Here is a 57,671-nt window from a genome sequence, read left to right as displayed (position 1 = left end):
AATAATATCACCAGTAATACCTCTGGTGCAATTGCTACAGATGACTTTGTATTTGGAAGTTCGCAACTTAACGATATACAAAACAATGCCTCAGATAATATGAGAATGTATTTTGATAAAAGTAAAGGAGCTTTTAGAGCAGGTAGTGCTGTGGCTTCAGATGGATTTACAGGAGATTGGGATGATCCCAACGTGGGAACGTTTTCTGCAGCTTTTGTACGAGGAAATCACGGCTGCGGTAGCTTTTGGAAGCTATAATAACTCAGGAGGAGAAAATGCTTTTTCTGCTGGGTATAATAATTTATCTTCTCGTTTTGCTTCTATTTCATTAGGAGCAGATAATAGTACTTCTGGTAATTATGCCGTTGGTATAGGACGAGGAACAGCATAAAGAAAGATGATTTCCTGGGATAGTGTGATTATTTACCATACTATCCCAGATTCTATTCTTAAATACCTTTAGTTTTTTATGACCTTTAAAACTTTTTCTTCATTAATTGAAACAAAATAAACACCGTTAGGTAATTCTTTCATTGGTAATTCTAATTGATTATTGCTAACCGTATAGGATGCTGATGATATCAAAATACCCAACGAATTATACATAGACACCTGAATGGACGCAAAGAAGTTAGGAACAAAAAGTGTTGTATTACCTTTGGTAGGATTAGGGGCAATGGTAAACTGATCTAATAAACTTACTTTGGAGGTAAGCGTCCCTTCACAATCCAAATTACTAGATACTACCAAATCATCACCATGTACGACCTTTACAGAGAAACTAGTATCGTTATAGATTCCTACTTCGTCATTATTAATCGTTACTGTATAAGGAGCAGTGCCCGAGTTGATTTCTACAAGCATCTCATTATTGGAGTTACCATTTTGCAGTGTTGTTTTTCCGACTAGACTTTCGGCCTCATTGATAGTAGCTTCAAAGCATTGTTTGCAACTGTTGTATCCATCTACCGTAATACAAAATGCATAGGTATCTGGTGATACGTCGCTTATCGTTAGTGATGAATTAAAATCATATTCTTGCTCGTTGATAGTTACAACATAGTTTAGATCAGCGTCAGCGGTAATGTTTATCGTACCATTATTCTTGTCAGAACAGGTCTCGCTGGTGGTTTGAATCGTGAAATTAGTATCAGGTAGACTATTTAGTGGGCAGGTATCTACTACATTTACTATTCTAATCACTTCTACTGCCATATTACCGGCATTGTCTGTTGCGTTGTAACGGATCGTATACTCACCGACTGCATCTACAAAATCAGAAGCATCTATGAGGATATTGGTCACTCCGTCATCGACTGTAGCACCTAATTCTGTATAACCAGTTCCCTGTTCTATTATTTGTGGGTTGTCACCCAATATGGTAATTACAGGAGGGGTTGTATCTACCACATCTACAGTCCTTGTAACTTCTACAGCTACATTTCCTGCTGCATCCGTGGCATTGTAGCGAATGGTATAACTTCCTACTGTGTCTACAAACGCAGATGCATCAATTACTACATCGGTCACCCCATCATCTATTGTAGCACCTAATTCTGTATAACCAGCACCTAATTCTATGATTTGCGGATTGTCACCCAATAAAGTAATTACAGGAGGAACACAATCTGTACTAAAACTAGCAATATCATCTTTTTCCCAACTACTCAGATAAGCAGCTGTGGGATCATCTACTTGAATACAAGTTAGAAAATCATTGAATTTAACAAAGAAATCTGTGATTAGATTATTATTTCCGTTTCTTACATCTAATGACTCTAATACATTTTGATGAGCAGCCAGTTCTTCTAGCTGAGTACAAGAAGTAACATCTAGTGTAGATAAACCATTTTTTCCCACTCCTAATTTTTTTAAGTTAGGATTATTATCAACCAATAAACTGGTTAAAGAGTTAGATCTTAACTGAACCTCTTCGAGACTTAAGTATCCTGAAAGATCTAAAGTGATAAAATCGTTTTCTGCTGCATCTAAAACTTTTAGGTTAGTATTGTTACTTAAGTCTAATGTGGTTAAATCGTTGTAATCAACGTTTAATGATTCAAGAGCAGCGAAAGCTTCTATCCCTGTAAGATTTGCTATACTTTGACTTTCGACGTTCAGAGCAGTAACATTCTCTATTTTTAGGGTAGCTACCTGATCATCGTTGGCGATACCGTTACCCATACTTGTTGCATCTCCAACAGCTACTACATTTCCATCTGCATCATGGGTTTCCAGATAGTTTTCGAAATTATCATCGGGGACATACGTTAAATCACAATAAATAGCAAAATTAGCTGTATCATCTTTCTCCCAGATTTCAGGAAATAAAGGAACTACTTTATCAGCTTTTATACACGTTAAATCAGGATTTCCTTGTGCATCAAACCAAGTGAAGTTATCATTGTTTCCATTAGCAACGTTTAAGGAAGTTAATTGGTTATTAGCTATACGTAATTGTATAATGTTTGGATAGTTTGAAATATCAAATTCTGTAAAATTATTATCGTTTAAGATAAGTTGTCTTAACAAAGGATTCATAGAGATATCTACTGAATTGATTCCTGTATTAGATAAACTCAAATTAGTTAGCGAAGTAAGATTAGAAATATCTACATCTCCTAAATTAGTATTACCGTCAAGATATACTTGTTCTAACAATACATTATTGGATAAATCTAAACTTGCTAAATTGTTATTCGCTAAAGTAATTACTGTAAGTTTTGTATTCTTACTTAAGTTTATACTTGTCAGGTTAGTATTATTACGACATCCTAAAAACCACATATCTCTAAAATCTTCAATACCTGTCATGTCTTCTACTAATCCATTATGTATATTAAACCCTTCAGATACCTCAATTAATGCCGTATATACATAATCATCATTTGCCACCCCATTACCATAACCATTATTTTCTAAGAAAGTCTCAAAAGCATCATCGGGTACATAAGTTAACCTACAGAATTCTGCATAACTAGCAGTATTATCTTTTGACCAAGTCGCTAATTCTGGAATTGTAGGGTCATCAACTTCAATACAAGTTAAACCTAGATTACCGGTAACGTCAACACTAGCCATATTATCATTGTTTCCATTTCTTAAATTCAACAATGTTAATTGATTATTAGAAGCATTGAAAGTGTTGAGTCTTGTCAGATTTCCTAAATTTAATTCTGTAATTGCATTATTATGTACTTCTAAAGTGTACATGTTAGCATTATCCCTTAAGTCTAATTCGGTTATTTCGGTATCATTACAAATTAAGGTACTAATATTTGGGTTGTTACTTACATCTATACGCTCAACATTGGTGTTATTGATTTTTAGATTAACCAAATTTGGAAAAATAGAAGCATCTAAATTAGAGATTGGATTGTTTCCTATTTCTATTGTTTCTAAAAGTGTATTGTTTTGAAGGTTTATAGTTGAAATCGTATTACCTATACCAATAAAAGTTATCAGTTTGGTGTTTTGACTCAGGTCTATAGCTTGGATGGTATTATTTGTATAATTTAGACCCGTAATTTCGGTATTTTGTGAAATATCAAGAGCGGTAAGGTTATTATTCTCTATATCTATATCTTCTACAAGTGTATTGGTTGTAACATCAAGAGCGGTAAGGTTATTATCATTTAGTACTAATTGGTACAAAGTGGTTAAACCAGTTAGGTCAATACCTGTTAATCCCATATTCCAACAAAACACTTGAGTTAAATTCACATTAGGAGTTAAGTCTAAGGCTCCGTTTACTGGATTTCCATGGGCTCTAAATCGCTGTAACGCTTTAAAATCTTCTAAGCCTGTAAAGTCTGAGATGCCCTGGTTTTCTATAAATAGAATAGTTAAGTTTTCAATTTTTTCTGTGGGAACATAATCATCCATGATTCCGTTTCCTAAACTTCGATCGTCCCCAAACGGAACCGATCCTGTATTTTCCTGATGTGTTTCTAAATAATTCTCAAAATTATCATCAGGAACATAGGTAAATCGACAATACTTAGCAAAATTTGCTGTAGCGTCTTTTAACCAACCTGTTAAATAATTAGCGGTTGGATCATCAACCTCTATACAGGTTAGACTAGGACAACCCGTTACCCTAAATTCTGTAAAGTTGCTATTGTTCCCATTTTTAACATTCAGCTCTACTAATTCATTAATATCTCTTGCATTAAATTCTACTAAGTTGGCATTCTTACTAATATCGATTGAAGTAATATTGGTTTCGTCTAAATTTAAATCTTGAAGATTTGACAAGTGATTTACATCGTAAGAAGTCAATGGGTTTCTAGATAAATTTAAAGTTTCAAGTAATGTATTATTTTGAGTATTTAATAATGTAAATTGATTTAAAGAAGCTAAGATTCTTGTTAAGTTCACATTAGCACTTACATCAATACTACTTAGTGTAGTTTCATGAATTTGCAAGTCTTCTAACAAGAGATTGTTGCTTACATCTAATCCAGATAAATCATTAGATGAGATGATCAATTCTTTTAAAGCTGTATTTGTAGAAAGGTCAATGGATGTAAGATCATTACGTGGAATATCTAGTCGTTCTAAAGAAGTTAGCCCTGTAATGTCAATACTAGTTAATCCCATATCGCCTCCATCAATTCTTGTTAAATTGGTATTGCTGGTAAGATCTAAATTGGTATCAGTTAATGTATTACTAAAAATAAATAATGTTTCTAATGATGTAAAATCTTCAAGACCCGTTATATCAGTAACCCCTTGAAAAGCAATAAATAGACTCATTACATTTTCAATATTAGCGGTAGTTACATAATTATCATTAGCAATTCCATTACCCATACTGGTTGGATCTCCAACTGATACAAAATTATTATCAGCATCATGAGTTTCTAGATAATTTTCAAAATTATCATCAGGTACATACGTCCAGTTACAATCATCACTAAAACCAGTTGTAGCATCTTTCTCCCAACCATTTAAATAAGTAGCCGCAGGATCGTCAACCTGAATGCAAAAAAGGTTTGGATTTCCGGTAGCATACAATTCATCAATACTACTTGTATTGCCACTTTTAAAACTTAACGAAGTCAATGCATTATTGTTTTGACATTCTACATACTCCAATTGTGGACTATTATCAAAATCTAATGTCGTTATGCCTGTGTTATTGATGTAAGCCTCTATCAATTTGGTAGTACTGGATAGATCTAAAGTAGTTAACGAGGTATTGTTATACACCTCAATATCTTCAAGATTTATATTACTAGATACATCTAATGCAGTAAGTGTGGGAGTATCTTCAATAGACAAGTCTGTTAGCTTGGTAAGAGGGCTTACGTCTATAGTTGTCAACTGATTCCCTCCACAGCTTAGGGTTCTTAATTCTGTATTATTAGTGATATTTAAAGTAGTTAATGAATTGTCTCCGCAATATAATCTTGTTAGATTAGTATTATTAGCAACATTTAAAGTAGCTAATGAATTTTCTTTTATTCTGAAATCTAAAAGTGCTGTGTTTGCACTTATATCGATAGTAATAAAATCATTTTGATCTAGATATAAGCTGTGCAATGCTATATTAGAACTTAGATCTATCGTGGATAAGTTGTTTTCTCCAGCTCGTATTATTTCTAATGAAGTTAGTCCCGAAACATTAATGTTTGTGAGCCCTGCTGTCCAGCAACTTACTTCAATCAATGCTGTATTTGCGGTAAGATCTAAGGTCGAAGCTGTATTTCTATTTGTATAAAGTTTTTCTAAGTTTACAAAGCCTTCTAAGCCTGTAAAATCTGCAATACCTTTTTCAGAAATACTCAAAACTGTTGTGTTTTGTATTTTTTCGGTCCCTACATGATCATCATTGGCAATGCCATTACCCATGCTGGTAGGGTCACCCAAAGGTACTGTCAATCCCGTAGAATTATGTGTTTCGAGATACGCTTCAAAATTATCATCTGGGACATAGGTTTGTGTGCAAAAAGTAGTATATACCGTTTGCGAATCCTTATCGGTTAAAATGCTATTAGCATAGGCAGGGTCATCTACAGCAACACAAGTAAGTCCAGGGTTGTTACGAATATCAAAATCACTACGATCCAAATTGGTGTTATTTCCGTTTCTCATATTGAGATACGTCAATTGATTATCATAGATAGATAAATCTATAAGTGCAGTGTTCTTAGAAACATCTAAGCTGGTGATTTGATTATATTCTGCATAGAGTTCAATTAGTTTTAGATTGTTGCTTACGTCTAAACTTGTAAGTGAGTTTTCGTAGACTTGTAATTCTTGTAATTCTGGATTTTGAGTTACATCTAAAACGGTAAGACCCGTATCTACACAATCCAGATCTTCTAATAGTAGATTTTGTGTTACATCCAGACTCCCTAAGGGGTTGCTATAACAAGATAGGTTTTTTAACGCAGTATTATTGGAAACATCCAAACTGTTAATTAGGTTGTCACTACAGCCTAGAGTTTCTAAAAGTGTATTTTGTGATACATTCAAACTTGAAATTTGGTTTCGACTACAACTTACAGAAGTTAGTGCAGTATTTGTAGAAAAGTCTAAACTAGTAAGATTGTTTTTGCCTATATCTATGGTAAGTAATGCTACGTTTTGAGAAAGGTCTATATCAGATAATGGGTTTTCAAAACATCTAAAATTTTCTAATGCTATAAAACCTTCAATTCCTGTGGCATCACTAATAGTTAATCTGGAAATATCTAAATCAGTAACACTAGCTATTCTTGAAGTTGTTACAAAATTATCATTGGCAATTCCATTACCCATACTGTTAATGTCTCCAACGGTAACTACATTTCCGTCTGCATCATGGCTTTCGAGATACGCTTCAAAATTATCATCGGGGACATTGGTTTCCTGTGCAAATAAAAAACCATTGATAACCAATAAAAAAATTAGGAGTAATTTTCTTTTCATATATGGGGCTTTAAAGTTGTTTTCCAGATCCACAGAATAGATAGTCTGTGAATTAGCTGCAAAAATAATGTAAATATCTGTTTATTAGTATGTTTTTACGGTGACAAAAAGTGGCAAACTCTCATTTAAAGGTTTGTTTACAATGATTTACGTTTAGGCCTACTTATAGTAATTTATCTATTCGATGATCATTTTTTTAGAATCAAATTTTTGACTACCGATGTATAATGTATAAAAATAGGTTCCTGCGGCTAATCCTTCACTATTGATATGTAATTCACCATCTCCCGTTTTTTTAAGTGCTACTGTAGAGACCAATTGCCCAATTGAGTTACTAAATACTATAGATGCATTGGTAACTCCTGCAGGCAAGTAATACTTAATCGCTGATGTCCCATTAAACGGATTAGGAATATTTTGATACAGTATAGGGCCATTTCCTTTATTAACAATCCCAGAAGTATCACACGCGCAACTTTCTAACGACTCTAATCTTGATAAAATATCGGTCATTTGATTTTGTAGGGTTTCTATTTCGTTTTTTGCATCTGTTAATTCTGTCTCTAATGAAGAAACAACAGGTGCCAGATCTACAGTTACCGAAGTTCCGTTTTCTATTTCAATCGTAAGATCTGTACCATTTAAGTTGGCAGCGGTTAAATTCTGACTGTCAGAATTCACATATCCCGAAAGATCAACAGTATTTCCGTTTGAAATGCTTAATACATTAGAAGATAAACTTAGATTCTGATTATCGGTATTGTCGAGATACCCAGAAAGATCTACCGTAGCGGCATTCCCAGAGATACTTAATGTATTTGTTGATAAAGAGATTGCCTGCTCATCTGTATTATCAAGGTATCCTGATAAGTCTACAGAAGTAGCATCATTGGTTAAGCTAAGTGTATTTGAGGATAAACTTAGGTCCTGATTATCGGTATTGTCGAGATACCCAGAAAGGTCTATCGTAGCGGCATTTCCAGAAATACTTAATGTGTTAGTTGATAAAGAAATAGCTTGCTCATCTGTATTATCAAGGTATCCTGATAAGTCTACCGAAGTAGCATCATTGGTTAAACTAAGTGTATTTGAGGATAAGCTTAGATCTTGATTGTCGGTATTATCGAGATATCCAGAAAGGTCTACCGTAGCGGCATTTCCTGTAATACTCAAAGTGTTTGTAGATAAAGAAATGGCTTGCTCATCGGTATTATCAAGGTACCCCGATAAGTCTACAGTATCCGTACCTCCAGAAATACTTAATGTATTAGTAGTTAATGAAAGTTCTTGATTATCTAGTTGGGTAGACCAGGTTAAAGCTCCAGAACCATCGGTGGTTAACACCTGATTTGTAGTTCCATCTATAATAGGAAACTGATAGGCACCTGCAATATTTAAACTGTTTGCAATTTGCATTTTCCCTTCTGTACTGATAGCGGCTACAGGAGTTCCAGTAGGTGTCCCCCATGTCCAACCACTAGCCGTATTTGTACTCATAGATGTTTTAATACTCGCTCTTGTGACGGGACCATACTTATAATTAGCGCCAGAGCCGTATGAAATTTTATAGGTACTGCGACCATTAAATTCTATTCCATTATCTTCTCCGGGATCAAAACGTATTACATTATCACCCATATTTAACATGTTGGTAGCTGTATGATCTCCTAAGTTATCAGAATTTGCAGCTAACCATTCAGTACCGTTCCAGGTGTATAATAGCTTTTCATCTGTATCATATACCATCAATCCTTCTTCTGTTTCTCTAATTCCTCTAGATGATGGGCGTTCTGGAAAAGCTGGTTCTAACCCTGTACGTTGTGCAGTTGTTAGTCTGTTTATAAATAAACCTTTATTGTTTCCTGTAAGATCCAGTGATGCATACGTATTAGGAGCATCTGTACCTATCCCTACGCTTACAGGGTTGGCTGAACCTCCTAAAATCATGGTATGATCATTTGCCGCAGTGGCTCCGTTACCGATTGCAATGGCATTATCTCCACTCACTGTTGCATTATATCCAATAGCAATATTATTTGTGGCATCAGGATCACCATTGGTATTATCAATAAGATCATTAGAAGCAGCTCCTGTACCTATTACGATCGCTCCATTATTTTGTGCCACAGAATTGGCACCAATTGCAATGGCCTCGGTATTATCAATATCAACCGATCGACCGATCCCAATGGCATCAGCTTGTGCAATATTGGCTTGATATCCTATCCCTATCGAATAATTGGCACCACGAGTGGTTTCAAATTGATATCCCATTCCTATGGCTCCAATTGCATTATTCATAGTTCCTTCATTTCCAATTCCTATGGCATATTGTCCCGAATTATAAGAATAGTACCCCATGGTGATGACATCATTCTGAGCTGCAATGGCTTGAGAGCCTACAAAAGTGGTTCGATATCTTCTTGTATTTCCAGTAAAATACGTATAACCTTCACCTCCTGTTGTTGTTCTGGTAGCTCTGCCATAGCCAGAAAAAGCTCCAAACCCGGCATTATCTTCACCTTCTCTGTTAGAAGCTCCTGATAAATATCCCACATAGGTATTACGGTTGGCGTCTGTTCTATTATTGGTTCTATTATTATCCCAACCTGCCATGGCTCCTAGAAATGTATTAAAATCAGCATGTTCTGTGGCCACTCCAGCAGCGGCGCCAATCATGGTGTTATAAATCCCGTCCCCGATATCAACGGCAGCCGAATCTCCTACTGCAGTATTATGATGTCCTTCACCGATGTCCTCCATAGACACATTTCCTACTCCTGTATTTTTATACCCAGTGCTTCCTCCACTGAATGATCTTCCAACCCCAGCTCGATGACCTACAAATGTATTTTCATAACCTGTTGTGAAATCAAAACCGGCATCTTCACCGATAAATACGTTTTCGTATCCTGTGGTATTCTTTTGTCCTGATTCTTCTCCTATAAAGGTATTATCATAACCAGTAGTATTTCGTTCTCCAGACTCACTCCCTATAAAAGTATTGTCACCACCTCTAAAAGTACTAGAGCCATCATTATTGGTCAAAGCTCCAGCTTCAAAACCTATAAATACATTATCGACCCCGTCTACATTACTATGACCAGCATAGTACCCAATAAAGGTACTTTCAAAAGTCGTAGTATTTTTTCCTGCTCCAAAACCTACAAAAGTGTTTTTACTAGCACTGGTCTGTGCGGTTCCTGTACTATCTCCATACATGGTATTGTAATCTCCAGTAGTGATATTTTCGCCAGAAGCGGTTCCGGAAGCTTCGTTTAAAATTTGTGCCTGCGTGTTTAATGCGATGACCAAAAAAAATACAGTCACCATATTACATAGTAGTTTTCTTTTCATACAAGGGGCATTTTTGAAGTTATGTTGTATTCTTTAAATATTCGGTTACAACCAACTGCAAATATCTGTTTTTCTAGCGATATAGCGATGTTTTTGTCGTGACAAAAAGTGGCAAACCCTTATTTTGGTAGTAATACGATTTACACATAAAACTTTCGCATATAGTTAGTTTCTTTTGCACTATATCTGCGTTATAAAATTCAACAATAGCTAAGGCTATTCTTTAATTTTATGCCTTAATCTAGCATAAAATAATTCAAACTCTTTATACGAATTTCTTATCCATAAATCGTATGATTAGGAGATAAATAAAGTAAAAATCAAACAATATTCTGAATGAACTGTTCTAATTCTTCTTTGGCAGATAATCCCATTTTTTTTCGAATACGATAACGAATAGATTTAATAGCATCCTGTGATGCGTTACGAATCGTCATGATTTCTTTGATCGATAAATTTAGTCGAAGAAGCGAGCAGACCTCGCGTTCTGTTTTGGTGAGTTCTGGGTATAATTTTACGAGTTTGGCATCAAATCCATGATTTATATCATCAATTTTATGTTGTAAAGACGATAGTTTATCTTCGGTAATGATTTGAGATTTTAATTCTTTAGTCAAAGAAGTGATAGAGGTCTTTAGATCTTCAGGGTTTTTTTCAGACAATTCTTTATTTAATTGATCTAATAATTCCTGTTTAAAATTTAATCGCATGGTATTATCTGCAACCAGTCGTTTAATTTCTTCTTCTTTTGCAGTCACTTGTTGATCCAATAATTCTTTTTGGATTTTTTCTTTTTCTAGCCGTTCTAAGGCTATCTGAGTTTTACTCAAATACATTCTTCTTGCTAGGAAACCAATAACACCTGCGGCAATAATCACCAAAATTAACAGTAAAAAGTAGAACTGTTTTTTTGCTGATTCTGTATGTGCTATTAATTCTACCTCTCTTTTTTCTTTGGTAAATTGGATACTATCTATACTACGTTGCTGTTCGTACTTATATTTAGATTCGAGATTCGCCATTTTTTTATAGTGCGATTCGTTTTGTGCTTTGTTTTTTGCTGTGACATATTTTTTAAGCGTTAGATATGCATTTTTGTGGTCATTAAGCTTTGCATAGGCTTTACTTAATTGGAAATACCTGGAATGAATTAATGACTTGTTTTGAAGGTTTTTGGTCATCGTGATTGCCTGGTTAAGCGCATCAATAGCTTTATCTAATCTTCCTGCTTCTCGATAGGTGATTCCTAAAGCAAAATATCCCGATTCTAATCCGATTTGATTATTTCCTTCCTTATGTTTTTCTATTGCTTTTTCTAAGTAAGGAACACTTTCTTCATATCTTCCTCGTCGTCTTAGAAAATCTGCATAATTGGCATTAGTAGCAGCAATAGGAGATATCTCCTTTAATGAGTCTGCCAGGCGTACCGCTCTATGATGATGTTGCTCTGCTTTGACATATTCTTTTGTGTTTAGGTAGACCACACCATATCGACTTAAGGTTCTGATCTTTTCTTTTATGTTGTTGTATTTTTTGCTTAAATAATACGCAGAGTCCAGATTTATTCTTGACTTTTCAAACTCTAATTGATACATCCACATCCAGGCGATTTGCGAGTAGGTATACCCAAGAGTATAGGTTTCGTTTACTTTCTTTTTTAATTTCAGACTTTGATGAAGATAGGCTAGGGCTTTGTCATATTTGTTTTCTCTTCTTAGGAAATAGGCCAAACGCTCAATAATTAGTGCTTTTTTTAGTAAAAAGTGATGATTATCGGGGTATTTTGGTATCAGGTTATTGTCTAATTCATCCAACGTTTTTTCCAAATTTTTTCTGGCAGTTGTGGGGTCGGTATTAATGACTTCTATAGCATGGCCATACAATTTCTCTATACGAAGACTATCTTCTATTATAGTAGATTCCTGCGAAAAGCCTTGAGTATTGCCATAAAGATGTATTACCAGTAAGATGATAAAAGTTACTGGGGTATTTTTGAAGAGCAATTGAAAACTGACCGAGAATAGCTTCATTAAAATAAATTGTACTCAAAAGTACAATTTATTTTAATGCGTATTTCTTTTTAAAACGTATATGAATGGTAGCTAACAAGCAGATTTTATTAGAAAACAAGAAAGACAGTTTTTATGGTTCTAGTGTTCTAAAATTCCATACTTGTCCAATCGCAGTATTTTGATGATTATCTTTTGCAACCACTCTCCAATAATAAACTTTATCGGCCGATGTGGTTACATTGGTAGTTGATAATGAAACATTTTCTGCAAATAGGGCAGGAGGGTTTGTTTCGCCAAAATAGACGTCATAAGATTGGATATTGTTATCATTGGTATTCCAGTTTAGGGTTACATTTCCTGCAGTGATGTCATTCTGCCCGAGGGTTGGACTTACAATACTAGGAGGATTAGGCAACGTATGGGTACCTGCATCTGGTTCTGTATAAAAAGAATAGGTGCCAGAATATCCACTTTCATTACCAGCACTATCTTTGGCTTTTACTCTCCAGAAATATGTCGTGCCTTTTTCTAATGTAAAACTATTAGCAGTGTTGGTGGTGGTAGCAGTAAATAATACGGTGGTAAAGTTACTCTCTGTGGCAATATCGATTATATAACTTATAGTGTCTCCATCAGCATCGGTCGCAACACCCCAACTAAATTCCAGTTCGAAATTGGTACATACCAAATTTTGGGTAGGGAATACCAAATTGGGTATAGACGGAATTTCGTTGGTTATGGTTACAGAATTTCCATTATCATCTCTCTTACATGAAAGTAAAAACAAGATTCCGAATAAAAATATATAGATTGATCTTATCATTGTTTTACAATTTTAAATGGGGATGAGAACGCTTTGTCAAGATATAAAAAATAAATTCCGTTGGGCAGATGTTTCATAGGAATAACTAGTCGGTTACCTGAAACTGTATAATTGTTTGAAGATACCACTATTCCTAATGCATTGTACATATCTACATTGATGGTGCTCTGGGGATTGGACAGAATGATCTCAATATCACTTTGAGTGGGGTTAGGGTATGCTTTACCAATATTTTCTATAGCAACTTTTGAAGTTAATTTGCCCTCACAGGTAATACTTGAAGAGATATCAATTACATCTCCAGGATGAACCGCTACCAAGAAAGTATTGATGTCATATGTTGAAACTTGCTTATTATTGATGCTTACTTTATAAGGAGGTGTACCAGATTCTAGCGTCACCAAAACCTGTTCCCTATTTTTCTGAATGGTAGTTTTTCCAGCAACAATAGTGGCTTCTGGTATGACTACATCATAACATTGTTTACAATCTTCAAAACCATCTATCGCGATACATAAATTATGAGTGCCTGGCTCCAGGTTGGTAATTTCTGTAGTAGTAGTAAAGGTCTGAGATTCATTATTAATGGTAGCAATATAGGTTGTATTTTCATTAGCATTAATACTAATTTTTCCATTATTTTTATCAGTACATGTTTCGCTATAAGTCAGTATGGTAAAATCATCATCGATTTCACAAGTTCGACATAATTCTGAATAGGAAGAGGTAGCATCTTTATCCCAATTCGAATAATTTCCAGTTTCTGCAGCAGCGGCAGTGGCATCATCAACTTCAATACAACTTAGGTTAGAATTATCGATGGCTGATAGATACGAAAGATTACTCTGATTCGTTCCGTTTTTTACATTTAGAAGAGCGAGCTGATTGTTATTGGCTTCCAATTCTTCTAATAAAGTGTTGGCACTTAGGTCTAAACTTGTTAATGCATTGTTATTACAATATAATTCTACTAGTTCTGTATTAGTACTAAGATCTAAATTGGTTAATTGACTATTACTACACTCTAGGTCTGTTAACAAAATGTTGGTGCTTAGATCTATTCTTGTGAATTGATTATTCTCAATAGATAGAGAAGTTAATGCTGTATTTGTAGTTAAGTCTAAACTAGTAATAGGGTTAGTATCAAGCTCTAAATCTGTTAGTAATGTATTATTACCTATATCCAAGCTGGTTAATTGTGTATTATCAAATGATAATCTCTCTAATGCAACATTTGTACTAAGATCAATAGTACCTAAAGGACTGTCTGAAATAGATAAGTTGGTCATTGCGGTATTTGCACTAAGATCTATACTTGATACTATGGTGTTCCAGATGACAATACGTGTCATCATTGTATTGTTAGTAACGTTTATAGTTGCTAATGGACTATTACCAATGGCTACATTTTTTAATTTTGTATTTGCAGTAAGGTCTAAACTGCCTAATTCTGAATTAATAAATGTTAGAATTTCTATGTTAATGTTTTTACTTACATCTATACTTTCTATAGGGTTTCCTTCACTCCATAATTGTATTAACGAAGTAAAATCCTCTATTCCGGTAAGGTCGGTGATTCCTTTATTATATAATAAACCTCCTGTGCCGGCATCCATTCTTTCTATTACTGCAATGTTGGCTGTAGGTACAAAATTATCTAAAGCTCCCGAATCGTATCCTGCATCTATCAAGGCTTGTTCAAAATTGTCATCCGGTACATTGGTCAGACATTGATCTGCATATGCCGAAGTTGCAGCATCAATTTGCCAGGCTGCATAATTGCCAGCTCCTGTATTGGCAGCGGTGGCATTGTCTACCTCAATACAACTTAAATTAGCATTGTTCTGCAGTTGAAGATCTTCTATTGCCGTATTATTACCATTTTTTACATTCGCAAATTCCAATTCATTGTTTCTTCCTATCAAAAATCGCAACCCTGTTAGTGCCGAAACATCAATGAGTTTAATATCATTATGTTGAAATTCGACTCTAAACAATGAGGGATTCATACTTACGTTTAGGTTTGTCAAATTGTTTTGGCCCAAAAATACTTGTTCTAACAAAGGGAAGGTAGTTAGGTCAATTTCGGTTAACTCATTTGAGAATAACTGAAGGTATCTTAGTGCCGTAGAGTTTATTTGAAGACTTTCGATATCGTTATTGTCTGCAATAAGGGTTTGCAGTGCAGACTGATTGCTTAGGTCTAAAGTGGTAAGTTGATTTCTTGTAACTCTTAGGGTAATGAGGTTTGCCAGATTACTTACATTTATTGAAGCAAGGTTATTGTCGTTTATTTCTAGTGACTCCAGTGCTATAAAATCTTCGATCCCGGTAAGATCAGAAATATTACTGTTAGATATATTTAGAGTGGTTAGTGAAGAAATGTTAGCGGTGGGTACCTGATTGTCATTAAGAATGTCGTCATAGACGGCTAAAGCAGCTTCAAAATTGTTATCGAGGATAGTAGTGTACTGGGCATTAGAAATGTAACAAATGCCAAAAAAGAGATGACAAAGTAATACTAGGGGTAGTTTTTTTATCATAATATCGGGCTTATAAAATGTAACTGCAATAATACTATTAAATGTATAACTTTATAAGATTTTGATGGTGTCAAAAGGTGTCATTTCCCAAAATCAGTAGCTTGAGGGCTGATTTTTATACCAAATCCTGAATAAATTTTTCTAACTCGATATCTTGAGGAATATTCATCTTTTTACGAATCCGACGACGCATTGATTTTACCGAATCAGAAGAAACATTGCGAATGGTCATAATCTCTTTTATTGAAAGATTAAGACGTACCAAGGCACATACTTCTCTTTCACCTTTGGTCAATGCCGGAAATTGATTTTGAAGATTTGCGTCAAAAACTTTGTTGGCAGCATCTATTTTTTCTTGTAAACCAGATAGTTTGTTTTCAGTGTTGATTTGTAATCTAAGTTTAGTAAGCAAGGAGTTTAAAGATTCTTTGATTTTTTTAGGATCTTCATGAATGACCTCTTTTTTTATGGTTTCCAGCAGGTTTTCTTTAAAAGCCTGGCGCATACTATTATCGGCAATCAAACGCTTTACATCTTCTTCTTTACTCTTAATTTCTTGATTCAGTATCTTTTTTTCATTTTCGTAAGATTCTGTTTGCATCAAAGTACGTTGTTGATAATTACGTTTAATTAAGAATGCGATAATTACCCCTCCAAGTGATGTGATTAATAATAGTATAAAATACAATCTCTTTTTAGAAGTTGCAGATGCTGCGATTAAGGCTACTTCTCGTTTTTCTTGCTCGTATCGAAGACTATCAGTTTGTTTTTGTTTTTCAAATTCATAATTTAATTCTAAAGCTTGTATTTTTTTCTCGTTTTCAAGATTAAATAACTCATCAGATTTTCGATTGAATTTTCGATAGTTTTGATAGGCGTCCTCAAAATCACCCATTTTAGAATTAAGGAAACTTTTTCTACGGTACCCCACAGATATACGTTCATTAAAACCTTCTTCTTCTGCTATTTTGATACTTGCGTTTATGTATTTTAGCGATTTCTTCCATTCTTTTGTTTTTTTATATACATCAGAAAGGTTATAGTTGGTTACACACATTGATAATCTATTATTGATTTTGGTGTAGTAGGACAGATTGTTAAGATTTAATTCAATCGATTTCTTGTAGTTTTTTTTAGCTAGGTATAATTGAGCCATATTGCCTTTAACTCGATATAAATCCTCTTCACTTTCTATAGCGATAAAGTGTTTTTTTGCCTCTCTGTAACAAATTAATGCAGAGTCTAATTGTTTGTTTTGACGATAAGATACACCCAACATGTTATATCCAGCACCAAGACCAAAAGTATCTTTAACACTTTTTTTTAACTTAATTGCTTTTTTATAATGATTAATGGCCTTAGAGTGCTCTTTTTGGTATCGATATACTAGCGCCATATTGTGATAAATATCCGCAATTTTAGAGGTGTCTTTGGTTGTTGTATAATGTTCTAGTGCCTTAATGTAGAAATTAATGGCGCTTGGATAATCAGCTTTTCTGCGATTTACAACTCCTAGTTGTATATAGAAGGCAGATCTATAATTTTTGTACTTATTATCGTTCTTATCTTTGATTAAGTCTAGTCCTTGATTGAAATAACCTTCGGCCATATTAAAATCACGATCTAGTTGGTATTTACCAATCTCAAACAATGCTTTTACTTTGGTTGTGTCTTCTATCGCAAGATCTAGAGAATTGGCAAGACGTACTAAGGTAGTGTCATTTTCTTGCGAAAAGACATATCCTATAAGAAAACAAAATAGGAGAGAAATATAAGGCTTCATAATAAGCAAACTTACCAATAAAATTGTCTGCAAATTTTTATTTATTGTGTTCTGCTTAAAATTATATCATTTTTAGGAACAGAAACTTATATATAGTTATCTAATCAAAGAAAAATGTCCTGATATCTTTCTAGGTGTTTGATTTGAATTTTTGTTGTTTATAAAACTTGTTAAGAACAATACTATGAATCAAATTTTATTTAAGAAAATTTTCACGGTGACAAAAAGTGGTAAATGCGATGTATAGTGTATTTTGATTACTATATTCTCCAGTTTCGGGGTACAGTTGTGAGTTATTTTTTAATCTAAAAATTCCTCGAGGCCCTGCCTCGGGGTTTCAATTTTCTCCATCTCCCTTTGGGGGAGAGGGTTGGGGTGTGGGGGAAATAAAAATTTCGGTTTTTGATCTTCAGGTCAAAATGAAACCAGCGAAATACCCCTGAGGCTCTGCCCTTGGGATAGTTGGTTTCAAGAAATTTTTTATTTATAAAACTAATTCCGGTTTTCTAAGGTTTTGAGTCTTGTAGAGTATATAAAAGTATATTGTTAATAGCATGTGATATCAAAATAGTGTCAATTTTATAAGAAAAATAAGACAATACTGAAAAGATGTATGGATATGTTTAACTTTCAAGTTAAATAGTCTTAAAATATAAAGGTATACCTTTCGAGGATAGTAAATCTATGTTTTTATTAATTATTTTTGTCGATTAATAAACCCATTTATATGACAATACTTCATTTAGACACCAATCACTCCATACTCATCAAACAATTACAGCAAGCAGGTTTTACTAATGAAGAAGATTATACATCTTCTAAAGAAGAAATCGAATCTAAAATTCATACTTATGATGGAATCATTATTAGAAGTCGATTTGCTATCGATAAAACCTTTTTGGATAAAGCAACTAATTTGAAGTTTATTGGTCGGGTAGGAGCTGGATTAGAAAATATTGATACTGCTTATGCCGAACAATTAGGAGTAAAATTGTTTAACGCACCAGAGGGAAATAGGAATGCAGTGGGAGAACATGCTTTAGGTATGATTTTATCCTTATTTAATAAGCTGAATCAAGGAGATCGAAGCGTTCGAAATGGTCAATGGCTTAGAGAGGAGCATAGAGGAATAGAATTAGACGGAAAAACAGTAGGGATTATTGGATACGGTAATATGGGAAGAGCATTTGCCTATAAGCTTAGAGGATTTAATGTAGAGGTGATCTGCTATGACATTAAAGAAGATGTAGAGAATAGTGACGCTACGCAGGTAGAGCTGGAAGAATTCCTCGAAAAAACAGATGTTCTAAGCCTTCATACTCCAGAGACTCCAGAAACCATAGGGATGATTAATGAAGTTTTGATCAATAAGTTTAAAAAACCTTTTTGGCTCATTAATACTGCTCGAGGAAAGAGTGTTATAACCAAGGATTTGGTACAAGCCATAAAAGAAGGCAAAATATTGGGAGCAGGTTTGGATGTATTAGAATATGAAAAATCCTCTTTCGAAAACTTATTTACTTCAAAAAGTGAAATGCCCGAACCGTTAGAAGAGTTACTCTCGATGAATAATGTGATACTAAGTCCTCATGTAGCAGGTTGGACAATAGAATCTAAAGAAAAGTTGGCACAAACCATTGTAGATAAAATTAAAGCAACGTTTTGTTAAAAGAAGCTTTTTATACCCTATTATCTATCTATTCGGAAGATATTGATTTTATCGAATCATCCTGGCATGAAATAGAAAAAGCACACCAACAAAGAGGCAGATATTACCATAACCTCACTCACCTCGATTATTTGTATCGATGTTTGGTTTTGGTTAAGAAAGAAATCCAAGATTGGGACCTGGTATTATTTGCTATCTTTTATCACGATTATGTGTATAATATACATAGGAAAGACAACGAAAAACAAAGCGCAAAAAAGGCTGCAAGTATTTTAACTAAATTGTCTTTTGATAAAAAGCGCATCGCATTGTGTGTTGAGATGATTAACGAAACCAAAGGGCATAGCATCTCTGTAAATAGTGATATAAACCATTTTACTGATGCAGATTTATCGATATTAGGAGGTGAATGGCAATTGTATAAAGCCTATGCCGAAAACGTAAGAAAAGAATATCGATTTTATCCTGATTTCATGTATAAAAAAGGAAGACTTAGCATGTTGAATCATTTTTTGACGATGCCAAAGATTTATAAAACCCATTATTTTTTTAATCAATTTGAAACAAAAGCAAGAGAAAACCTGAAGAGAGAAATAGGTTTACTTTCAAAATAGAATGTTCGTTTTACTATATTTATCTTGTGAAGAAAACGATTTTTATTTTTACGCTACTGATCATAGCCCTGTTAGCACTTTTTAAGTTTAGCAAGTATAGTATGATTACCGGTTATACATCTATAGAAATGGTGATTTCTGGTATTGCTATAGTGTTTTTTATAATTGGGATACTCATCAATAAAAAAATATTGAACAACAGTACAAAAGAGTCACTTACGACATCTACAGAAATAAACCATCAAAAAATCAAGGACATTGGGTTAAGTAAAAGGGAATACGAAGTACTTTGTCAGATTGCAGAAGGACTCTCTAACAAAGAAATAGCGATAAAACTTTTTGTGTCAGAAAATACGATCAAGACACATGTCTCAAAAGTTTTACTAAAACTAGATGCAAAACGACGCACTCAGGCAATACAGATTGCCAAAGAGTTACAAATCATTCCTTTTTTGATGTGGTTTGTTTTACAGCCTCTACTGTAAAAGAGTCGCTTGTTAAAATTTTCAAAAAAAACATATTTTTTTACAGAGTGTCAAAAAATGATACTCTCTTGTTTTAGTATTGCAAATGTAGAAAAGCAGTTCAAATATTTTAGTTTTGATTAGGGTAGGAGCTAGGTCAAGATAAAGTTTTGAATATATAAAGGTGGTTTACCTTTTAGTTATATAAGATTTTCTACACAATTTTGTTCCCTCCTGTGAATGGGCACAGGAGGGTTTTATGTTGCTGTTATTAAAAATGGTACTATTTTTTAAGAATTGGATGCTCTTTTTATTCGGTTTATAGGATACATATTTTATGTAATAGAACCTAGATAAAAAGGTTTATGTAAAAAAGGAGGGTTTAATATTTTAAAAGGGATATAGTTTAATTATATTTGCGGCAAATTAAAAAAAATAAACAATGTCAATATCTGATTTATTTGATAGCGGATTTCAGAAAAGAAACCAGGATCATTTTGCAGCAATTGTAAAAGTGGCCATGAGCGATGGGGTAATTACCGATGAAGAAAGGGCTTTTTTGGATAGATTAGCTACAAGACTTGATATTTCTGAAAACGATTATAAAGAAATTTCTAAGAATTATAATTCACATCCAATTAATCCACCTTCGAGTTATGATAGACGACTTGAGCGTTTATATGATTTAGCAAGAATGGTATTTGCAGACAATATAAAGGGGGATGACCAAGTAGTTTTATTAAGAAAACTGAGTATTGGTTTAGGATTTAGATCGGAAAATGCAAAATATGTAGTCGATAAAGCATTAACTCTTATTGATCAAGGTGTTGATAGTGATACATTTGCAGAAGAAGTTAAAAATATGAATAGATAATTTATCTATACTGTTTTAAAATAATAAAGGCTGCCTAATGGGCAGCCTCTTTTTTTGATATCTCTTTGGTAATCTTATAAATTAGATCTTCTTGCTCAAAAGGCTTGGCAATAAAGTCATCCATACCAGATCTTATGCATTTATCTCTTAACGAATCATTGATTTTTCCAGAAAAACCAATAATAGGGATGTCAGAAATAAACTTATCACCATAATTATTTCGAATCATACGAGTGGTTTGAAATCCATCCACCTTAGACAACGTAAGATCCATTAGAATTAAATCGTATTGACGACGTTCTATACATTTGATAGCCTCTTCACTATTGAATGCGACGTCTACAAAAAAGCTTCCATGTGATATTAATATCTTCATAATAAGATATTGGGTGACCTCTTTGTCTTCAACTACAAGAATTCTAAACTTATTCTTTCGCTCTGGAAGTTTATACTTTTTCTTTTTTCGTTTTGGAGCGGCTTTAACTACTTCAAATTTAAAAGGTAGTTTTATAGTAAATGTAGTGCCTTTCTCTGGCGTGCTGGTTACCTTTATTTCTCCATGTAGAAGTTCTACCAGGTTCTTTGCGATAGCCAACCCTAATCCTGTGCCGGGGACTTGTTGATCTCGATTAAAACGAGTAAATCTTTCGAAAACATAAGGTATGTTTTCTTCTAGAATACCAATACCGGTATCTTCAATTTTAAAATTTAAACTTACTTTATTAGTTCGTTGATAATTTTTAGAAACAGAAAGCTTCACATTTCCTTCTTCTGTAAACTTAAAAGCATTGGTTAAAATATTGTTTAGGATTTGATAAACCCTTGTCCTGTCGCCAATTAAAAACTCTTGTATACCGGGCTCAACATCTGTTTCGAATACCAATTGCTTTTCTTTGGCCACTTGTGTATATGATTCGTTAAAACCTTCTATGAGTTTGTTAAAGGAGAAACGTTCATCTACAATTTTTAATTTACCAGATTCTATTTTGGATAAATCAATCATATCATCGATAATCGCATTAAGATAATGACTTTCTCTTTTGATAATTCTTGCTAATTCTTCCTGTTCGAAAGTAAGTTTTGTCTTTTCTAATACTTCAATAAACCCTAGAATGCTGGTTAGAGGAGTTCTTACCTCATGGTTAAGGTTTGTGATGAAACTATTTTTAAACTCTTCTTTTTCTAATAAGTATTTGTTTCTTAGTTCTAACTCTTTTGCCAGTAATATAGACTCGTTTTTTTTCTGAGCTATCTGATTTAGTTCTTTATATTTTTGAGTATAGTCAAAAAGAACTATACGTGTTTCATCTTTTTTAATAGTAAAGGTGACATCACATATTTTGGAATTCGTGGTATCTTCAAGATGGATACAAGGAAAATTGATAATTTCCTGATCCTTGTTCAGATCTTTAAACCCTTTTAGTAACTCAAAAAAGGGATGTGCATCAAAAATAGAAGTGCTTTTTTGCCAGTTAAAAAGGTTATTGTCTGTTTCTATAATAATATCATCTATAGACAGGCGCATAATTTGTACCTGAGGATTAAATGATACTTGATCGTTTTGATGCGTTGCCATGCTTACTCGGTTATTTCTTTGGCCAAATCAGAGAAGAAATCCTGAACATTCTTATTCGTTTTTGCACTGGTAAGGCAATTGTAAGGAATGTTTTGCTCGGTAAGATGGTTTTTTATTTCTTTTTCATTCACCAAATCAAGTTTATTCCCTAGTACCTTAATAGGTGTTTTTGTATAGTTTTCTGTAAGATATTCAATATCTTTATTTAAGTTTATATAGGTTTCTTCTCTGGTAAGATCATATACATAGATAAAGGCATGTGACCCCAAAAGATATGATTTACGAGTATCTTTAACACTGTCTGAGTGTCCTTCTATATCCCAAACAACCATCGATAGTTCTCTGTCGTCGGGTAATTGTATCACTTTCTTTTTTATTTGAACCCCGAGGGTTACTTTATATTCTTCAGAAAATTCGTTATCCATAAAACGTCTGAACAGCGACGTTTTTCCGACACCGAAATGCCCCAAAAGCACTACTTTTTTAGACAATTTCATCTGCAAAGTGTTTTTTTAATTTTTTAGTAAAAAGTGTATTGTTTTCTAGTTCTTTATTAGAAATATGATTTTTTGCAAAATCTAAAATTTGATCCTCCAGCACTTCTTTAAACATCATAGTATAAGCCCCAGAAATAACAGCGGCCACATAATAGGAGTAAAAATTCTGGATATGTATCGTGTATAGTTCGTATTCTATAAGTTCAAGGTTTTGATCTCCTCCTTTAAACGCGTCTTCTACAAAACCTTTTATAGCGGTAAGCATACCAGCTATCATATCTTTATCAACGGTGTCCTCTGCCAATGGACTAAAATCAGAGATTAGGATTCCAGAGTTTTTTTCTATGACAAACATCTGGATAAGCCTCGGCTTAGCATAATCACTAATAGCGATATCTCCTTCTGTTACTCCAGATGCTCTAGCTTTGGTATTTTTAAACCATCTTTTAAAAGAAAAAGCTCTTTTAGTACTTCTACTTATATTCTCACTTAGTAGCCGCATTTCCTGAGCTATATATTTCTTAATCATCTTACCGATGATAGGAAATAAGGCTTCTACCACAGCATCCTGAGAATTTTTTATTTCTTCTTTTAAAGCTTCAGTAATAGTAGGTCCTAGCGTTTTAGGAATTTCTTGTACAAATTCTTCCAGTTTGTCATCAATAATAGGATCAACCTTATGTGAAAGCTCTTTTTTTTGATGAACAATTTTGGTTAATTCTTCTACTTTTTGAGCAATAGAATCAGCAAATTCTTTTTCTTCTGTAAGAAGAAGTTCTTTTAGAATTTTAAGTTTATCCTGCTCTTCCATAATTTTGGATAGGTAGGATTATTTTTGATTGATTTTTTCGCCCAGATTAATTAGAAGGTCACCCAGGGTTTTTTTATCAACTTTTTTAGCGTCCAAAGTGTCTGCTTTTTCTGCCAAGGAATCCTCTAATTCTGTGATTCTGATATTGATATCTGTACTAAGATTATCTATTGCCTGATTTAATTCTTTACGAGTTTCTTCTATAAAATCTTCGAGTTCTTTCTTTTTTGATGCAATATCTTTTTTTACACTTTCAAATTCAGAATTGTAAGCTTCAATATTTTCTCCAAAGATCAGGTTTTTAATTGCTTCAATTTTTGAAGAAGGGTCATTGTTGACTTTTTCTTCAACAGCAGTACTTTCTTTAGCCATTTTAATTGGTTATTAGATTTTGTTTTGAATCTAATGTAAAATTAACATAAAACGTTAAAAAAACATTAATATTGATTGTAATGTTACTCTTTTAAGTAGAAATATTACAATTTCTATACCATTTTGACTCATTTCTTTTTTAAATCGCTGAGGGAAGCGTATAACGAGTTTTATAAAAATACAATTATTCGGTATATTAAAAAGAAGAAAGTATGATTATTTATAGTAGAATCATTTATTTCATAAATGACTCTACTTTCTCAACCATATTCTTGCTTCCACAAATAAAAGGAATTCTCTGGTGTAATTCTGTAGGTTTTACATCCAATATACGTTGGAAACCGTCACTTGCTTTACCACCTGCTTGTTCTGCTATAAATGCCATTGGATTACATTCATAAAGCAAACGAAGTTTTCCGTTTGGAGACTTAGAAGTACTAGGGTACATATATACTCCTCCTTTAATCATATTACGATGAATATCACTTACAAGTGATCCAATATACCTAGAGGTGTAAGGACGATCTTCTTTTTCTTCCTGGCAGTATTTTATATAGTCTTTGATTCCTTGCGGGAAGTGAATATAGTTCCCTTCATTTACAGAATAGATATTTCCATCTTCTGGAAATCTCATATTTGGATGCGATAAATAATAGGTTCCCAATGCAGGGTTAAGAGTAAAACCATTTACCCCATGACCTGTAGTGTATACCAGCATAGTCGAGGTTCCGTAGATAATATACCCAGCTGCAACCTGTAAGTTTCCGGGTTGTAAAAAATCTTCTATAGTAACAGGTGTTCCTGTTGGGGTAACTCTACGATAAATAGAGAAAATGGTACCTACAGATACATTAACATCTATATTAGAACTACCATCCAGTGGGTCCATTAATACTACATAGTTATTTCTATGATCATTTTTTTGACCTTTTATTGTGATAAAATCATCATTCTCTTCAGAGGCAATACCACAAACAATTTCTCTGTTTGTAAGGGTGTTGATAAATGTTTCATTGGCCAGTACATCTAATTTTTGTTGATCCTCACCCTGTATGTTGGTCTCACCAATTGCTCCTGTAATATCTACCAAACCTGCTTTGTTCACTTCGTGATTAACCATCTTGGCAGCTAGTCGAATAGAATTAATCAAACGAGAAAGTTCTCCGCTTGCGTATGGAAAATCGTTTTGGTTTTCAATAATAAATTCTCCTAAGGTTTGATTCTTTCTTGTCATTTATGATAAATTTTATTTGGTGCAAAAATATTATTTTTTAATTGACTATAACGTTTTCGTAACATCAATTCTTTATTTTTTTATAGGATTGCAAAGTTAGAGAAGCCTATACCTAAAGTTATATTATTCTAAACGTTTGAAGATAGTGCCTTAAAATGATCTGATACTAAATGCATTTTTATAGCTTTGAGAAACTTTTTACTTTGTGAAACGAGTATAACAATTAAGTTGATATCGGCCTAAATTGTTATTGATGAATTATATCTGACCGTTGAAGAAGAATAAATAGTAATAGATGAAATATTTGATTAGAGAAGCCAAAAAAGAAGATATGACTCAGGTATTGGGGTTGATACAAGAATTGGCTGTTTTTGAAAAAGAACCGGATGCCGTAGAAATAACAGAAGAAGAACTTATTCGAGAGGGTTTTGGGGAACAACCGTTGTTTAACTGTTTTGTAGCAGAGGTAGATGGTGAAATTGCAGGAATAGCATTGTTTTATTATCGGTTTTCTACCTGGAAAGGACGTTCTATTCACCTAGAGGATTTGGTGGTGAAAAATTCGATGCAAGGCATGGGAATCGGTAAGGGGTTATATGGCAAAGTCTTAAAATATGCACAATCAAAAGGCGTAAAAAGAGTCGAGTGGGTGGTATTGGATTGGAATAAAAATGCTATTGATTTTTATGAAAAAAGTGGAGCTAGATTTTTAAAAGACTGGTATTTGGTTCAGATGGATCAGGACGGGCTTAACAGATATGTAGCCAGCTTATAAAATTTAGTAACAACAAAATTAATAAATTAGAATAATGAAGGTTTTTAAATTTGGGGGTGCCTCTGTAAAAGATGCAGATGGAGTTAAAAATGTTCTTAAAGTATTAAGAGAAGTAGGAGATAAGAATTTGGTTATTGTTATTTCTGCAATGGGTAAAACAACCAATGCTTTAGAGAAAATCGTAAAAACATATCTTGATGATGATCCAGAACTTCTTTCCCTATTGCGAAACCTCGAAGATTACCATCTTCAAATTTTGAAAGAACTTTTTGATAATCAGGATCTTCCTGTTTTTGATAGGATCAAGGAGTTGATACTGGATTTAAAAACGACAATAAAACGTAATAAGTCTGCACAGTACGATTATGTGTATGATCAGATTGTGTGTTTTGGAGAATTAATTTCGACCACAATCGTAAGTGAATATTTGATTCATGTGGGATCCCCCAATAAGTGGATAGACGCTCGCGATTTTATTAAAACAGATAATGCTTATAGAGATGCTAAGGTAGATTGGGAAACCACTCAAAAAAATATTACTGAAAGTGTAGATCGAAAAGGGCTAAGCATTACGCAAGGGTTTATAGGATCTACTATTAATGGTTTTACCACTACCCTGGGAAGAGAAGGAAGTGATTATACAGCAGGTATTTTTGCATATTGTTTGAATGCAGAAGGTGTTAGTATCTGGAAAGATGTACCGGGAGTGCTTAATGCAGACCCCAGAGTTTTTGATAAGACCGAGTTGCTACATCATATTTCTTATGAAGAAGCCATCGAACTGGCTTTTTATGGGGCATCTGTAATCCATCCCAAAACAATACAGCCTTTACAACGCAAAGAGATTCCGTTATATGTAAAATCATTTAAAAACCCTTCTGCAACAGGCACGTCTGTAAAAAAAGGACAACCGTTGGATCCTCATCTTCCTTGTTATATAGTAAAGAAAAATCAAATCCTAGTATCCCTTTCTTCATTAGATTTTTCATTTATTGTAGAAAATACAATTAGTGAAATTTTTAACCTTTTTTATCAAAACCATATAAAAGTTGATCTTATTCAAAACTCTGCGATAAGTTTTTCGGTTTGCTTAGATGATAAATTTGATCATTTTGATCAATTACTAAAAAAACTTAAAGAAAAATTTAGGGTTACATATAACACTGGGGTATCTTTGTATACTATAAGACATTTTACTAATGAAGCTATTACATTTTTAGAAAAAGACAAGAATATTTTGTTAAAGCAGATCACAAGAGAGACTTATCAGATGGTTTCTCAATAATAAGAAAACTCAATTCAATGATTTTGCTATATTTGTAGGCTAGCACAAATTATAATTAATGCCCATAGTAAACGCAAGAGAAGTAGCCACAGGGCTCAAATTAGATAAACTTGGTTTTGTCGGTGTTTTTATTGGTTGGATGCTCCTTAAGATTACAAGGATCTCGAAAATAAATCGACAGTATGATAAATTAAGTCATTTAGAGGGTTTAGAGTATATTAATACGACTCTAAATCAATATGGAGTTACCTTCGAAATCCCTGCCGAAGATTTAAAAAGGCTTCCTAAAGAAGGAGCGTTTATCACAATTTCTAATCACCCACTAGGAGGTATAGATGGAGGGTTATTACTCAAAATAATGTTAGAAAACAGATCAGACTATAAAGTGATCGCTAATTTTCTTTTGAATAATTTTAAACCCTTGCAACCTTATTTAATGCCTGTCAATCCTTTTGAAAACAGAAAAGACACGAAGTCGAGTTTAAAAGGGATTAAAGAAGCCATTTTACATCTTAAAGAAGGAAAGCCATTAGGGATTTTTCCTGCGGGAGAGGTTTCTACTCATAAAGAAGGAAAGAACTATGTAGACAAAGCATGGGAACCAAGTGCTATGCGATTGGTGCAAAAGGCAAAAGTACCGGTAATCCCGATATATTTTCATGCAAGAAACAGTCGATTGTTTTATCGAATGGCAGCTATTAGTGATACCTTACGAACCGCTAAGTTGCCTAGTGAATTGTTTTCACAAGAAAATAGAGTTATCAAAGTAAGAATAGGAAACCCTGTTTCTGTAAAAGATCAGGAAGAACATACCAATCTCGAAGACTTTACTCGTTTTCTAAGAAAGAAAACCTATATGCTGGCAAATCCGTTCGAGAAGAAAACTTTAATAGAATCAATCCCGCAAAACTTAAAAATACCTAAGTCTCCTAAGGAAATAGCGGTAGGAGGTAGTTTGGGTGCTATAGAAGCAGAATTAGAATTTTGTAGAAATAGTGACAAACGATTGCTAAAAAGTAAAAATTACGAGGTTTTTCTGGCAGAAAAATGTGATGTACCCAATGTTGTACATGAAATAGGTAGGTTGCGAGAAATTACATTTAGGGCAATAGGAGAAGGGACTAATAATTCTATTGACTTGGATCCTTTTGATGATTACTATCATCATATGTTTTTATGGGATAATGATGCCAAACGATTGGTTGGAGCCTATCGTATGGGGATGGGATCTAAGATCTTTGAAGATTTTGGGATTGATGGATTCTATCTTCAGGATTTGTTTAGGTTCGAGCCAGAGCTTCATAAGATGATGAGTGAATCTATAGAAATGGGAAGAGCGTTTATCATTAAAGAATACCAACAACGACCTATGCCTTTGTTTTTGCTTTGGAAAGGGATTGTACATTGTACCCTACGTTTCCCAGAACATAAATATTTGATAGGAGGGGTGAGTATTAGTAATAAGTTTAGTAGTTTTTCTAAATCATTGATGATCGAGTTTATGAAATCTCATTATTACGATCCTTATGTAGCGCAATATGTACGTCCTAAGAAAGAGTTTAAAGTAAAGCTTAAGGACGCAGATAAGGACTTTGTTTTTGATGAAAGTAAAAGCGACCTAAACAAGTTTGATAAAATTATTGATGAGGTAGAACCAGGGAGTTTACGAATTCCTGTTCTGATCAAAAAATACATTAAACAAAATGCAAAAGTAGTTGCATTTAATGTAGACCCGTTATTTAATAATGCTGTAGATGGTTTGATGTATATTCGTATTGCAGATTTGCCAGATAGCACCGTTAAGCCTGTTATGGAAGAATTTCAGGCAGAATTGGAACAAAAATATTTTAAAAACGGTGATAAACAGGATTCATACAAAATCTAAGGGAAACCAAGTAGATTTTACTTTAATACCTATAAAAAGAAAAGTTCATGATATCATGAACTTTTCTTTTTATATAAAACTTTTATCTTAATTCGCAGGTCAAAATAGCATTAACTTATTCAGAAACCGTTTTTAATACACTTTTTTCAACAAATGCTTTGCAGTATTCTTTAATCTCATTTCTGGTTTTGGTAAAAGCAGCGTGAATTTCTTCTTCGGTACCTTCAACTTTTGATGGATCAAAGAAATTGTAGTGCAATCGCTCTGCTTTACCAGGAAAAAAAGGACATCTTTCTTTTGCATTGTCGCAAACCGTTAGAATATAATCAAATGTGATATCCAGATATTCATCTAGGTTGTTAGAGGTATGATTAGAGATGTCTAGCCCATCTTCTTTCATAATTGCAATTGCTCTAGGGTTAACACCGTGTGTTTCTACTCCTGCACTATAGATAGTGGCAGCATCTTTTGCAAATTCTTTTAAATACCCTTCTGCCATTTGACTTCGGCATGAGTTTCCTGTACATAGTACTAAAATGTTCATTAGTGTGTGATGTTTTTGTGGTTATTTTTTACTTCGCTTTTCTAAAATGATATTATCGTACCAAATCTGGTTTAATCTTCCAATTTTTTCGCGATATCCAATTTTTCTAAACCCTAGATCGGTATGTAACTTTATACTGCTACTATTTTCTTTAAATATTCCTGCCTGCAGGGTCCAAAAACCGGTTTTTTCGCTTTGATCTATTAATGTAGACAAAAGTAATCGACCAATGCCTTTACCTCTAAATTTTGAAGTTATATAAATGCTAACTTCTGCTACGCCTTTATAGACTTCTCTTTTCGAAACCGGAGATAGGGCAGCCCAACCTACAATTTTATCCTCGTACAGGGCTGCAATTCTACAAGATTGTATATGGGTAGCATCCCAATTTTCCCAACTAGGTACTTTGGTTTCGAACGTAGCAATTCCTGTATCAATACCTTCCTGGTAGATAGCAGCTATAGCAGGCCAATCTACCTTAGTAAAGGATTGTATTTCTACTGGTGTGGACATGGTGAATTTTTGCAATATTTAATATTAGCAACAACCACTTCCAGGCGCACAAGAAGTTGCTTCTGTAGTAGTCTCTGGCACTCCGCAAGCATCTTTGGCTTTACAATCGGTAGGGTGTACTGCTAATTTAATAATCAATTGATTTTCCTTAACATCAAAGCCGTTAATGTGTAATTGAGTGACATGAAACATCGTATTGCCATATTCGATTTTTACTACAGCATCTAACTCATATGGCTTCATTTTTCCTACTTTTTTTAAGATACCCAGTGCTTTGTAGGTGCTCATGTATTCTGATTTTCCCAATTCGCTCGGACTCTCCCAAAGCTGTATAACGGTTTCTTTCCAGGAATCGGTTCCTGCACCACAATCTACAGAGTCTATAGTAGTATGTTTTACCTCGGTAATATGATAATTAGTACCAACAAGCATACCAGGCGCATACTCGAACAATAATGAGGTGTTTTGATGTTCATTTAACAAAGTGATGAAATCTGATGTAGTCATAGTTTATTTTTTGTTTAACAACAATTCATTTTGGTAGTATTAAAAAAGGTATTCAACGTTTTTTGTAACGCAGTCCACCGATCAACATTGATACAATAGCACATACTTTTTCCTTCGATTTCTCCTTTTAGAAGCCCTATGCTTTTTAATTCTTTAAGGTGTTGTGATATGGTAGCTTGTGCCAATCCTATTTCCTCGACCAGATCGTTGCATATACAAGTATTTTGTTTACTTATATATTGCAGGATTGCAATGCGCGCAGGATGCCCCAGAATTTTAAAAAACTGAGCTAACTCATTTTGTTGCTGATCAAATATTTGCGTTTTGGTAATGCCCATTTTAATATTTATATATCGCAATATTACGATAATAAATCAAAATAAAAAAAGCCAGCGAATAATTTTCTGGCTTTTTAATACTATTTCGTTCAAATTCGGTATTAAAACCAAGGCTTTTTACCTACTTGATATGTTTGATAAAATTCATCATCTGATTTTGTTAGGTATATGATTCCTTCTATTAGACCTACGAGAGATCCAATACCACAGGTAACAAAAGTTATAACAATTTGGATAATTCCCTCTTTGCTATATCCTAAGATAAATTTATGAATTCCGAAGCCACCAAATAATATTGCTAAAATACCGGCAATCACTTTCTTATTCTCTTTAGAATCGAAAACTTCTTTGGCCTCGTCTGCAAAATCACTTACAGCTTCTTTTGCATCATTGGCAAATTCTTTGGCTGTTTCTGCTGCTTCTTCAGCACCTTTTTTGATATTGTCTCCCAAATTGTTTTTTTCTTCGCTCATACTTTGTAGATAATTGATTAGTTTGTAGAAAAGTACAAAAAAAAGTTTAAACTTAGACTAATTATAAAAAAGCTTTATCTACAGGCTCCCAGAGTTCTATTTTGTTTCCTTCGGGGTCAACGATCCAACCAAACTTACCGTAGTCATACTCCTCGATTTTATCAATTACGGTTACTCCTTCTTTTTTGAGTGTTTCTATAAGTCCTACCAGGTTTTCTACCCTAAAATTCATCATAAACCCTTTTTTGCTGGGTTCAAAATAGGTAGTATCATCTTTAAAAGGGCTCCATTGGGTAGAGCAATCATTTCCTTCTTTATCTTTCCACCAAAATGTACAACCATATTGATCCGTATTTAATCCCAAGTGGTTACGGTACCATTCTTTCGTTTTATTAGGGTTGGTAGATTTAAAAAAGATACCACCGATACCGGTTACTCGTTTTTTCATGTTATTCGTAGTGCTTTTATTTCTTTTTTACATTCGTTTCGTACAATTCGATCCATTGCTCTGTAGTCATTTTAGAGGCCAGTTCACCAATAAGTTGCATGGGGATTTGATCAGGCTTTTTAAACCGAATACAGCTTTTACCCATATCCAATTTTGTGGTAACATGCTTTGGGTATTCTGCGGTAAACCATTGCATCAATGTTTCACTGGCATAGATTCCACTATGGTATACTGCTATAAATTTTTTTTGAGAAGCAATGTTCATAAATGGCAAGGGTAATGTTGGGTCGCAGTGGTATCCCGAAGGATATATCTCATGGGGTACTACATACCCAATCATTTTGTAGCTGATAACTTCTTCAAAACCTTTGGGTAAATTGTCTTTGATTACCTTTCTAAGACGACTCATCACTTCTTTTCTTTCTTCTGGGATGGCATCGATATACTCGTCGGGTGTTTTAACATCGTATTGCATAGTATAACTGTTCGTTTTTTGATTGATTTTTTTAAGATGATATTGATTTTCGTTGTAAGATGACCGATGAAATAATAGAAACAACAACCCCGATCATAAAAACGGTGATAAACATGATCAAGCCACCAAAGTAGGGATTGCTGTAATTTTTCATATTATTGATTAGCTTTTCTTTTTCAATTTCAAACTCATTGGCTGGTAAGGTTTCTTTCATATTGGAGATCGCATATTCCATATACTGTTCGGGAAAATCAGGATTGATAGCGATAAGGTAAAATGTATCTACAATCCCAAAAGCCAAGGCTGCAAATAGCGAAATAACAACACCTATTATTAATGCTTTTCCCAAATTTACCGTTCCATTATTTTCTTTATCTCTAAAATATTTGATCCCAAGAAAGACAAAGGACAGGGAAACAAAAATACTGATGTATCCCAATACCTCCTGAATTCCGAAATCCAGATTTTTACCTAAATAAAGCATTAAAAAAAATACTATGGCACTGGCAACAAACGCATAAAATCCAAATTTTTTAATCGTGTTTTTCATGATTGCTTAGCTAAAGATTGTGAACCAAAAGTAGTACTGGTGATCAAAAAAGGACTCATACTAAAGTATGAAATCTTATGTTTTATAGCAATTTATAATTTTTTTGGATGGTGTTTTGTGTTGAGTTGGACTTTTTATAAAGAGTGGCCGATATGAACTGTGACCTTGTGGGCTAGTATACTAAAGAAACTTAATAGAACGTTTATTTTTAAAACAGTAATACAAAGTTAAATAGTAAGTTATGTGGAAAGAATTGATTAAAATGGTTAAAACGATTTTTATAATGTCTTTCTTTAACATTTATGAGAAACCTTGGTCGACTAAAATAAATTCGCTAGATGTTTTTTACAGAAACTTATTAGGTTTGGTATTCGTTTTTGTGATTATTTGGGTTTTACCATTTTTAGAAAAACTTACTTTAAGGGATATACGTAATACTATAGAGCATCCCATGTATAATGAGATAGGTGTTTTTTTTGGTGCAGTATTAGTTATGTTTTCTGTTTTTTACGGGTTCTTGGTAGCTATGCTTTCATATTATAAAACGGGAGATGTCTTGATGTCATCAATACCTGTTATACTAATGACAATTGCTTCACTAAATTTATTCTATCAAAATTTCAAATTATATAAATATAAGTATCATTAATTTGTGTCTGATGTGCTTTTATTTTTAATGACTTTAAATGTATAGGTAGCTACTATATCATTATTGATTTTTAAATGGGTGTCGTAAATACCCTTTTGCTTAAATTGATACTTAAATGAAATACTACCATTTTCATTTTGGATGGTATCAATGTTTAATATTTGCTCTTTATTGTTGGTAAGGCACACAAGCCTAATATTGTTGTTCGTAGTTTTTTTAGCCATTTTAAAACTAAAAGTTACTTCATCATTCTTATAAATTGTGGTCTCTAATTTTTGTGGATTAAGAGGTTCTATTTTGTATTTAAAGGCTTTTCCATACAATAAGGGTGCATTTACAAATGTTTCTGTTGTTACTTTTTTATGAAGTACCCATTTTTGCTCTAATGGGAAGTGATTTTTTCCAAATAGAATAGGGGGTGTTAAAAAGTACCCATTATTATACTCTTGTATAAATATGTTGTTCTCATCGGTATAGCCACTAGACCAGGTAGCATCACATAAATACCATTTGTTATTCAATTTTACAGCATTCCATGAATGATTAGCCATTTCGAGTTTCTTGATATTACTATTTACAGATCTTCCGTAACCATCTATAATTAGTGATTCTATATTTGCCAAATAGCAAAGCTCTTTAATTAAATATGCATATCCAGTGCACATGGTCTTTTTATGTTTTAGCAATTTTTTAAAAACCTTTTTTTTGTATTCTTTATTCCAATTCATAAAAGCAACACTGTCATTTTTAAACTTTTTACGTTTGTGAAGTATTGTATTATGTTGTGCGTGGTCACCTGTAATGTTCGTGCATACCCAACGATAGATAGCTCTAAATTTTTCTGCCGGGGTAGGTAATGTATGAGTAAGCTGATACGTTAATAAAGGTAAATTATCTAATGATGCCCCTTTATGCAACCGGGCGATATGATCTGCTTTTGTAAAGTCGATGTGTTCGAAATCAGTAACCTGAGCATATAAGCAATTATTGATGCATAGAGTTAATGTTATATACAAACCAATTTGTACAAAGATGCGCATGAGTTAATCTTTTTTTGATTTGTATACTTTGTTTACAGCTACTTTTCCCATTAAAACGCATGTGTCTTCGGTTAGGTTTACCTCTATAGATGCATTTTGAGAAGAATTTTTGTTTTGGATAGTTACTTTTTTAGATGTAAATCCTATAAAACTCATAACCAAGACATCTCCATTTTTTAATTTTTCTGGAAATTCGAAATTGCCATCATAATCGGTATACACTCCAACGGTTGTCCCTTCTAAGATAACAACGGCACCTGGTAAAGGAGTTCCATTATCGGTTACCTTACCTTTTACTGTGATGTTTTTCTGCTGGGAGGTATCTTGAATTTTTGAAGCATTTTGATCTAAATCTTCGGGTTGATTTTTTATGTCTTGCCCTTGTGCCTTGCCAAAGGAGAAAAATGTAATAAAAGCTAATCCCAGTCCACCAATAAAACTAATTTTATGGGGCTTTCGAATAGGCTTATGATAGGTTTTTAATTGTTCCTTTTTAAACCTTCCACATGTGTTTTGCGTAGCTCTGTTTTGAAAATAGTATGCAATTTCCTGAGCATTCATATTCGTAAAGTCAATTACTTCTTTTTGACATGAACCACAAAAACCTCCTTGTTGAGTAGGAGAAAAATTATCAAAGTTTTCTGTGCATGGGGTGTTGATCCTTAAGTTTAACTGATTATTCATTTTGTTTGTTTTTGAATTACCAGGTAAACATAGCTATCAATTGACGTATACAAAATGTAGAATGAGTAAACACTCTGTTTTAATTAGTAAAGTAGAATTTTTGATAGGTAAAGAAGCACTACTTTTAGGTAAGATGTCTTTCTCAAATTGTAACATATGTATAAAATTTACTTGCTTTCAATAGTTCTGCTGAGCTATGTCAGAGTACAATTTTCTGCCGAAAATCACTACCATTGATGTGTTTTATAATATATTGTTTTCATAGGTTTATATGTTCTTAGATTTGATCCTATTTCCTTTGATTTAGCTTTCTGTTCACTTTCTTTGCTCGCCCAAAGAAAACGAACCAAAAGAAAAGGCGCTTTTTTCAAGGTATTTTTCAATTTCATTGAAAACCAGATTTGTTTTGCTAAAATCTTTCCAGGGTTTCAAGATTTTTTAACGCAAAATAAATCTTATACTGGTGAAAAAAGATTTCAAAGCTCCGCTTTGGAACGTCAGTACAATCACTGGATAAAATTTTATCGGATGTCTCTGACTGACGTAAATTTTCTTATTCAGAATTTACGTTAGCGCTATGGTTAACCAGTGAATTTCTCGATTTCATACATTTCGATCATCTTTTTCAGAACTATTTTTTTTGGGACATTTTTTAGTAGTTGATTTCTTAGCCCAGTTCCGTATTTCCAATGTGCCATTTTTCCTGTAACCCAGGATTGCTTTACGATCGAATTGACTTTGGGTTGTCTTTTTTTCTGAAATGATTCGAAAGAGTTTTGATGGGTTACGCCCTGATGCAAATGACTTAAATAATACGCATCCTCGATGGCTTGAGCCCCACCTTGACCCATATTAGGGGTGGTAGCATGTCCGGCATCGCCAATTAGGCAAGTATTATTTTTGTACCACTTGGATAATGTTTTTAAATCATTAATATCATTTCTAATAATTTTATCTTCTGGTGTTGCCTGTATCAATTCTTTGACTACCGAATGAAAGTCACTAAACATAGTAAGCAATTTTTGCTGAATCTCTCCTTTACGATCTTTTTGGTTTGGATTATCTAAGACAACAGCAAACCAATAGAACTTACCTTTCGAAATTCTGGAAAAGCCAAACCTTATTTGGTTGCCCCAAAGTTCATAGACCCTATGATCGAAACTTTTATCCAGTTCGATGTGCGCCACACCACGCCAACAGGTTTGTCCAGAATATCGTAGTTGGCTATTAGGGAAAAGTTGTTTTCTAACTTTTGAGTTGATTCCATCTGCACCAATCAAATACTCGGTTTCGGTTGCTGAACCATCACCAAAATGAACGTTTATTCTACCATTATTCAAATGCTTATAAGAGTCAAAACCTTTTCCTAGGTATATTTTTCCTGTTGGAATTTTATCTAATAATATTTTCTGAAGTTCTGCTCTATGAATGGCTATAGAAGCGTATCCAAATTTTTCTATAATAGCATCCTGTGGACTGTCTGAAATTGGAGAGAGATCGGGTTTACCGATAGTGATTCTCTTTATTAAATTTCCCTTTTCTTTTATCTCATCCAATACACCTAAATACTCTAATATTTGTAATGCATTTGGAGATAACCATATACCTGCTCCCACCTCATTTAATTCAGAAAATCTTTCAAATATTTGATAGTCAACTCCTTTTTTTTCGAAAGCCAATCCTGTTGTTAATCCACCAATTCCTGCTCCTATTATTGAATATTTCATGTATATATGATGTAGTTTTAGAGATGATATGAACATGCCAACCAATCGTTATAGTGTTACCTAAAATCTGTTACGGCGCGTTTTGTTTTCTATGAATGATTATGATACTAAAATACGATCTCTGTTTAACAATTACACTTTTATATTTATAAAAAGGAGTAGCATTAATGGACTTTTATCCAATAGTTGTCTGTCAATTTTTTACTGGCGCACAACAGTTTTTAAAAAGATTACTGAAAGGAAATATCAATTGGTTTAGATATTTTCTTTCTTTGGGATATTCGGTATTACTTTTTGCAAGACCTACCTTGTCGACATTTCCTTTTCTATTGTAATAGGTGTTAAACACAATATCCCAATATGGAAGGATGTTGCCAAAATTTTTGGCTTCTTCTAAATTTTTGCTATGATGAAACTGGTGGATTTTGGGCGTGGTTATGATATAGTCCAACATACCCGTTTTGCTTTGAATGTTTGCGTGCGAAATATAAGAAATGACTACATGAGATATACCAACCAAAAATAGAATGTCTTCACTAAAACCTAAAAGGAGTAAAGGGGTTATTTTTAAAAAAGTGTTTAGAAACATATTAATAGGGTGTATCCAGCTTGTTTTAAACCAGTTGAGTGATTTTGGTATGTGGTGAATAGAATGAATACGCCATAATAGCAAACTTATATATGAGTTTTCTTTACCTATGTGGCTTAATCTATGATAAACATAGGGTAAGAACTCTCCTATAAGGGTTGCGATCAGGAAAACGAGAAATAATGGTAGGTTATTCCAGGTTTTGGAGGTGTCAAAAAACAATCGCTTTGACCATAGTACAAATGATAAAGCCATTGCTTTACCTAAAGCATCAAATATAATGGCCGAAAACAATAAGTGTTTTAAATTGATCCAAAAGCTACTTTTTGAAGGGCACCATTGTTTTTTAAATGGAATAAGATGCTCAAACCACAAAATGTAAATTGCAGAAAACAGAAAAATAATGATAGAAACTAACTCAAAGTTCCAGCCTTGTTGAATGGTTAAACAAGCAATTAACCCTGTTATAAATAAAAGAGCTGGAACAACAACTATACTTAGAATTTTTGAATTTGACATGACTATGTTTTTCTATATAGTCGTGTAGGTTTGTCAAAAAGATGCAGGATTATAGCAATAATTTTAATTTTTCTGCTTCTACTAGCAACTCTTTGGGAAGATTGCAATCATTTTTTAATTTAAAACCGGTTATTTGCCCTTTACTATTATAATTTATGGTTACGCATTCCAGGATTAAGGTTTTTAATTTTTTGCGTGCTCTTTGAATACGGGATTTAGTAGCTGTTAGGCTTATATTTAGAATTTCGGCAATTTCTTTTTGAGGGATTTTTTCTATATCGCTTAAATACAACGCTGTCCCGTATTCTGCAGGTAGATAATTTTGAATTACAAAACCAGATAAATCACAAACACAATTGGTAGCAGGTATATCGATTTGGTTAGATATGGATACTTCTCTGGAAGATTGCCCCTTTTTTCTGTAAAAATCAGAAATCGTATTACGCGCTACCTGAAAAGTCCATGTTTGATAATTATTGATTTGCGTTTTTTTGTCTAGGTTATCCAACAATTTTATGCTCACTTCTTGCAGTACATCCTCTGCTTCTACAGAACTGCTGATCTTAGTTTTAATGAAATTTTCTAATGGATTTTTTAGTTCTTTCCAAATACTGGTAAATTCCATATTCTTTATCGTTTATATCCCAAATCGCCTATATCTGCAATAACAATGTAACATAGTTTTGTTTTGTAGTTGCAACCAATTATTTGATTCGCTACCATCAAAAATACAATAATTAAATCATCAGGATGTGATGCCCGTTAGGTTTATTCTAAAGTGATATTAAAATTTACTAACTATATTGATTCATTTTTCAACGAATCAATTTTTGCTTTGATAGTGATTATTTCTTCAGGAATCCAATCGAATGAAGGGGCTAACTGATATGCTTTTTGTTTCAATTTTAAAGCCTCTTCATATTTTCCTAATTGCAACAGGAGATCTGCTTTCGAATCATAAGCGTTTCCATTTTTTGGTTCGCATCTTATAAAATTGTCAAATGCTTTTCTGGCCTTATCCAATTCATTATTGTTGATATATGCATATCCCAAAATATTGTATCCAGAGCCGTAATTATTGTCTAAGCTTACAGAGAATTCTCCTGCCTTGATGGCCAACTCGGGATTTTTTCTAAACAGTAAAAAACAGATGGTGTGGTACAGGTATTTATCTGAAGTACATATGTTCGCTAATTCGAACAATTTCTTTTCGTAGATATCATCGGGATTTTGTAATCTATATTCTGTGGCATCAACAAGCATTTGTTCTTCTTTAGAGACCAAATGCTTATACTTTTTTGCAAATTGGTGGTGCTGTTTTTTAACAGTGTCATCTGGTGAATAGATAGAGATAAAATTGTGCATCCTTACGAAATTGGGGTCTAGCTCAATAGCTTTTTTATAGTGTGCTATTGGGTTGCCGTCTATTCCATTTTGAACTAAGTACCGTGCTTTTTTGAAATGTTCTTTTGCTTTTTCTGAAGATGTCGTAATGGGTATGGTCTTTTGCAAAATTTCTTTTTTGATTGTTGGATTATTTTTACAAGATATTATGGATACTATAAGTAATAGAATTAGTGCTCTCATTTATGTTTTTGTTTAAGGTTGACTTTAGTAATCTTTATTTTATTCTAAACCAAAGTACTTATTAACCCAACTATATTAGCTGTGCCCAAAACAAGTTCGAAGATAATCCCTTGCGTAATTTGTTTGTTAGGTTTCCCGTCAACTACCATGCTTAATAATCTACTTGTTACAAACCCAACAAAAATCAAAATTGCTACAACAAATGATGTAAGCGTCAGTTTAGGAACGATGGTTCCTAGTAAAATAATGATTCCGGCAAAAAGCATTACAGCACTTACACCTCTTATTTCGTTTAACAGGTTAACATCATTTTCTAGTTGTATTCCAGAATTCTTCAGATAGTTTTTTATGGGGGCACTTATTCTCATGGTGCCTACAAAAAGTAACATAAGACCTGATAAAGAAAGGATAAGGGTATTGATAATTTCCATTTTTATTGTTTTTTAGATTATTTATGATGCAAACATAAAATGGAATGGTGACAAAGGTGTGTCAGAGGTACTATTGGTGCTTTACATTTTTTTCAAAATACTCCTTTATGGTCATATTGTGCGGATTAAATGTGTCATTTTCTGTAGTAATTTTTTCAATAAGATCTATTCTAAAATGTCTAAAATCATTTCGCAATCTACAAAAGGCAATAAGTAGAAAGTCTCCGTTAATACTATAAATGGCAAATGGCTCGATATTGCGGGTTGTTTGTTTGTTCTCTAAAGATTGATATTCCATTTTAAGGAGACGATAATGAATAATGGCAGATTGAATCTGCATTAAGTTGTTACTCGTTTTTTCCTGCTTATTATTACCTCCAAAATATATTCTGTCTGCTAGTAAATCTGCGCTACCCTTTTGTGAATATCGTAAGATTGATTTTATTTTTTCTATAGCACTAGATACATTTTGAACCAGAGACTGGTCTTTGTTTTTAATGACTAATTGTTCTACTGTAATAAGGGCGTTGGCTTCTTCCTCTGTAAATACGACAGGAGGTAGGTGGTACCCTTCCATAATAGAGTATCCTTTACCTTCTTCGGTAACAACAGGTATTCCTGATTTTTCTAGTGTTCGAATGTCACGATAAATGGTACGAATACTCACATTGTGTCGTTCTGCTAATTGTTTTGCAGTAACAATTCGTTTGGATTGTAGTTGTGTAAGGATTGCGGTTAATCTCGAAAGTCTTGGTTTTTCTTTTTCTTCCATTTTTTATCTTAACTCATTCGCGTATTTGAAAATAGCAGGTAAACCACCGGTATGCCAAAATAGGACATTAGCATTGGTAGGGATTCTTTTTTTCTTTAAGAAATCTAACATTCCGTAAAAGGCTCTTCCCGTATACACAGGATCTAATAAAATGCCTTCATTCGTAGCTAAGGCATTGATGGCTTCAGTTTCATTGGCGGTAACAACACCGTAGCCATCTTTATCATAATCTCTGTTTAGGTAAATGTCGGCAAGTTGTATGTTATTCTTAATTTTAAGTTTTTTACTTCCTTCCTTGATGATATTTAGGACTACATTTTCTAGAGAAAGTCCATTTGTTTCATCTTTATCGATACTGATCGGAATTAATTTGGCAGGTAATTGATAGATTTCTTTCCCTAGTGTTAATCCCGCTTGCATCCCACCAGAGCTTGATGCAAAAAAGATATAATCGATTTTTAAATTTTGCTCGTTACATTGTTGTTTTAGCTCTTTGGCTGCATTCACAAATCCCATAGCACCTGTAAAATTAGAACCCCCATACGGAATTACAAAACATTTATTTCCTTTATGCTCGAGAGTATTTTGTAGAGCTTCCAGGTCTTCTCCTTTTCTATTGTTGTCTGTAAAATGTATGTCTGTTCCTAGTATAGACGAAAGCAATAAGTTTCCGTCATATATGTCGGGTTTTTTACCTCCTAATAGCAAGTGGCAGTTTAGTCCGGCAATAGCACAAGCAGCAGCGGTTTGTCGACAATGATTAGATTGTTGCGCCCCTGCAGTAATAACAGTATCACAATTTTCATTAAGTGCTTGTTTGATTAGGTATTCTAATTTTCTGGTTTTGTTTCCGCCAGATGCCAATCCAGTTTGATCATCTCTTTTGATAAAAATGGTATAATCTGGATATTTTTTTGAGAGCCTTTTTAATTCTTGTAATGGAGTAGGGAAAAAACCCAGATCAAATTTATTACTCATCATGTTCTTGTTTCATTAATTACCATAGGTAGGTTACTATAAGTGATGAGATCACTTAGTACACTAAAATACAATCTCTACTTAAAAGATACGTGCTACAGAATCATAAAAAAAGCTAAAACTAAGCGACAATAGCTTCTTTTTTTATTGGTTTTATAGGAGGCTTTTTAATTTTTATGAATCCAATCGACTAATCTTTTAGTAAACAGTTCACTTTGTTCGTATTGAGGGGTATGTCCACTTTCTTCAAACAAAGAAATTGTTAGGTTGGTTGACTCTTTACATTTTGTATTCCAAAGGGATATAGGAGCGATGTAATCACTTTTTCCAACAGCAGCAAAAACGGGAATATCTAATTTCTCTTCTGGAGAGCATAGATCGTATTCTGGCATTACTTTGCCAAACAGGTGGAATAAAAAGTCTAAATTATAATTTACTCTTTCAAAGAATTGTGTGGCATCCAAATTCTCATCATGCCATCTTTTGGGTCCAGAAGCCACAAGACTTTTGATAAAAACTTCACGACGACTTAGGCTGTCATTTTTTTCTTTTTCTAACTGTTTTTGATTTTTATGATACAATGCTCTTCTTTTTTCAGACGCACTTTCCCAATACACATTAACGGCCTCGTTGTAGGTAGTTGTTCCCCAGGTTCTGGGAGTTGCCATCATTACGACATGAGAAACATATTCTGGATGTTTTTTTGCATATTTATGAGCAACTGCTCCCAAAACAGAATGTCCAGCGATTATAAATTTTTTAATCCCCAGAACAGACCGAATGGTATCTATATCTTTAAATAGATGATCTATATTGTATTTTGAAAGGTCAATGGGCTGGTACTTTTGTGCATTAAACCTCATTTCTATTGTATATAATCGAAAATTATCTAAAAAGCTTTTTGAAAAGTATTCTGGATCTGATCCAATTAATAGAAGAGGAGTCCCTTTTCCTTTAATAGAATAATTTAGGACAGAGCCATCAATAATAATACTGCCTGATTTATTAGTGTCATTCGAGACTGATTTTCTATGAGTATTGCTATTATTCTTGCAAGCTAGCATTGTAATAAAACAACAAATAATAAAAATTTGATGAAGCCTTTTCATGTAATTGTTTGTTGAAGTTATAGTCAAAAACTGTATTCTATAGGCATGGTTTATAAACACTTACAGCTTTTGTTGAGATGTATTAAACAATTAAAATACAGTTTTTATATATGAAAACACAATCTCTGCCGAAAAGTTATTTTTTCGGAGAACTAAAATATAGGAGATAGCTTTTTTAATAAAAGGTTTTTAAATGGTTGATTCCTCTGGATTTACTATCAAAGATCTTTAGGAAGTCCCAATATAAATTAGAATTCAGGATCCTTAAGAATGGTTTTAACGGTTAATTCTACCTTTTTCCCATTTTCATCAAAATAATCTTTAGAAATGATTTTTCCTTCAGCATTGTATCTATAAACCTTAGTCATTGATCCATTTTCGCGATAACCAACATCTTTTATCAAATTACCTTCATTGTCGTATTCGAGCATAAATAGTAAATGGCCGTTATAGTACCCTTTCCAGATTCCTGTTTTTTTTCCATCAGAATAATTTTCTATACCATTTATGCTTCCATCTTTATTATAGAAAGTCCATTCACCATCTTTCTTTCCCTGTTTATGGTGAAGCTCATAACAGAGCTGTCCGTTTTTGTGATAACGAATTGTTTTACCGATGTTTAGACCTTCTTTGTTCTTCAAAGACTGTCTTTTTAATTGGCCATTTTGGTAATAATCTTTACGTTCCTCAATACCATTTTTAAAGCTACTAATACTTTTTGTTTGACCATTTTCATAAAAACTAACTTGATCCTGACCAAAACATTTTCCAATTAGAAAAATAATTAAAACGAAAATCAATTTTTTCATAAGGATGCTTTTGAAATTTTAAGAGTTATTAATGTTTGTATATGGTTTGGGAAGTAGGGCTGCAGAAAGTAATAAACTTTCAGGTTAGCTCTTAGTCAAATATAAGTGTTTTGATTTTATATTTCTCATATGTAAAAGTCAAATTCTATATTTAGGATGTTGCTAAATAACGCAGAATTCTCAAAAGTCACTAAATACTTTATTAGTTGTATACAGTTGTTATGCACTTTTTAATACTGATTCTCTATCCAAAATTTCTCAATTTTACTGCTCATTGACTTGGAAGTTACTTTTATTGTTTTTATAGTTGATTCGATCTAAAAGAATGGTCTGCACGACAAAAAGTAAAGTTTGTTTGTCATATTGATTGAAGTTTTATATATTTGTGTCAAATAAGCTTTACAAATAATCAAATGTAATTGACAAATGAAAAACGAAAAAAAGAATAAACAAATCGAAAAAGTCACAAAGAGTTTGGCACTGTGGACCCTATTGTGGGTTGTCTCTTTGGCATTAGCAACCTTTGGACCAAAGTTTCTTTGGAATGAAAACACCACCTGGAGCATTCTTGCGATTGCAATTAATACAGCTTTTGGTGCAGGAATGATTTGGGCAAACACCAAACACCTGAATGTATTGGATGAACTGCAAAAGAAAATTCAATTAGATGCCATGGGCATTGCTTTGGGTGTTGGAATTGTAGGGGGATTGAGCTATTCGGTAACAGATATAGCGAATGTCATTTCGAGTGATGCAGAAATTGGGTTTCTGGTGATATTAATCAGTATCACTTATATGATAGCATTGCTTGTTGGAAAAAAGCGTTACTCATGAAAAATAAATTAAAAGTACTTCGTGCAGAAAGAGATATGACGCAGGCAGATCTCGCCGATTCATTAGCGGTTTCGCGTCAAACGATTAATGCCATTGAGAAAGGCAAGTTCGATCCAAGTTTACCATTAGCATTCAAAATATCGAAATTGTTTGAGTTGCCCATAGAGGAAATATTTCATCATCATGAAACAGAATAGTTTTATAGTAACGGGAGTTCTATGAGCTCCCGTTTTTATTATTGAAACTCTATTTTGAAAAGTTGCTTAGACAATCTAAGTAGCTTTTATTTTTTAATTAACGGGTTGTTGTTGAGTTACGCAATGTATCATCCCTCCATTTTGGTATAAATTCCTTACGTCAATTCCGACAACAGTTCTTGAAGGATACAAGGTTTGGATTAAAGCATTGGCAATTGCATCATTTGGGTCATTATAGTTAGGAACTAGTACTTTGGTATTGGCTATATAGTAGTTTACATAAGACCCCTTAGATCCCAAATTCGTTCCATTGGTAGTTATTACATTGTTTTGGGTTAATGGCACTTTTAAAAAAGTATATGCATTTCCACTTTTGTCTTTTGCTTCGAATAGCTTGTCAATGTCAGATTGTAGAACGTCATACTCTAATAAATCACTTGGCTTCATAGTAACTATTGTGTTTGAGTTTCCAAATCTTGCAAAACCGTCAATATGTTGGTCCGTTATTTCTAGTCCTGCTTGTCCGTCAAGCCAAATGAAATTTATTACTCCTAAATATTTTTTAAAAATGATTTCAGCTTGTGCTTGTGTCATTCCAGGGTTTCTGTTATTGTTTAATATCGAACTTTTGCAAGCCATCAATGTTCCATTTCCATCAATCTCGACACTACCGCCTTCATTTACCATCTCTAAGTTAAGATCTATTAATGTTTTGCCTTGATCTGACGCAATTTTTGAAGGAATTTTATTGCATTTAGCTGATTGGATTAATAAATCACTTAAATCATCAATTTTATTTCCCCAGCCGTTAAACCCCCAATCTTCAATAACTAAATTTCCGTTTTTATCTCTAACGTAGATAGGACCACTATCTCTAATCCAAGTATCATCAGTTTCATAGAGCTTAAAATCGACATTGGTTAATGCAATACCTTTGGCAGTTAATAATGAAATAATTCTTTCTTTTTCGGTTTGATTATAAGCAATTATATGAACATTTTCACTTGATACCAATTCTTTTGTCATTGAAACCCATGTTTCATCCAAACGATTTCTATATGCAACTCCATATTGATAATGATGTGGCCATTGAAGCCAAGTTCCTTCGTGCGGTTCACTCTCTTCTGGCATTGTATACATCACTTCTATTTCGTTTATTGGTTTTGTATCATCATTATTATTTTGACAAGAAGTAATTGCTGATAAAAGCATTAATAGTATTAAATTCATTTGTGTCATTTCTAAATTTTAATCTGCCAGTTTTGGTTGCTATTAACGGTTTATATGTGGTTCTTTGTATAGGTTGGAAACCAAGTTAGTAAATAAAAACCAAATAGGAAATCTGCGAGATTTTTTGAAAAGTCACAGAAGAAACCATGTATTATACGCGATATTGTATACAGTATTGCTTAGTCCGTTTTAATATGGGGACAAAAGATTTTATATCATCCAATATGTTTTTTTGTGTTGGTTTATTTGACTAAAATTGTATTGAATAAAATCAGACATGCAAAATTATTTATATTGTTAAGAGTTAACTAAAAACAATGCTTAAAACCATCCAAATAATTGCCTTGTTACAGGGATTCTTTTTGTTGTTCATTTTGTTTCAACGAAGACAGGAATATAAAAAAGTGAATTTTTGGCTGTTATTATGTTGTATTATATCAGTAATATTATATGCCATTGGCGATGATGATTACAATTTATTCACCAGCAACGCAGACTGGTATTTTTTTCATGATACCTTAATCATTACATTTTTCTTTTTGTTTGTTCGCCATTACAAATCAGGCAAAGATGAGTTTAACAAAAAAGACCTCTGGTTTTTTACACCATATTTGCTGACTGTTATCTATAAAACTTTAGACAATCACATTTCAATTGAGGAAAATTTAATTCTTAAAATAGCCCATGTAATTACTGAGGTAATGTTTTTAGGAATGCTTATTTATTCTATTTATGACATTATCAAGAAGAAAAAAGAGAAGTGGTTATTAGCCTTTATTATTCCTTTAACGATTATTTTTACTATTGATGAGTTTACCTATTTGTTGACCAATTCAAATCAGTCACCATACTTCTTGGATAGCTACGGTATTATATTGGCTTCAGTGTTTTTGTTCTATTATGTGCTGTACAAACTTATTATTGCCCCAAAAGATGTACTCCCAAAATCTGATAATTCAAAATACAAGACTTCCAGCTTAAATGCAAAAAATATAAATGCCAATAAATCTGAATTACTTCGTTTAATGACTGAAGAAAAACTATTCAAAAACAGTAAGATTACGGTTGATGATATTGCTAAGAGGTTGAATATTCCGAGACAACATCTATCAGAAATCTTAAATGTACATATGAAAATAGGATTTCAAGATTTATTGAACCAATACCGTGTAGAAGAATTTATAGAGTGCCTACAAAACGAAACCTATAAAAACTATACACTTTTAGGTATTGCCAATGAGGTAGGGTTTAGTTCAAAATCATCCTTTAATACGACCTTTAAAAAGTTAAAGGGAATGACACCAAGTCAATATAAAAAACAGTTAATTTGATTATTGATTTTCTGATTTAAAATTTCTCTAATTTTCTTATAATTTGGCATAAAACGTTCAAAATACGTATTCTGAACTTTCTGTCTTATGATTTAATATTTTGTTTAAGTTGCTTGTAATTAAGTGATAAGGATTGATTTTTTTCAAAAACGTACAAAAAACGTATTCTGAACCCACTTCATTTTTAAGAGGCTCACAATCATCCTACTTTTGGTTTCAAATTAAAATTTTAACCATTTCAAAATGGCAAAATTCAAGTCATACATAACACCAAGGAATCTACTGATTTTCAATCTGATTTTAGTGATACTTTTTTTATTGTTTGGCTGATTTTGTGATAAAAAAATTCAAGTAAACAACAAATACTCTATGAAAAAAACATTGATTTTTGCAGTCTTTCTCATATCATGTTTAGGCTTTGCTCAAGAAAAGTTTACCATAAGTGGTACACTAAAAGATCAAACCAATGGCGAAACACTTTTAGGCGCTACCATTTTTCTAAAAGGAATTTCAATAGGAACTACGACCAACGAATATGGGTTTTATTCGCTAACCGCCCCTCAAGGTGATTATACGTTGGTAATTTCGTATTTGGGTTATAAAACCATTGAGAAAGTCATTGTTTTGGATAAAAACATAAAGTTTAATTCTGAACTGTTAGAAGATGCAGGGCAATTAGACGAAGTTGTCATTACGGTTGATGAATCCAAAAAAGTAAATCTACGAACACCACAAATGAGTGTTGCAAAGCTATCCAGCCAAACCATAAAACAAATGCCAGCGGTTATGGGCGAAGTCGATGTGATTAAGTCCTTACAAATGCTGCCAGGAGTGACCAATGCAAGTGAAGGAGCTTCGGGTTTTAATGTTCGAGGTGGTGCAGAGGACCAAAACTTGGTGTTGTTGGATGAAGCCATTATTTATAATGCATCGCATTTGTTTGGTTTCTTTTCGGTGTTTAATACTGATGCTATTAAAGATGTAAAGTTATACAAAGGGGGCATTCCATCACGTTTTGGTGGACGCGTGTCTTCCGTTCTCGATATTAGACAAAAAGATGGAAACAGTAAAGAATTAAATCTCTCTGGTGGTATTGGTGCCATTTCTAGTAGGTTGGCTATGGAAGGCCCAACATTGAAGGATAAAGGCTCATTTCTTTTGGCAGGACGTGCTTCGTATGCGAACCTGTTTTTGGCTTTGGCAAGTAATGAGAATCGAGCAGGCTTTTATGATTTTAACCTAAAGACCAATTACGAACTTAATGATAAAAACAAGCTATATCTTTCTGGTTATTTTGGAAATGATAATTTCGAATTATCTAATTTTTTCACCAATTCCTACGGGAATCTTTCTGGAAACTTACGTTGGAATCATATTTTTAACGATAAACTCTTTTCTAATCTATCCCTAATCTATAGTCGTTATAACTACAATCTCGAAATTAATGCTGAAGGTATCGATTGGAAATCAGATATCGACAATTATAACTTTAAATACGACCTTGGATATTATCTGAATGACAAGCTAAAATTCGATTTTGGGTTAAGCGGAATTTACTACAATTTTAATCCAGGCGAATTAAATCCGCTTGATGAGAATTCTGGTATTAACCCCTTAAAACTAGATAATAAATATGCATTTGAAGCTGGCATTTATGCTGGTTTAGAGCATAAAATTTCAAACAAATTGACAACACAATATGGTTTGCGCTATAGCTATTTTAACCGCCTGGGGCAACAAACCTTAAGTAATTACCAAAATGGCTTGCCGATAGTTTACAATGCGCAGCTGGATATTTACGAACGAGCTAATCCAATAGGCGAGACAGAGTATGGAAGCAGAAAAAGTATTGCTGACTTTGATAATTTCGAACCACGTTTTGCCTTGTCCTATCAGCTTAACGAAAAGTCATCAATAAAGGCGAGTTATAATCGAATAGTACAGTACCTACACTTAATTTCTAATACAACGTCAGCCACACCATTAGATGTTTGGGCCCCTAGTGGTAAGTTTTTAGAGCCTCAAATTGCTGATCAGTTTGCTGTTGGCTATTTCAGAAATTTTAAAGACAATATGTTTTCTATAGAAGCTGAAACGTATTACAAAATTATAGACAATCGTGTAGATTATATTGATAGCGCAGACCTCATTGCTCAAAATACTATAGAAACAGAAATTTTGATAGGAGAGTCCAGAGCTTATGGATTAGAATTGTTATTACGTAAGAACAAAGGTAAGTTTACAGGATGGCTAGCATACACACTTTCAAAATCAGAGCAACGTACACCTGGCGGTGCAGCAGGAGGGGCTGGAATAAACAACGGTGACTGGTATAACACACCATGGGACCGAACTCATGATATATCCTTTACAGGAAGTTATAAGCTAAACGATAAATGGCGTTTTAGTAGCAATTTTGTTTTTCAGACAGGGCGACCTGTAACCTATCCTGATGGGCAATTTCAGTATAACGGGTTATCGATTCCAACTTATTCTGAACGTAATGCAGATAGATTACCAGCATATCATCGCTTAGACTTTTCTGCAATACTCACACCACGAAAAAATAAAAATAGGAAGTGGCAAGCCGAATGGGTATTTGGTATCTACAATATATACAATCGCAAAAATGCAGCCTCCATTACGTTTGGACAAAATGTAGATACTGGTGTAAATGAGGCCACGCGTACTGCAATTTTTGGGATTATTCCTTCGATTTCTTATAACTTTAAATTTTAGAACAATGAACAGAACATATAAACACATAGCATTTTTAATATTGATTGTTTTTTTAAACTCGTGTACAGATACAGTCGATGTAGATGTCCCAAATGGTGGTGCCAGATTGGTGGTAGAGGCCTCTATTAATTGGGAAAAGGGTACTACGGGACAAACGCAGACCATTAAGTTAAGTAAGACTACTGCTTTTTTTGATAACAATCCAGATATACCCGTAACCGGAGCTTTGGTGATAGTGACCAAAGAAAATGATGGGTTACAATTTACGTTCGAAGACCAAAACAATGGTACCTATATTGCTACCGATTTTGTTCCTGAAATTGACCAAACTTACACTTTAGAAATTTTATATAATGAACAAACATATACTGCTACCGAAACCTTAATGTCAGTGACCGAAATTAATACTATAGAACAAACCATAGAAGGTGGTGGAGATGAGGAGGAAATCCAGATTAAAACATTTTTTGACGACCCTGTAAACATTGAAAACTTCTATTTGGGTGAGTTTAATTCTTCAGTAAACCCTTTACTTACCTTAGCAGCTTTAAGTGACCAGTTTACCGATGGTAATGAAAATTTTATAGAATTTGATAATGAGGAGTTAGTTGCTGGTGCGACAGTAGATGTCAGAATTTATGGTATTTCTGAATCCTTCTATAATTACATTGACATTTTAATAGAACAATCTGGTGAAACTGATGGCCCCTTTCAAACAACACCAGCACAGTTAAAAGGTAATTGTATTAACCCCAACAATCTAAATGAAGAAGTTTTAGGCTATTTTAGATTAAGCGAAGTAGTAATATCTTCTTATGCAATCGAATAGAAGAAAATTATCAACAAACTATTTTTACGATGTATATATCATTTGTGTAAATTAGTTACAATTGATTTAGTCGCTAGTTTAGTAAATGAACAGACTCTAAAAATCAAGAAATCTTTAATCCACATTGTGGAGTTTAATTCCCAGAGGCTTGCCTCGAAATGTTAAAGTTGTTTATCCGCTGGATGCCTCGTGAGCTTGCTCCGAGGTAGTTGACTAACTCTCTAATGTTGTAACTTATACATAAGATTAACATATCGCTCGATTTCAGAACTAAAATCTTTATACAAAGGTTTATATTCAGGTGCTAGTTTCGCTTTAATATTTTTAAGAGTTTCGTTAGGTTTTTTTCCTTTTTGATAACCCGATTTTACCTGTTTCCAAACACTTGATAGTAAATCAGCATCTCGTAGTATCGACTCGACGGTAGTTGCCTTACCATGTCCTGTCAAGACAATAGATGGGTTTAACTTTGCTATGATGTTAAGGGTGTTAATTAAATTAGGAATATTACCATGTCCGGTAATCATTGGCATCCAATTAGAACTTACAACATCTCCACCTAGTATAATTTTTTGTTTTGGTAACCAAATTAAAATATCTCCTGGCGAATGTCCATCATTAGAAAGAATAAACTCTATATCTACTCCTCCAAAATTTCGTCTTATTCCTTTTGTTAATAATACGGTAGGATACACAAGTTGCGTAGAACCAATAGTACCTTTGGTCACTTTGGAATAAAATTCTAAAGATGGTTGTCCATCTTCTTTCATGGTTGTTAACGTTTGATTGCTTGCAATTATTTCATAAACAGTATTGGTAAACGCTGCATTGCCAAACCAATGATCTGCATGGCTATGTGAATTAATTATCCAACGAACAGGTTGATCGGTAACTGATTTGATCGCTTTTTTTATTTTATTACCAATTGTTTCTGAAGAACCCGTGTCAAAAAGCAATACTCCTTTTTTGGTAACAATAAAATGAACATTAGAATTCCAACCTTTATTTTCTGGGGTAGGTAATCCTTTTGATGGGGAAACAATGCTATATACATTTTGGGTAATGGTGGTCACTACAAAATCAGAACTCGTATTTGCAGCGTATGAACTACTAATTATTAGAACAATTAGGTTAAGAACAATTATGATTTTAATAGGGTATTTTTTACGCATCGATTTAGTGGATTTATATGCTGAGCTACGTTTGATATAGGAATAGAATAGTAACGGTTTTCAAGATACATACCTTTCAATTTACCTCCAAACTCTATTCAAAGATGTAACCTTTGAATAGAGTATTTTATTTGCTATTACAACTACTAATAATGGGAAAAGTAAAAGTAATTCTACCTTTAATAAGAATAGAATCCGTCTTAAACTGTTTAATTGTTTCAGTTTTGTCATCTCTTCTTTTATTAGAGTGTACTCAATAATTCGTGATATAACATTATAAATATTGACTTAAAAATGGATATACATTAACATTGAATATGATTACATATTCTATTCGAATTGGGTTGGGGCATTTTTCTAATGTTACTGGTCTGAAAATAGATGCTTTCTCTTCAATTTTAGCAAAGGGTATTTCTTTGTCATTAACAAGTTTAAATAGTTAAACTGATTCACCAATTTTTCTTGGCTATCATGCTCAATATATAAATAGTAGCATCGCAAATTGTTACCTTGTTTTTAGGTTTTTATAAGATATTGGTTACTAGTTTTCTACGACTTACCAAAAAACAATAACCATTTGATTCATCACTTCGCTACTTTGATGTTGTATATAGTGTTAGGGATATTTTATTTAGGCATAAATTTGCTATGATCAGATGGTTTGAAATCTTTCTTTAACGAACTTTCTTTTTTAAGTTTAGAAATAGTTTCGTTTTGATTAGTTCGATTTTCTGTTTTTGGTAGGTAATTAGATTTCTTTTTTTCTTTATCAATAATTTTTAACTTATCATGATTTGATCGAGAAGTTCTTTTATTGGTATTATTGTTAAGTTTATTTTCATCACTTTGTTTTGTTGATTTCATTAAAAATGTAAAAATAAGCAACATTATTCCTGACAGTATTGCTATATACAAACCAAAGCCAATTCTCATTTGCTCGGCTATAAGATTTTCAAAAGCATTTTCACTTTGTGTACCACGATTACTTAGTCCAAATAATTGAAGTAAATCTGCTAGTACAGCAATTACAGTTGGGATTATAGTCATATAAAGTAACCAACCTTTCAGTTCTTTAGTTTTGTTTCCGAGAAGACTTACTACCAAAGGAACTAAAAATAATATTAATGAAAATTTCCCAATTTTTGTATTAATCCCATTCATAGACCCCAAAATAGGTAATGATGACCAAGGCATAAATGTTGCTACGGCTCCAAGTGATGCAATAATTAAAATTGCTATTCTTTGTTTATTCATATTTTAAATTCAAGTTTTTTGGTAAACGAATTATCTCTAACCTTTAATATATGTGTCGTAGCGAGGAAAAATGTTACCTTATTTTTCTGTTTTTCGGAGCATTGATTGCTCATTTTATCTTTTTGCAAGCATTACGCCTACCCAAAAATACAATAACCATTCGATTTATCATTTTCCTGCTATTGCATATAAATATGGTGTTATCAACTATTTTATTTAATCCTATTTATTGAAATGGGTAAATCATAAGATTCAATAATTGTCCAATCTGGTGTGTTTTTTATTCTACAATATATTAGAAAATGAGAAGTTAACGCTAATAAAGTCTTTTTCATTATCTGAAGAGAGAGAAATTACATAAAAGTTCAAGGGATAAGATTTCGGTTTTGCACTAAGTCAAAATGTTATATTTTGTAGTTGCTATATACCGTTTTATAGTGTGTTTTTATTTTTTCCTCTTCAGTTGATTTCTTTAAAATTCAAAACCTTCAACTGGTGAAGATATATCTACCAAAGTTCCGTTCGGGTCTTTTAATAATAGTCTTTTTTGTCCGTAAAAAGTATCGGTTGGTTCGCTTATAATCTCAAATTTTTCTGATTTAGCGATCTTAAATATTTCGTCGGCGTTATCCACTACAAACGTTACATAAAAGCCTTGGGGATTGTATTGAAAGTCCTTAGGTACAATATCATTAGTTCGGGCTATTATTCCCAATTCAAGTTTTCTGTCTTTAGAGATTAAATGAATGAACCAATCGCTATCATAACCCACATTGAAGTCAAATAGTTTGGTATAAAAATCTCGACTTTCGGCTAAGTTGTCAGAACAAATATTCGTCATTATTCGATTAATTGTCTTCATTTTAGTTCTTTTTTAAAATTTTGATGATTTTGTTTATGTATTACAATGTCTCTTGTACGGCGTGTTTGCTTTCCAAAAGAAGCACATACATTATACAAAATGTTACCTTGCTTTTGATTTTTCTACTTTGGATTGCCTAAACTTTCAAAATACAAATTTTAAAATATAGTATTGTAATTATTGTTTATTGGGCGGTAATTCTATTTCGCCATTTGGATGAATTCTACAAATAACTTTGCTTATTTGATCGATTAAATTTAGTACAAATACGATCGGACCTTCTTTTGGTATTTTTTGAAACTCTTCGCTATTAGAAATAGATTCGAGGCCATTTAAAACTACTACACCAGCTTTTTGAATGCATTCTTCGATAAACTCTTCATCGTCGTTCTCAAAATATTCTCCATTGGCATCTAACGGAAAAAAGGATTCTAAATTAATTCCTCCGCACTCACTAAAGGCTTCTCCTTCGGTACCACCCCCATAACCCATAAATTCTAAATCTGGCGGAGATGTTATTTCTCCTTGTGCGGCAAAAACAATTTTTGCAACCGGGCGAACAGGGTTGTAGCCAGTATACTCAGGATTTGCATAAAGTTCGAATGATTCTAAAAGCTCTTTTTTAATATGTTCTGTCATTTGGTGGTTTACTTTTTCTGCTAAATTAACTCTTTTACAGTATTTGTTTTACCCTGTTTTCCGTGATATTTATTAGGTGTTTTTTAGCATGTTGTATTTTGTTGTTTACTATAGTATAGTTTATCTGTTGTAAAAGTAGTATAGTGTTTACCTCACTAAGTAGGAGTTTTAATTTTCTTCTTGTACCCTTCAATTAATCACTTGTCGCATCTATTTGGCTTCTTGTATCATTTTTTGAAATCTTCTTTTGTTTATTCTTCAACTTTGAAGTGTCAAAAAGCTAAGTAGACAAATTTAGAAACCTAATTAAAAGAACAATATTCGATTGAGTAGCTACTATCTTTTCTTTTAATGATTAAGGGCTGAATCTGAAAAGCTGAAGTGGCGTTGGATCAGTTAACAGGAAATCCGAAAACTGGATAGAGTAGGAGTGTAAAACAATGAATTACTATCAACAAGCTAATAGTGTTTATATAAATTATTCAAATTATGGGATATCGAGATGATTTTTATATAAAAGATAACATTATAGGTTATACTGGAAAGTTGGGAAGTAACCCAACAGTTTATTTTAAAAAAGGTAAGGAATATGGCCACATTACTAAATATCATTATTTTGTAACGAATATTGGAAGAAAAACTGTATTTAGTGCAGACGATTATACAATTACCAATACAGGAGAAGATGGTGTTGCTGAAGAAAAGGCTAATGGAGTGATTTTTCATACAAGTCTAACCCTTTTATTACTGCTAATAAGCAGGTAATTGATATTTTAAATGGTGCAATTGCTAAATTTCAAGAAGAGAAAGCATATCCAAAAAACGGAGGAAAACTTATTGACTATGAAGGGAACGAATTTATGCTTCAGAATGGAGAACTTGTGCGAGTAAAAAAATAAGTACAGAATGCTACTCTTTTTTGGTTGCTGGATGGAAGTATCCCTAAAAAGGTTCACATAAGATTTCGAGGCGAGATGTATATCTCGCCTCGAATTTTGGATATAGTTTTTATGAAGAACCAAGGTTTAACAGATATGAATTGGTGTTCTTACTTTTGTTATATGCTTGTCAGAAAGGTATATGAACAGTTGTTTAGGATGGATGGTTTTCTGTTGAGGGTAATGTCAAATGTAAAAAGTGCTTTAGTATTTTTATACGCTGCTGCTGCAGTTTATTTGCACATTGATTGTGTGATCTTATTCTTCCACTGTATCCAATATTCTTGTAATCCTTCTGGTGTCGTTTTTAAATCACTTATATATAATTTGTGATTTGACATTAATGTTCTTTTAAGCTGTCTCTTTCTTGCTTCTAATGCAGGTGGGTGATTCCACCCTCCGACATGATCAAAAGATGTGTAAGCGTCGCATTTTGTATTGACACGTATAAAAGGAATTTTTAAATAGTAGATTACATTTCCGCTACCCATTCCTCTTGTTGTCATTATGATATTATCAAAGTCGACTTTAGAATACTTACCCTTATTAAATAGTTCTTTAAGTTTATCGCCTACTGCTGAAGACATTTTGTTAGAGAATTGATGTGCAATATCAGACCCGTTTACAAACTCAGCACCCTTGTATTGTCCATGGCACCCGTCGTTTGAACAATCGATAGAATTATTGTTGTCGTTAGTCCAACTAGAAAAGCATGTAACAGTTATCAGGGCTATTATGAAGATTACTAATGGTTTAGTTTGTAGACTCATTCAATTAATTTTCTTAAAGATATTCCATAATTTTTTTAGGAACAATCCGTTTTTTAGAAGTATGTTAGTTTTACAAACTACTTTAGTACCCACAAGTTTTCACTTTTTAAAATACTTTACAATTGCCCATATCAAAATTGCAAACCCAATACTAATGAACAGATAGAATAAAAAACTGTTTTCGTTTTTAAAATTATTTGCTAGTATAAAAAAGATACCAGATATAAAGTATAAATATCTTACCCTTATTTTATTTATTAGCTCCATTATTTTAATCAAATGAGTTCTCATATTCCCGGAAAAAAGTTACGTTTCAAATACATTGTAATGTATATTGTAAGTGTCTTAGTAATTCAAAATGTTACCTTAGTTTTCTGGTTTTGTACTTTGGTTATTAATTCTTCTTTTCTAGCAAGCATTATACCTTACCAAAATATGGCAAAAATTCGATTAATTACTTAATTGCTATGAAGACATATTTCAATATAGTTTGTAAGCCTTCAAAATATTTTTAAAGATATTTGGCTAAGTTCTAAGATAAATATGTGTTATCTTTGAACTATTAAATTTCAGCTATGATCCCAGAAGATTTTAAAGATTATTTTGTGAATTGCGTTCACACAGAGCAGCAATCGATTATTT

At 33.1% G+C, this 57,671-nt stretch carries 51 protein-coding genes (1 of these 51 running past the window's edge); 15 read left to right on the top strand and 36 right to left on the bottom strand.

Annotation, left to right across the window (positions count from 1 at the left end; all coding sequences use genetic code 11):
* Both ABW636_RS06785 and ABW636_RS06780 read left to right on the top strand, forming a co-directional pair.
* Positions 1–258 carry the final stretch of a DUF8740 domain-containing protein gene (locus ABW636_RS06785; protein WP_367589206.1) on the top strand. Its footprint begins 903 nt before the window's first position, so the window shows 258 of its 1,161 coding nt (coding positions 904–1,161); its start codon lies off the left edge, out of view; its stop codon occupies positions 256–258.
* Positions 215–391 (top strand): hypothetical protein, encoded by a 177-nt coding sequence (locus ABW636_RS06780; RefSeq protein WP_367589205.1) that lies wholly within the window; start codon positions 215–217, stop codon positions 389–391. The genes ABW636_RS06785 and ABW636_RS06780 overlap by 44 nt, the downstream gene beginning before the upstream one ends.
* Before the next feature lie 68 nt (positions 392–459).
* On the opposite strand, the gene ABW636_RS06775 is transcribed toward ABW636_RS06780, so the two are convergent.
* From ABW636_RS06775 to ABW636_RS06750, 6 genes are all read right to left on the bottom strand, one after another.
* Positions 460–6,918: an immunoglobulin-like domain-containing protein gene (locus tag ABW636_RS06775; protein ID WP_367589204.1), complete on the bottom strand. Its 6,459-nt coding sequence runs from the start codon at positions 6,916–6,918 to the stop codon at positions 460–462.
* 177 nt (positions 6,919–7,095) lie between these two features.
* Positions 7,096–10,275 carry a phage tail-like protein gene (locus tag ABW636_RS06770; RefSeq protein ID WP_367589203.1) on the bottom strand — a complete coding sequence of 1,060 codons (3,180 nt, stop codon included), beginning with the start codon at positions 10,273–10,275 and terminating at the stop codon, positions 7,096–7,098.
* Between the two features lie 320 nt (positions 10,276–10,595).
* The gene (locus tag ABW636_RS06765; protein WP_367589202.1) at positions 10,596–12,305 is read right to left on the bottom strand and encodes a tetratricopeptide repeat protein; all 1,710 of its coding nucleotides are present in this window, start codon (positions 12,303–12,305) and stop codon (positions 10,596–10,598) included.
* A gap of 112 nt (positions 12,306–12,417) precedes the next feature.
* Entirely contained in the window at positions 12,418–13,110 is a 693-nt protein-coding gene (locus ABW636_RS06760) for a hypothetical protein (RefSeq protein ID WP_367589201.1), read from the bottom strand.
* Entirely contained in the window at positions 13,107–15,653 is a 2,547-nt protein-coding gene (locus ABW636_RS06755) for a T9SS type A sorting domain-containing protein (RefSeq protein WP_367589200.1), read from the bottom strand. Before ABW636_RS06755 ends, ABW636_RS06760 begins: the two co-directional genes overlap by 4 nt.
* A 115-nt stretch (positions 15,654–15,768) precedes the next feature.
* Positions 15,769–17,436 carry a tetratricopeptide repeat protein gene (locus ABW636_RS06750; protein ID WP_367589199.1) on the bottom strand — a complete coding sequence of 556 codons (1,668 nt, stop codon included), beginning with the start codon at positions 17,434–17,436 and terminating at the stop codon, positions 15,769–15,771.
* Positions 17,437–18,163: 727 nt separating this feature from the next.
* Between ABW636_RS06750 and ABW636_RS06745 the strand changes: the two genes are divergently transcribed.
* From ABW636_RS06745 to ABW636_RS06730, 4 genes are all read left to right on the top strand, one after another.
* A complete protein-coding gene (locus ABW636_RS06745; protein ID WP_367589198.1) occupies positions 18,164–19,105 on the top strand; it encodes a 2-hydroxyacid dehydrogenase in 942 nt (313 codons plus the stop codon).
* Complete coding sequence (locus ABW636_RS06740) at positions 19,099–19,719, top strand: HD domain-containing protein (RefSeq protein ID WP_367589197.1); 621 nt, start codon at positions 19,099–19,101, stop codon at positions 19,717–19,719. Before ABW636_RS06745 ends, ABW636_RS06740 begins: the two co-directional genes overlap by 7 nt.
* Before the next feature lie 26 nt (positions 19,720–19,745).
* The gene (locus ABW636_RS06735) at positions 19,746–20,204 is read left to right on the top strand and encodes a response regulator transcription factor (protein WP_367589196.1); all 459 of its coding nucleotides are present in this window, start codon (positions 19,746–19,748) and stop codon (positions 20,202–20,204) included.
* Positions 20,205–20,625: 421 nt separating this feature from the next.
* Positions 20,626–21,057, top strand: coding sequence for a TerB family tellurite resistance protein (locus ABW636_RS06730; RefSeq protein WP_367589195.1), 432 nt, complete (start codon positions 20,626–20,628; stop codon positions 21,055–21,057).
* A gap of 34 nt (positions 21,058–21,091) precedes the next feature.
* On the opposite strand, the gene ABW636_RS06725 is transcribed toward ABW636_RS06730, so the two are convergent.
* The 5 genes from ABW636_RS06725 to fbp form a co-directional block, all read right to left on the bottom strand.
* Positions 21,092–22,633, bottom strand: a complete 1,542-nt coding sequence (locus ABW636_RS06725) for an ATP-binding response regulator (protein ID WP_367589194.1) — start codon at positions 22,631–22,633, stop codon at positions 21,092–21,094.
* A 2-nt stretch (positions 22,634–22,635) separates the two neighbouring features.
* Positions 22,636–23,130, bottom strand: a complete 495-nt coding sequence (locus tag ABW636_RS06720) for a Rab family GTPase (RefSeq protein ID WP_367589193.1) — start codon at positions 23,128–23,130, stop codon at positions 22,636–22,638.
* Positions 23,117–23,941, bottom strand: a complete 825-nt coding sequence (locus ABW636_RS06715; RefSeq protein ID WP_367589192.1) for a cell envelope biogenesis protein OmpA — start codon at positions 23,939–23,941, stop codon at positions 23,117–23,119. Before ABW636_RS06715 ends, ABW636_RS06720 begins: the two co-directional genes overlap by 14 nt.
* An 18-nt stretch (positions 23,942–23,959) precedes the next feature.
* Positions 23,960–24,313 (bottom strand): fructose 1,6-bisphosphatase, encoded by a 354-nt coding sequence (locus ABW636_RS06710; RefSeq protein WP_367589191.1) that lies wholly within the window; start codon positions 24,311–24,313, stop codon positions 23,960–23,962.
* A gap of 235 nt (positions 24,314–24,548) precedes the next feature.
* Positions 24,549–25,547 (bottom strand): class 1 fructose-bisphosphatase, encoded by a 999-nt coding sequence (gene fbp / locus ABW636_RS06705; protein ID WP_367589190.1) that lies wholly within the window; start codon positions 25,545–25,547, stop codon positions 24,549–24,551.
* 295 nt (positions 25,548–25,842) lie between these two features.
* Between fbp and ABW636_RS06700 the strand changes: the two genes are divergently transcribed.
* The 3 genes from ABW636_RS06700 to ABW636_RS06690 are packed head-to-tail and all read left to right on the top strand — an operon-like array spanning position 25,843 to position 29,492.
* Complete coding sequence (locus tag ABW636_RS06700; RefSeq protein WP_367589189.1) at positions 25,843–26,322, top strand: GNAT family N-acetyltransferase; 480 nt, start codon at positions 25,843–25,845, stop codon at positions 26,320–26,322.
* A gap of 34 nt (positions 26,323–26,356) precedes the next feature.
* On the top strand, positions 26,357–27,607 hold the full coding sequence (locus ABW636_RS06695; protein ID WP_367589188.1) for an aspartate kinase: 1,251 nt from the start codon (positions 26,357–26,359) through the stop codon (positions 27,605–27,607).
* A gap of 58 nt (positions 27,608–27,665) precedes the next feature.
* Positions 27,666–29,492, top strand: a complete 1,827-nt coding sequence (locus ABW636_RS06690) for a GNAT family N-acyltransferase (protein WP_367589187.1) — start codon at positions 27,666–27,668, stop codon at positions 29,490–29,492.
* A 115-nt stretch (positions 29,493–29,607) separates the two neighbouring features.
* On the opposite strand, the gene ABW636_RS06685 is transcribed toward ABW636_RS06690, so the two are convergent.
* The 19 genes from ABW636_RS06685 to ABW636_RS06595 all read right to left on the bottom strand — a co-directional run bounded on the left by ABW636_RS06685 (position 29,608) and on the right by ABW636_RS06595 (position 44,234).
* Positions 29,608–30,036, bottom strand: coding sequence for an arsenate reductase ArsC (locus ABW636_RS06685; protein WP_367589186.1), 429 nt, complete (start codon positions 30,034–30,036; stop codon positions 29,608–29,610).
* Positions 30,037–30,057: 21 nt separating this feature from the next.
* Positions 30,058–30,549, bottom strand: coding sequence for a GNAT family N-acetyltransferase (locus ABW636_RS06680; RefSeq protein ID WP_367589185.1), 492 nt, complete (start codon positions 30,547–30,549; stop codon positions 30,058–30,060).
* Between the two features lie 24 nt (positions 30,550–30,573).
* Positions 30,574–31,056, bottom strand: a complete 483-nt coding sequence (locus ABW636_RS06675; protein WP_367589184.1) for a DUF6428 family protein — start codon at positions 31,054–31,056, stop codon at positions 30,574–30,576.
* A 14-nt stretch (positions 31,057–31,070) separates the two neighbouring features.
* Complete coding sequence (locus ABW636_RS06670) at positions 31,071–31,394, bottom strand: ArsR/SmtB family transcription factor (protein ID WP_367589183.1); 324 nt, start codon at positions 31,392–31,394, stop codon at positions 31,071–31,073.
* 101 nt (positions 31,395–31,495) lie between these two features.
* Positions 31,496–31,867 carry a TM2 domain-containing protein gene (locus tag ABW636_RS06665; protein ID WP_367589182.1) on the bottom strand — a complete coding sequence of 124 codons (372 nt, stop codon included), beginning with the start codon at positions 31,865–31,867 and terminating at the stop codon, positions 31,496–31,498.
* A 61-nt stretch (positions 31,868–31,928) separates the two neighbouring features.
* A complete protein-coding gene (locus ABW636_RS06660; RefSeq protein WP_367589181.1) occupies positions 31,929–32,315 on the bottom strand; it encodes a VOC family protein in 387 nt (128 codons plus the stop codon).
* A gap of 16 nt (positions 32,316–32,331) precedes the next feature.
* On the bottom strand, positions 32,332–32,790 hold the full coding sequence (locus ABW636_RS06655; RefSeq protein WP_367589180.1) for a DUF1801 domain-containing protein: 459 nt from the start codon (positions 32,788–32,790) through the stop codon (positions 32,332–32,334).
* Positions 32,791–32,821: 31 nt separating this feature from the next.
* Entirely contained in the window at positions 32,822–33,340 is a 519-nt protein-coding gene (locus tag ABW636_RS06650) for a DUF4199 domain-containing protein (protein WP_367589179.1), read from the bottom strand.
* Between the two features lie 645 nt (positions 33,341–33,985).
* Positions 33,986–35,029 carry a transglutaminase domain-containing protein gene (locus tag ABW636_RS06645; protein ID WP_367589178.1) on the bottom strand — a complete coding sequence of 348 codons (1,044 nt, stop codon included), beginning with the start codon at positions 35,027–35,029 and terminating at the stop codon, positions 33,986–33,988.
* A 3-nt stretch (positions 35,030–35,032) separates the two neighbouring features.
* On the bottom strand, positions 35,033–35,713 hold the full coding sequence (locus ABW636_RS06640; protein WP_367589177.1) for a carboxypeptidase-like regulatory domain-containing protein: 681 nt from the start codon (positions 35,711–35,713) through the stop codon (positions 35,033–35,035).
* A gap of 581 nt (positions 35,714–36,294) precedes the next feature.
* A complete protein-coding gene (locus ABW636_RS06635) occupies positions 36,295–37,440 on the bottom strand; it encodes an FAD-dependent monooxygenase (protein ID WP_367589176.1) in 1,146 nt (381 codons plus the stop codon).
* 193 nt (positions 37,441–37,633) lie between these two features.
* Positions 37,634–38,548 carry a sterol desaturase family protein gene (locus tag ABW636_RS06630; RefSeq protein WP_367589175.1) on the bottom strand — a complete coding sequence of 305 codons (915 nt, stop codon included), beginning with the start codon at positions 38,546–38,548 and terminating at the stop codon, positions 37,634–37,636.
* Positions 38,549–38,597: 49 nt separating this feature from the next.
* Entirely contained in the window at positions 38,598–39,173 is a 576-nt protein-coding gene (locus tag ABW636_RS06625) for a sigma factor-like helix-turn-helix DNA-binding protein (RefSeq protein WP_367589174.1), read from the bottom strand.
* Positions 39,174–39,346: 173 nt separating this feature from the next.
* On the bottom strand, positions 39,347–40,135 hold the full coding sequence (locus ABW636_RS06620; RefSeq protein WP_367589173.1) for a tetratricopeptide repeat protein: 789 nt from the start codon (positions 40,133–40,135) through the stop codon (positions 39,347–39,349).
* 44 nt (positions 40,136–40,179) lie between these two features.
* Positions 40,180–40,566, bottom strand: a complete 387-nt coding sequence (locus ABW636_RS06615; RefSeq protein WP_367589172.1) for a DUF4345 domain-containing protein — start codon at positions 40,564–40,566, stop codon at positions 40,180–40,182.
* 70 nt (positions 40,567–40,636) lie between these two features.
* Positions 40,637–41,338, bottom strand: coding sequence for a helix-turn-helix transcriptional regulator (locus ABW636_RS06610; RefSeq protein ID WP_367589171.1), 702 nt, complete (start codon positions 41,336–41,338; stop codon positions 40,637–40,639).
* Between the two features lie 3 nt (positions 41,339–41,341).
* Positions 41,342–42,316: a D-cysteine desulfhydrase family protein gene (locus ABW636_RS06605; protein ID WP_367589170.1), complete on the bottom strand. Its 975-nt coding sequence runs from the start codon at positions 42,314–42,316 to the stop codon at positions 41,342–41,344.
* Positions 42,317–42,483: 167 nt separating this feature from the next.
* Complete coding sequence (locus tag ABW636_RS06600; protein WP_367589169.1) at positions 42,484–43,380, bottom strand: alpha/beta fold hydrolase; 897 nt, start codon at positions 43,378–43,380, stop codon at positions 42,484–42,486.
* 293 nt (positions 43,381–43,673) lie between these two features.
* Entirely contained in the window at positions 43,674–44,234 is a 561-nt protein-coding gene (locus tag ABW636_RS06595) for a toxin-antitoxin system YwqK family antitoxin (protein WP_367589168.1), read from the bottom strand.
* A 474-nt stretch (positions 44,235–44,708) separates the two neighbouring features.
* Between ABW636_RS06595 and ABW636_RS06590 the strand changes: the two genes are divergently transcribed.
* Both ABW636_RS06590 and ABW636_RS06585 read left to right on the top strand, forming a co-directional pair.
* Positions 44,709–45,068 (top strand): hypothetical protein, encoded by a 360-nt coding sequence (locus ABW636_RS06590; RefSeq protein ID WP_367589167.1) that lies wholly within the window; start codon positions 44,709–44,711, stop codon positions 45,066–45,068.
* Positions 45,065–45,265: a helix-turn-helix transcriptional regulator gene (locus tag ABW636_RS06585; RefSeq protein WP_367589166.1), complete on the top strand. Its 201-nt coding sequence runs from the start codon at positions 45,065–45,067 to the stop codon at positions 45,263–45,265. The genes ABW636_RS06590 and ABW636_RS06585 overlap by 4 nt, the downstream gene beginning before the upstream one ends.
* A 93-nt stretch (positions 45,266–45,358) precedes the next feature.
* Here ABW636_RS06585 and ABW636_RS06580 read toward each other — a convergent pair whose 3' ends face one another.
* Positions 45,359–46,495, bottom strand: coding sequence for an agmatine deiminase family protein (locus ABW636_RS06580; RefSeq protein WP_367589165.1), 1,137 nt, complete (start codon positions 46,493–46,495; stop codon positions 45,359–45,361).
* 317 nt (positions 46,496–46,812) lie between these two features.
* Between ABW636_RS06580 and ABW636_RS06575 the strand changes: the two genes are divergently transcribed.
* The 3 genes from ABW636_RS06575 (at position 46,813) to ABW636_RS06565 (ending at position 51,394) form a co-directional block, all read left to right on the top strand.
* The gene (locus tag ABW636_RS06575; protein ID WP_367589164.1) at positions 46,813–47,826 is read left to right on the top strand and encodes a helix-turn-helix domain-containing protein; all 1,014 of its coding nucleotides are present in this window, start codon (positions 46,813–46,815) and stop codon (positions 47,824–47,826) included.
* 369 nt (positions 47,827–48,195) lie between these two features.
* Positions 48,196–50,565 carry a TonB-dependent receptor gene (locus ABW636_RS06570; RefSeq protein WP_367589163.1) on the top strand — a complete coding sequence of 790 codons (2,370 nt, stop codon included), beginning with the start codon at positions 48,196–48,198 and terminating at the stop codon, positions 50,563–50,565.
* A 4-nt stretch (positions 50,566–50,569) separates the two neighbouring features.
* Entirely contained in the window at positions 50,570–51,394 is an 825-nt protein-coding gene (locus ABW636_RS06565) for a DUF4249 domain-containing protein (RefSeq protein WP_367589162.1), read from the top strand.
* Positions 51,395–51,615: 221 nt separating this feature from the next.
* Here ABW636_RS06565 and ABW636_RS06560 read toward each other — a convergent pair whose 3' ends face one another.
* The 4 genes from ABW636_RS06560 to ABW636_RS06545 form a co-directional block, all read right to left on the bottom strand.
* On the bottom strand, positions 51,616–52,566 hold the full coding sequence (locus tag ABW636_RS06560) for an MBL fold metallo-hydrolase (protein WP_367589161.1): 951 nt from the start codon (positions 52,564–52,566) through the stop codon (positions 51,616–51,618).
* A gap of 627 nt (positions 52,567–53,193) precedes the next feature.
* Entirely contained in the window at positions 53,194–53,820 is a 627-nt protein-coding gene (locus ABW636_RS06555; protein ID WP_367589160.1) for a hypothetical protein, read from the bottom strand.
* A gap of 472 nt (positions 53,821–54,292) precedes the next feature.
* The gene (locus tag ABW636_RS06550) at positions 54,293–54,682 is read right to left on the bottom strand and encodes a VOC family protein (RefSeq protein ID WP_367589159.1); all 390 of its coding nucleotides are present in this window, start codon (positions 54,680–54,682) and stop codon (positions 54,293–54,295) included.
* Positions 54,683–54,859: 177 nt separating this feature from the next.
* On the bottom strand, positions 54,860–55,321 hold the full coding sequence (locus tag ABW636_RS06545) for a hypothetical protein (RefSeq protein WP_367589158.1): 462 nt from the start codon (positions 55,319–55,321) through the stop codon (positions 54,860–54,862).
* 489 nt (positions 55,322–55,810) lie between these two features.
* Between ABW636_RS06545 and ABW636_RS06540 the strand changes: the two genes are divergently transcribed.
* Complete coding sequence (locus tag ABW636_RS06540; RefSeq protein WP_367589157.1) at positions 55,811–56,086, top strand: hypothetical protein; 276 nt, start codon at positions 55,811–55,813, stop codon at positions 56,084–56,086.
* A gap of 406 nt (positions 56,087–56,492) precedes the next feature.
* Here ABW636_RS06540 and ABW636_RS06535 read toward each other — a convergent pair whose 3' ends face one another.
* Positions 56,493–57,029 carry a hypothetical protein gene (locus tag ABW636_RS06535; RefSeq protein WP_367589156.1) on the bottom strand — a complete coding sequence of 179 codons (537 nt, stop codon included), beginning with the start codon at positions 57,027–57,029 and terminating at the stop codon, positions 56,493–56,495.
* Between the last annotated feature and the right edge of the window lie 642 nt (positions 57,030–57,671).

The sequence above is a fragment of the Aquimarina discodermiae genome (assembly GCF_040786235.1).
Lineage (GTDB): Bacteria > Bacteroidota > Bacteroidia > Flavobacteriales > Flavobacteriaceae > Aquimarina.
Note: the sequence above shows the minus strand (reverse complement) of the source record. Positions and strands in the feature narration are given on the sequence as shown.

What these genes read in the sequence shown, in the direction of transcription:
- fbp (WP_367589190.1), bottom strand. Translation starts at nt 25,547, where the DNA reads ATGACAAGAAAGAATCAAACCTTAGGAGAATTTATTATTGAAAACCAA.
- ABW636_RS06675 (WP_367589184.1), bottom strand. Translation starts at nt 31,056, where the DNA reads ATGACTACATCAGATTTCATCACTTTGTTAAATGAACATCAAAACACC.
- ABW636_RS06710 (WP_367589191.1), bottom strand. Translation starts at nt 24,313, where the DNA reads ATGGCTAAAGAAAGTACTGCTGTTGAAGAAAAAGTCAACAATGACCCT.
- ABW636_RS06650 (WP_367589179.1), bottom strand. Translation starts at nt 33,340, where the DNA reads ATGAAAAACACGATTAAAAAATTTGGATTTTATGCGTTTGTTGCCAGT.
- ABW636_RS06605 (WP_367589170.1), bottom strand. Translation starts at nt 42,316, where the DNA reads ATGAGTAATAAATTTGATCTGGGTTTTTTCCCTACTCCATTACAAGAA.
- ABW636_RS06760 (WP_367589201.1), bottom strand. Translation starts at nt 13,110, where the DNA reads ATGATAAGATCAATCTATATATTTTTATTCGGAATCTTGTTTTTACTT.
- ABW636_RS06645 (WP_367589178.1), bottom strand. Translation starts at nt 35,029, where the DNA reads ATGCGCATCTTTGTACAAATTGGTTTGTATATAACATTAACTCTATGC.
- ABW636_RS06685 (WP_367589186.1), bottom strand. Translation starts at nt 30,036, where the DNA reads ATGAACATTTTAGTACTATGTACAGGAAACTCATGCCGAAGTCAAATG.
- ABW636_RS06755 (WP_367589200.1), bottom strand. Translation starts at nt 15,653, where the DNA reads ATGATAAAAAAACTACCCCTAGTATTACTTTGTCATCTCTTTTTTGGC.
- ABW636_RS06585 (WP_367589166.1), top strand. Translation starts at nt 45,065, where the DNA reads ATGAAAAATAAATTAAAAGTACTTCGTGCAGAAAGAGATATGACGCAG.
- ABW636_RS06550 (WP_367589159.1), bottom strand. Translation starts at nt 54,682, where the DNA reads ATGAAGACAATTAATCGAATAATGACGAATATTTGTTCTGACAACTTA.
- ABW636_RS06625 (WP_367589174.1), bottom strand. Translation starts at nt 39,173, where the DNA reads ATGGAATTTACCAGTATTTGGAAAGAACTAAAAAATCCATTAGAAAAT.
- ABW636_RS06635 (WP_367589176.1), bottom strand. Translation starts at nt 37,440, where the DNA reads ATGAAATATTCAATAATAGGAGCAGGAATTGGTGGATTAACAACAGGA.
- ABW636_RS06715 (WP_367589192.1), bottom strand. Translation starts at nt 23,941, where the DNA reads ATGGAAGAGCAGGATAAACTTAAAATTCTAAAAGAACTTCTTCTTACA.
- ABW636_RS06680 (WP_367589185.1), bottom strand. Translation starts at nt 30,549, where the DNA reads ATGTCCACACCAGTAGAAATACAATCCTTTACTAAGGTAGATTGGCCT.
- ABW636_RS06535 (WP_367589156.1), bottom strand. Translation starts at nt 57,029, where the DNA reads ATGAGTCTACAAACTAAACCATTAGTAATCTTCATAATAGCCCTGATA.
- ABW636_RS06595 (WP_367589168.1), bottom strand. Translation starts at nt 44,234, where the DNA reads ATGAAAAAATTGATTTTCGTTTTAATTATTTTTCTAATTGGAAAATGT.
- ABW636_RS06700 (WP_367589189.1), top strand. Translation starts at nt 25,843, where the DNA reads ATGAAATATTTGATTAGAGAAGCCAAAAAAGAAGATATGACTCAGGTA.
- ABW636_RS06720 (WP_367589193.1), bottom strand. Translation starts at nt 23,130, where the DNA reads ATGAAATTGTCTAAAAAAGTAGTGCTTTTGGGGCATTTCGGTGTCGGA.
- ABW636_RS06560 (WP_367589161.1), bottom strand. Translation starts at nt 52,566, where the DNA reads ATGCGTAAAAAATACCCTATTAAAATCATAATTGTTCTTAACCTAATT.
- ABW636_RS06575 (WP_367589164.1), top strand. Translation starts at nt 46,813, where the DNA reads ATGCTTAAAACCATCCAAATAATTGCCTTGTTACAGGGATTCTTTTTG.
- ABW636_RS06695 (WP_367589188.1), top strand. Translation starts at nt 26,357, where the DNA reads ATGAAGGTTTTTAAATTTGGGGGTGCCTCTGTAAAAGATGCAGATGGA.
- ABW636_RS06665 (WP_367589182.1), bottom strand. Translation starts at nt 31,867, where the DNA reads ATGAGCGAAGAAAAAAACAATTTGGGAGACAATATCAAAAAAGGTGCT.
- ABW636_RS06640 (WP_367589177.1), bottom strand. Translation starts at nt 35,713, where the DNA reads ATGAATAATCAGTTAAACTTAAGGATCAACACCCCATGCACAGAAAAC.
- ABW636_RS06570 (WP_367589163.1), top strand. Translation starts at nt 48,196, where the DNA reads ATGAAAAAAACATTGATTTTTGCAGTCTTTCTCATATCATGTTTAGGC.
- ABW636_RS06620 (WP_367589173.1), bottom strand. Translation starts at nt 40,135, where the DNA reads ATGAGAGCACTAATTCTATTACTTATAGTATCCATAATATCTTGTAAA.
- ABW636_RS06555 (WP_367589160.1), bottom strand. Translation starts at nt 53,820, where the DNA reads ATGAATAAACAAAGAATAGCAATTTTAATTATTGCATCACTTGGAGCC.
- ABW636_RS06580 (WP_367589165.1), bottom strand. Translation starts at nt 46,495, where the DNA reads ATGAATTTAATACTATTAATGCTTTTATCAGCAATTACTTCTTGTCAA.
- ABW636_RS06725 (WP_367589194.1), bottom strand. Translation starts at nt 22,633, where the DNA reads ATGGCAACGCATCAAAACGATCAAGTATCATTTAATCCTCAGGTACAA.
- ABW636_RS06730 (WP_367589195.1), top strand. Translation starts at nt 20,626, where the DNA reads ATGTCAATATCTGATTTATTTGATAGCGGATTTCAGAAAAGAAACCAG.
- ABW636_RS06565 (WP_367589162.1), top strand. Translation starts at nt 50,570, where the DNA reads ATGAACAGAACATATAAACACATAGCATTTTTAATATTGATTGTTTTT.
- ABW636_RS06745 (WP_367589198.1), top strand. Translation starts at nt 18,164, where the DNA reads ATGACAATACTTCATTTAGACACCAATCACTCCATACTCATCAAACAA.
- ABW636_RS06630 (WP_367589175.1), bottom strand. Translation starts at nt 38,548, where the DNA reads ATGTCAAATTCAAAAATTCTAAGTATAGTTGTTGTTCCAGCTCTTTTA.
- ABW636_RS06600 (WP_367589169.1), bottom strand. Translation starts at nt 43,380, where the DNA reads ATGCTAGCTTGCAAGAATAATAGCAATACTCATAGAAAATCAGTCTCG.
- ABW636_RS06545 (WP_367589158.1), bottom strand. Translation starts at nt 55,321, where the DNA reads ATGACAGAACATATTAAAAAAGAGCTTTTAGAATCATTCGAACTTTAT.
- ABW636_RS06660 (WP_367589181.1), bottom strand. Translation starts at nt 32,315, where the DNA reads ATGAAAAAACGAGTAACCGGTATCGGTGGTATCTTTTTTAAATCTACC.
- ABW636_RS06690 (WP_367589187.1), top strand. Translation starts at nt 27,666, where the DNA reads ATGCCCATAGTAAACGCAAGAGAAGTAGCCACAGGGCTCAAATTAGAT.
- ABW636_RS06750 (WP_367589199.1), bottom strand. Translation starts at nt 17,436, where the DNA reads ATGAAGCCTTATATTTCTCTCCTATTTTGTTTTCTTATAGGATATGTC.
- ABW636_RS06615 (WP_367589172.1), bottom strand. Translation starts at nt 40,566, where the DNA reads ATGGAAATTATCAATACCCTTATCCTTTCTTTATCAGGTCTTATGTTA.
- ABW636_RS06655 (WP_367589180.1), bottom strand. Translation starts at nt 32,790, where the DNA reads ATGCAATACGATGTTAAAACACCCGACGAGTATATCGATGCCATCCCA.
- ABW636_RS06770 (WP_367589203.1), bottom strand. Translation starts at nt 10,275, where the DNA reads ATGAAAAGAAAACTACTATGTAATATGGTGACTGTATTTTTTTTGGTC.
- ABW636_RS06540 (WP_367589157.1), top strand. Translation starts at nt 55,811, where the DNA reads ATGGGATATCGAGATGATTTTTATATAAAAGATAACATTATAGGTTAT.
- ABW636_RS06610 (WP_367589171.1), bottom strand. Translation starts at nt 41,338, where the DNA reads ATGGAAGAAAAAGAAAAACCAAGACTTTCGAGATTAACCGCAATCCTT.
- ABW636_RS06765 (WP_367589202.1), bottom strand. Translation starts at nt 12,305, where the DNA reads ATGAAGCTATTCTCGGTCAGTTTTCAATTGCTCTTCAAAAATACCCCA.
- ABW636_RS06670 (WP_367589183.1), bottom strand. Translation starts at nt 31,394, where the DNA reads ATGGGCATTACCAAAACGCAAATATTTGATCAGCAACAAAATGAGTTA.
- ABW636_RS06775 (WP_367589204.1), bottom strand. Translation starts at nt 6,918, where the DNA reads ATGAAAAGAAAATTACTCCTAATTTTTTTATTGGTTATCAATGGTTTT.